Origin of the sequence: Sulfurimonas sp., from assembly GCF_034005705.1 — a bacterium.
Classification (GTDB): Bacteria; Campylobacterota; Campylobacteria; order Campylobacterales; family Sulfurimonadaceae; genus Sulfurimonas.
Genome location: NZ_JAVEUF010000003.1, coordinates 56,515 through 103,228 on the forward strand (window position 1 = coordinate 56,515; position 46,714 = coordinate 103,228).

Sequence of the window (46,714 nt, forward strand, 5' to 3'; positions counted from 1 at the left end):
AGAGGGAAGCTTCCGTGTTGACGTAAACGTCTCCATCCGCCCTAAAGGCGATGAGAAGCTCTACACACGCGTGGAGATAAAGAACATCAACAGTTTTAAGTTTATTCAAAAAGCGATCGAGGTAGAAGTTCAACGTCAAAGTGAAGCTTGGGAAGACGGTGTTTATGATGATGAGATAGTCCAGGAGACAAGGCTTTTTGATCAGGTAAAGCTGGAGACTCGTTCAATGCGCGGTAAAGAGGAGGCGGCAGATTACCGCTACTTCCCTGAACCCGATCTGCTAAAAGCAGTAGTGAGTGATGAGATGATGGAGGAGTTTAGCAAGATCCCTGAGCTTCCTGACGAGAAGATGGAGCGTTTTGTAAAAGATTACGGCATGAGCGAGTATAACGCCATGGTTGTTACATCTTCGCTGGAGATGGCGCACTTCTTTGAGAGAATGATGGAAGAGGGCATAAGCGCTAAAAATGCTCTCACGTGGCTTACAGTCGAGCTTCAGGGCAGATTCAAAGGGGAGGTCAATATCTCAAACTCTCCTATTGATGCCAAAAAACTTGGATTTTTGGTAAAAAGAATAGAGGACGGTACGATAAGCGGAAAAGCTGCAAAAGAGGTGTTAGACTATCTTTTAGAAAAAGGCGGAGAAGTGGATGACGCCATTGATACGCTTGGACTCAAACAGGTAAGCGATACGGGTGCGATAGAAGCTATCTGTGATGCGATCATAAATGCGAATCAAGACAAAGTAGCAGAGTACAAAAGCGGAAAAGATAAGCTTTTTGGCTTCTTCGTAGGGCAGGTAATGAAAGAGTCCAAAGGGAGCGCGAACCCTGCAACCGTCAACGAGATACTAAAAGCAAAGTTGGGATAGCATTTTGTTAAAGCGTTTGATAGTAGACAGCGCCTACGCGATTAACACATCAAAACGTTACGCTAAGATAAAGCATTTTTTTTACAATTTTTTAGAAAACGACGCCAACAAATACAAAAAGATATTTGACCTCTTTATGATAGCGCTTATCTTCTCAAGCGTTGCCATACTCATAAGAGAGGTAAAGTCTCATGTAGACGACTCTCTTCTTTTTTTCAACAACTACGTCATCTCGATCATCTTTCTTATAGAGTATCTGCTTAGGTTTTGGGTTACAAGCAGTGTAAGCGAGATAATCATCAAACACAGCGAATATGACGTGATGTTGGAAAGAGAATTTAGTCTTTTAAAAGCTTTTAGAGAGATAATCGCTACAAAGATGCAGTATGTTTTTTCTATTAAGGCAATTATAGATCTCTTTGCAATACTTCCGTTCTTCCATGAGTTAAGACTCCTAAGGCTTTTTGTGCTCTTAAGGGTATTTAAACTCTTTAGATACGCAAATAGCATCCAGACGTTCGGCTCGGTCATTGCAACAAAGAAGTTTGAGTTTTTAACGCTCTTTATCTTTGCCTCTATTGTCATCTTTGTCTCATCCGTTCTTATATACGTCATGGAGGCGAACAATCCGGCTTCGCCTGTAAACACTCTTTTTGAGGCGATATACTGGGCGGTTGTGACGATCTCAACGGTCGGCTATGGAGACATTACCCCTGTTACAGAAGAGGGCAGGATCGTGGCTATGTTTGTTATCGTAGCCGGAATTGCGGTCTTTTCTTTTACAACATCTTTGATAGTGACCGCATTTACGGAGAAGCTTGATGAGATAAAAGACAACAAGCTTATAGACGACATAGCGAAGATGAAAAGGTTTTACCTGATATGCGGTTATGAGCCGATATCAAAAGAGATTGCAAAAAAATTATCTCACAACAGCGATATTATCGTTTTGGAGGAGAATGAAAAAAAAGCCAAACAGGCAAAAAGAGATGGCTTTTTTACTCTTAATTATGACCCTGGAAGTATAGAGAGTTACAGAAAACTTCGCATAAATATACAAGATCAGGTAAAGGCGATACTCTGTCTTGGGCACAGTGATGTTGAGAATGTCTACACTGCTTTGACCGTGCGCTCTTTTAACAAAGATGTTTACATACTCTCTATCTTAAAAAACAAGATGAATAAGAACAAGCTGATGTTTGCGGGTGTTAATGAGGTCTTTTACGAAAAAGAGCTTGTAGGGATGATAGCAAAGGGCTTTGCAGGACAAAAGATCGCATTTGAAGCAATTCACGCTCTTCGTTCAAGCTATAACGGTGTAGATATGCAAGAGATAGTTGTAAATGAGAGAATAGCGCTTAACTACAAAACCATAGGCGAGCTTCAAAGCAAAAAGTTCAGGATACTTCTTTTGGGTCTTTACAAAAGCGCTTCAAAAGAGTTCTTGTTCAACCCAAAGGATGAGACAGTCGTTGATGTTGGAGACTATCTGCTGCTAATAGGAAACGTGCAGTTTATAAAAGAGTTTAACAGCTTTTTATACAAAAAGGATGGCAGATGAGAAAGAGCACCGCACTGCTTTTTGGGTATAACGACTATACGCTTGAGATCGTAAAGAACATCTCTTTGCACTACGAAAATATAAAGATATTCAGACTGGATGAGAGCAGTGATAAAAACATACAAAACAGCAAGTATGAAATATCAAGATTTGATCTAAGCGATGACTGGGATGAGCTAAAGGTCAGTGTTAATATAGACGAGTGTACAGCTTTTTGTCTCCTTGAGGATACGGCAGAGAATATATTTTTGACTATCTCGCTTAGAGAGGCTTTTGAAAATCTGACCATAGTAGCACTTGCGGAGGATAAAGAGAGTGCGGACAAACTCTCTCTTACCGGGGCTTCAAGGGTTATACCGACTATCCAGACAACGGCAAATATGATAGTAGAGATGCTTGAAAAGCCTATAATTACGCAAGTGCTCCACAATATTTTGTATGAAAAGAGCGACTTGAAGATAGCTCAGATAAGGGTGGATAATGTCCAAAAATTTGAAGGTGTCTACCCATACGACATAGATTGGGGATCACAGTACAATGTATTTGTCCTATCGGTTCTAAGAGAAGATATGGAGACCGAATTTATATACTCTGCTAAGGCAAGGCATCATCAAATAAAAGAGGGTGATGTTTTTGTGGTTGTCGGATATGAGAGCGATTTGGGAGAATTTGAGAGAATTATGGGGAGCAGATATGACTAAAGTAGGAGTTATAGGAGCGGGAAAATGGGGAAGCGCTTTGGCTTTTGCGTTGAGCGAGAAGTGTGAAGTCTATATAACCTCAAGAACCCCGCGCGATATGAAAAATTTTGTCTCTTTGGATGAGATATTGAAGCTTGAGTACATAGTTATTGCAATTCCTGCACAACAGGTCTCATCGTGGCTGAGAGATAACTTCAAATACAACAACCAAAAGATATTGGTAGCGGCAAAAGGCATAGAAGCGAGTACGGGAAGATTTTTAAACGAGATATACGAAGAGTATGTTCCAGAGGACAATATCGCTTTTCTATCTGGTCCATCATTTGCAACAGAGGTTATGAAATCGCTCCCTACCGCACTTGTCGTAAACTCTAAAAATGAGGAGCTTAGCAAACAATTTGCCTCGTTCTTTCCTTCATTTATAAAAACATACACTTCCACTGATGTTGCGGGTGCCGAGGTTGCGGGTGCATACAAGAACGTAATAGCAATTGCTGCGGGAATATGCGAAGGCCTTCATCTTGGCAAAAATGCTGCCGCTTCGCTAATATCTAGAGGTCTTGTGGAGATGCAGAGATTTGGCAAAGAGTACGGAGCAAAAGAGGAGAGCTTTGTAGGTCTTAGCGGTGCAGGGGATCTTTTTTTAACAGCGTCTTCGACTATGAGCAGAAACTTTCGTGTTGGACTAGGGATCGCAGAGGGCAAATCCAAAGAGCAGATAGTAGAGGAGCTCGGAGAGGTCGCCGAGGGTATTGGAACTACATATGCGCTGTATAAGATAGCCAAAGAGAAAGATCTCTATCTTCCCATAGCAAGAGAGGTCTACAATATGCTAGAGGGCTTAGACCCGCATGTCAGTCTGAGTAATTTCCTTGCAAACTAGAAGTGCAACAAAAAAAATAGCGCTAGCTATTGTCATCGGTTTATCTTTTTTTGCGCTCTCGCTGAGTGTTTTTAATGCTACTCAGGCTTCGCTTCTGGGACTTATCGCTCTTATGGTCACTCTTTGGACAAACGAGGGTCTGCCTCTTGGAGTCGTCTCTCTTTTGCCTATCGTGCTCTTTCCCTCTTTTTCGATTCTCTCAACAAGCAATACGACGGTGAACTATGCAAACCCTATCATATTTCTCTTTTTTGGCGGTTTTTTGCTCGCAATTGCCGTTGAGAAAACAGAGCTTCACAGGTGGGTGACCGAGAAGATGTTCGCTATCTTTCCATCGACTCCAAAAGGGATAATATTTTCGCTAACCATAACATCAGGATTGCTTAGCTCGCTTCTCTCAAATACCACGACAACGCTTCTTCTGATCTCAATAGCTCTTTTTATAACACAAGATATAAGGCTCAAGATGAGGTTCGCGCTTGCCATTGCTTACGGTGCTAGCGTTGGAGGGATTCTAACACCCATAGGAACGCCTCCAAACCTTATTTTGCTTGGCTTTATGCAAAAGAGCGGCATGGAGGCCATCTCATTTTTACAGTGGATGGTTATGGTGGCTCCGCTTGTTTTTATGATGTTTTTTGTGGTCGCATCTCTGCTTAGCATTGGAGTAAAGGATATAGATATATCAATAAAGAACGAAAACAAAGCACTAAATACCGAGCAGAAAAAAGTTCTTTGGCTAATTGGGGGAGTTATTCTGCTTCTTTTGCTAAATGCTCCGCTTAAACCTTACTGGAGCGGTCTGGGGCTCAATGAAAACATTATACTTCTTAGTGCTGGGCTTATGCTCTTTGCTCCTCCTTTTGGCACTCTTGATTGGATGGAGGATAAAGCAAAAATACCTTTTAGGATCATGTTTTTGTTTGGTGCAGGTTTTTCGATTGCAGCCGCATTTAGCGCTACCGGTCTTGCCGATGAGGTTGCCTCTTACCTAATCGCAATAACACAGCTGCATCCTGTTTTAATCATCTTAAGTGTGGCGATGCTTATAACATTTACGACGGAGATAACATCAAACACGGCGTTAATATCGGTTATGCTTCCGGTTATATATGCCGTCTCACAGCAGAGCGGAATTGATGCAGTTTTGTTTATGATGGTAGCAACGGTGTGTGCGAGCTACGCCTTTATGCTGCCGATCGCCACTCCTCCAAATGCGGTAGCCATGAGCAGCGGAGCCGTAAGTGTAAAGGATATGGCAAGATACGGTGTGGTCTTTAACTTTATAGGGATATTTTTGATAGCAATGATCGCGGAGTTTTTCTGGAAGGGATTTCTTTAAGAGCCTCTGTTCTTGTACATCGTGTAAAAATCTTTTAAAATAAGCCCCGCCGTGAAAAACCACAAAATATTTAAGATGTAGTTGCTATCAAGCCCGTTATTGTAAAGATATGGGAATAAGAGAAAGTAGGGCCACTTAAAGAAGTAGAAAAACAGTATTGCCGATCCGTAGAGCTCTCTTAAAATTCTTTTCATAAGGCTATTTTACCCTTTTTACTGATGTTATACAACAAAACGAACACGTCCGTTTTATTGGCAGGGACAGATGTCCCTACAACCCCCTAAAGCTACGAAAAACAAAGTTTTTCGAGAATTATAAAGTTGTTTACGCACTTTTTTGTTAGAATTCCACAAAAAAAGCAGGGGTTTTGTATGATAGTTCATATAGTTATGTTCAAATTTCGCAATGAGAGTAAAGAATCAAATATCAAAGAGGTAGTTAAGCGACTTAACGCGTTAGTTGAGCTTATCTCTGAGTTGAAGTCTATGGAGGTCGGTGTCAATTTTACAGACTCCGAGCGGGCGTTTGATCTCTCTTTGTACTCTACGTTTGATACAAAAGAGGATCTGGCTTCTTACGCGATCCATCCTGAGCATCTGAAAGTGGTGGAGCTTATAAAGTCGGTTACTCTGGAGTCAAAAGTCGTTGACTACGAAATCTAGGCAGAAGATATTTTGCCCATCTTCATAACTGTAGCTTAGAGAAAAGTTATGCTTGTCGCTGATTTTCTTTACAATACTGAGCCCGAGCCCGAAACCGTCTCTTTGGGAGAGCTCCTGCGTAAAGGGTTTTAGGTAGTAATCCAGCTCTTTTGAGAGCTTTTTACCTCTGTTTATGACATATATTTTCTGCTTTGAAGCCTTCAGGGTCACAGGAGGCTCGGTAGCGTATTTGAGCGCATTGTCGATAAGATTTTTAAGAGCAACGGATAGATAGTGCAGGTCGCCCTCTATTTTAAAATCATCCTCTACTATAAGAGCGATGCTTGATTCATCTTCTATGTAGAGCTTGCTAAGAGATTCGGTTATAAGCGTCTCTGCGCTAAAAGCAGAGATGTTTAGCTTTGTGGAGTTTAGCTTCTCCAGCTCTATGAGCTCATTTGTCAGTATCTCCAGATCCGAAAATATTTTCTGCAGCAGCTCTTTTTGAGAAATATCTTCAATCTGAAGTGTTGCAAACTTTCCTTTTGCTATCGGTGTTCTAAGCTCATGCCCTATATCTCTTAGCAGCTCCTCTCTGGTCTTTATAAGCTCCTCTATCGAAGCAGCCATAGTATTAAAGGCACGTGAGAGTGTCCCTATCTCATCATTTGAGGTTACCTCTATTCTGCTCTGCATATTTCCGTTAGAGAAATTTTGGATCTCTTTTGTTATCTTTTTAAGAGGCGAGAGCAGTTTTAGCAGATATAAAAATATAAGAAAAAGGACAAAAACATCCAAAAATATGAGAATATTTAGCTTTAGTTTGTCGTTAATATTCTCCTCGTCGGGGGTTTTTAGTGTGTAGGTCTCATCAAGAAAGTTTATCTCAATGACAAACTCATCTTCAAACGACGCCTTTTGTATGGATATAAAACCGAAAGTGTGCTTTTCATAGTAGAGAACATCTAGCTCTTTTTTATCCAGAGCATCAACTCTTTTTAGAGAGTATTTTGAGATTATCTCATCTACTTTGTCTCTGTTGTCTATGTTTTGAAATATCTCGTTTGAGATCTTTAGGTACTTCTCTTTTATAAGGTCATCGACTCTTTTTGAGTTAATGCTGTCGATCCAAAATCCAATAATATTCATAAGAACAAAGCTTATTAAAAAGAGTATGGATATTTTTTTGATAATGGACATATCTAGCCTACGAACTTATAGCCGATGCCCCAGATGGACTTGATGTATTTGGGTTCTTTTGGGTCGTCGCCTATCTTGTTTCTGATGTTTGAGATGTGTGTGTCAATGGTTCTGTTCTTTGTGTTCTCATCAAGAGATGTGGCATTTAGTATCTGTTCTCTTGAGGAGATCTTGTTTCTGTTCTCTACGAGGAACATAAAGATCTCAAACTCTATTTTTGTAAGATCTATCGAGTAATCGCCCAGCCAAACTTCTCTGTTTGCTTTGTCTATCGTAAACTCTCCGAGAGTAGTTTTGCCGCTTAGGGATTTTTTTAAAATATGTTCTATTCTCAGGACGAGTTCGCGCGGCTCGTAAGGTTTTGCAAGATAGTCGTCAGCTCCCAAGTCAAAACCGTGTATCTTATTGCCTATATCTCCTCTTGCCGAAGAGATGATGACGGGAATATCCGAGATGCCTTTTATTCTCTTTAAAACATCAAAGCCGTCAATATCGGGAAGCATCAGATCCAAAATAACGATTGAGTAGGAGTTGTTCTTCTCAAGCTCCTCCAGCGCATCTTTTGGATGCGAAAAAGCGGAGCATGTAAAGTCATACTCCTTTAGGTAGTCTGTTATAAAGCCCTGCATCTGCAGGTCGTCTTCAATAAGCAAAACTTTCCTACTCAACTTGCCACTCCCGCAGATAGTATGAAAACCGCTCTCTTTGAGAAGGCGACAAAACAGAGTGTATCTCATCCAATGTCTTTGTTTCCAATTTTATCGCATCTTCATATATCTCTTTTGATATCTGCTCGTAGCGCTCTTTGTCGAACTCATCTTCTCTTAGCAGCTCTTGAAGTCTCATTTGAAGTTTTTCTCTTTTTTTGTAAAATTTTTCATAATCTTTTCTATACTCTATAACTATCTCTTTTATCTCTTTGTGCTGATGTCTGCTTAGGTTTAAATAGTCTAGATTTTTATATATATGACCTTTTTTGTGTTCATGTTCATAATCATCATCTGCAATAAGGGAAAAAGAGAGAAGCAGACTACATATAAGCGTTAATATTTTTAATATTCTCATCTTCGATCAATCCTTTTTCAATATCGCTGTGACAAGCTTTGCAGTTTGCTCTGCTCTTTACGTTCTCATGGGCAAAAACTTTTTTTGGTATCTCTGCGTGTCTTGCTTTCCAAAAATCTGTCTGGGTTATTGCTATTATATCTTTATTTTTTAGCGAATTCAAAATCTTCACACTAACCTCTTGAGTCGAGTTTTCCGCGCTGTTTTTCACTAAAAAGTCTAAAATATTTCTATTGTCAGCTTCATCAATAGAGGCATCGTCTCCAAAATGGTTTTGCAGGTCAGCCATTAAAATTCTCCACGATTTTTCACCAAGAGTATGCGGCGGGTAGAGAGTGTGACATGATGCACACTCATCAACGAAAAGCTCGTTTTGCGCTCTGTAGTCCAGCGGAACATACTTTGAAGCGATCAGAGGATTGCTGGAAGTCGTCATGCTAAAGAACAAAAACAAAACAAACAGGGCCAAAAAGAGTGCCGAAAGCAGTTTTTGAAAAATATTCAGTTTTATGCCTTCTTGCTCTTTTGTCACTTTGTAACCGTTAAAAATTGACTCAAGCGTCTTATGTTTTGAGTGAAGAAGCCTATCGCTTAAAACACCCAAAAGATGCATGACTATAAGAGCTATAAGCAGACCTGAGAGAAACTCGTGTATCTCCTCAAAAAGCTCCATCTCTTTAAAAAAAGTGCTGTTCAAAGAGGAGAGTACTCCCTTTCCCTCCTGAATCCCGAGAGTCAAAACTCCTGTGATAATAGTAAGAAAAACAACAACCAGTATGCCGATCATCACATAAGAAGCCAAAGGGTTGTGTCCTACGTATCTCTGTTCACGCTCAAAAATATTTGCAATAAACTCTTTGACCTCTCCCATGCTCATGGGAAAGTCTTTGAACTTTGAGTATTTCGGACCCAGATAGCCCCAGAAAAATCTAAAGGCCAAAAGGATCAAAAGAGCGTAACCTATGACGGCATGATAGTTAAGCAGGTCATCATCTTCACTTAAAAAAGCAAGCAGTATCAGCAGCGCGAAGAGCCAGTGAAAAACCCTCGTCGGAAGCGACCAGATATAGGATTTCATCATATCACCTCTCTAGTCTTCCCATCTTCCGTAATTTGGGATCAAGATATCTCTTTCACTGTATATCCCTTTCTGGGCAGTAGTGTGGCATGCCGTACAGTTAAAGAGCCCTTTTACTTCATCCTGTGTTATAAGGTCCTCTCTTATCTCTCTATGCTTTTTTATCATATACGGGGTTTTGGATATCGACTCCGGAATATCCCCGCGCTTTATGCTTTTTACGATCTTGTTGCTTCTTTTATACTCCATAGCTTTTTCGGCACTGTTTTTGCGCAGATACTCCAAGATACTTTCATGATCCTCTTCTGCCAAAGTCGCATCGGTATCAAAGTGATCTTGCAGATTTGACATCATCTTCTCCCATGCGTTTGAGGGTAAAAGACCCGGCTGATATGCAAAGTGGCATGAACCGCACTCTTTTTTGTATAACTCGTCCGTAACCACAGCAACACCTTTTTTCTCGTAAGAACCTGCTAGCAGAATGGTGCTTAGTGCTGCAAATAAAATTAATGATCTCATCTTCTTCTCCTTATCTGTTGATGATGTATGTCACTACATCGCCTTTTTCTTCAATTGTTCCTTCACGGTTATATACGTCTATGAAGTTCCTCTTCAACCATTTCTCTATCGTCTTTATCTCGCTGAATCTCTGCGGATTTGCTTTTGGAGAGAGCGGCTCAATCTCTTTTGCGGTAAAAAAGTTTTTACCGGCTTTGCTTAAGTCATCTCCGTGACAAGATACGCATGATATCTCTTTGCCTTTTTTGCCTATATGTTTTGAGGTAAAGATATCTTCGCCTCTTTTTACACTGAAACCTTTAAAGGCAGGATCTTGGACTTTTGCCTCTTTCGCAAGAGTCTCTAGATACTCATCTACGACAGCCGCAGAAGAGATGCCAAAAAGTGCGATGAGTGTAAGTATGATCTTCATTTTTTCTCCTTTTAATTTGTTTATGATGAAAGTATAAAAGGATAGTGTCAAATATTTATGTGCGGTTTCTTGACATTTTCTTAACAGTATATGACGGAGATGTTGTTGATTGTATTTTATAGCAGAGGAGTGTCGGCGTGTTAAAGATATAACACGCCGAGTCTATCTATCTTCTTCTTCTGGTTTGATGATCTTCAAACTCTTTTTTGTTTACCAGACCATCTTCATCTGAATCCATTCTCGAGAATTCATAGTGGTTTTTTGCATTACGCGTCATTCTGCCGTCATCTCTTCTCTCCTGGACTCTTTTCTCTCTGGCCTCATCTAGCTCACTCTCGGTAAGAGTTCCGTCACCATTTAAATCAAAACTCTCAAAAGTAGGCATATTGCGCCCACCGTTTTGTGCCAAAGCCCCAACTGGTGCCACCAACAACAGACTCAATGCAACAAGAGACAATCTAATATGCTTAGAAAACATTTTCATAGCGTACTCCTTAAATTTGGTATTGTAAATATTGTAGCACATTAATAGTTAAGTGTAAATCTCAGCCAGATAAAATCCTCTGCTTGCTTTTTTCCAAACTCACTTAGACTCCCTCCGCTGTTGATATTGTAGGATATATCTATTTCGGTGTTGTTTTTAAAAGCATAAAGAGCACCGACTCTGTTCTGTTGTGAGTAGTCTTGAAGGTTTGTCATATTTTTATAGTAAATCGAGAAGTAGAGCAGATCAAATGGCTCTTTTTGTGTAAAAGAGGTGATGGCGTAATCTTTTGCTATAAATGGAGCTATATTGTTTGAAGTCTCTATCTCGGCTTTTGTCAATCCCTCTGATTGGTAGAGGTATTCACTGATGATGGTGAGTTCAAAATCAGTCAGGTATCTAACTCCCAAGAGATAGGAGTAACCGTTGTTTAATACCTTTGCATACTCGCCGTGAACCTCGAAATTGATATCTATATTTTTGGAAAAATCTACTCCGATCTTCTCATTGGTTTTATCAGAGTAGCTGTAGATGAGGTCAATATCGGTGTCATACCAAAGCAGATACAACTTTGCTGCAAAGTTGTCCGATGCTTTTTTATCTGTGTTTAGAAGGTAGTAATCTCTGTTGATATTTTCATCGGCTCTTAAGTAGACAAGATCAAGTGTAAGGTTCTTTAAAGAGCCGCTAAAGCTTTTGTTATAGCCATATTTTGTAACGATAAATCCCTCTCTCGCAACCGTCGGGTCTGTCGGGTCTTTTTTTCTATCAAAAAAAGCTACCGGATTAAAAAAGTACCCTTTACCCCACATCAGAGATTTTTTGCCAACTAAAAAAGAGTGATTGACATTTAGTTTTGAATCGATATAGAGCTCGTTAAAGTGAGACTCTGTTTGGGCAATCTTGTTGTGAATATATTCGTAAGTAGCGACTCCGCTTGCTTTAAAGGTAAAGATGTCGTAGAAGTAGCTAAAGTCAAGTAATCCCTCTACTCGGAGCTGGTTTTGGTAGCTGTCTTCTTGGTCTCTTAATCTTTGTGTTTTGTTATCCGCTCTTAAATAACCGCCATACTCATACGACTTTGGTTCAATGTTCTCCATCTCAAAACTGTACTCATCCGCCATTGCCATTGTCGCGGAAAGAGAGATGAGTAGAAGCGTTTTAAACATACTGCTTTATCGTCTAAGGTCTGATGCTTTTGAGAGATTATCAAGCGTGAATGCTTCATCTGCAAACTCTTTTGGCGAGATCTTTCCATAGATCATAATCGATTTGTAACCTTTATACATCGGCGATTCTGTCTCTACAACGGCAGGGCGGACAATGTTGTCTCCAAAATCTTTTGGCTCTTTATAATAGAGTGTTTTGATAAGCATACCCGTTGAGGTGTAACACTCGATCTGGATAGGTGTCAGGTGTTTTTTATCTACTTGCATAATGAGCTTGTCGTAAGAGACAGTATCGTTTTTTGCTTTTAGCTCAAGTTCGAGATACTCTTTCATATCTTTTGAAGAAGCAACGTCATACTCCGTGCTAAAATCCAGCCTCATAATGTCGGCATTGTTAAATACTCCGCCCACAACTGATTGCATAGATGTTATGCGAAGAGGCTTGCCGACATTTGGGATGTAGAGCCACATATTATCTCCCAGACGAAGCGTGGCGCGTCCTTTGTCGCTCTCGGGTTCCAAAAAGAGCGAGATCATCTTGTCCTTGTCCTTTTTTGCCTGAAAGAGCAAGAACTCCTTTTTTGAACCGTCAGGCTCTATATTTATAAGCTTTTTGTACATCTGCGCCGAAACTGGGGTTAGTTTTCTGTCAATTTCTTCAAGGATATTCTCTGCACTTAACATGAGAGAGAGTGTGAGTAAAATAGCGGTTATTTTCATTTTATCTTCCTAGTTTTGTCTTAGAGCATCTACCGGGTTTAGCTTTGCAGCTTTTCTTGCGGGTGAGATGGATGCAATAAGCGAAATTATAATCACTATTAAAACAACAAATACAACTTCGCTGCCGTTTAAAACAGGAGAAAGGATAAGTCCCTCCTCCCTTCCGAACGAGAAGGTTATGCCGATTCTGTTTATAATAAAGACAATTATATATGAGAACAGGGTCCCGACAGCCGTTCCAAAGACCCCAAGCATCAACCCCTCGGTTAAGAAAAGTTTGATAATAGTTGAAGGAGTCGTTCCCATCGCCGCGATGGTGCCTATCTCTTTTATGCGTTCGTAAACACTCATAACCATTACGTTTAAAATGGAGATAAGAACGATTGAGATAAGAATGATCTTGATGGATATATCCATAATATCAAGCATCTTTACTATGTTATAAAATGGGCTTAGCTTCTCCCAGCTGTGAACTTCAAAAACTGGTTTATCCTGCTTGTTCTTTATCAGTTTTAGCGGCTCTAGAAACTTAAGCGCCTTTTGCAGCTCATCTACATCCTTTAGGCGGATAACAATCTCGCTTATCTGCATCTCTGAGAGTCTGAGCAGCTTTTTTGCGTCATTTATATGAATGTAGCCGTCACGCCCGCCTGGACCGCTGATAGACTCAAGTGTCGCTGAGACTTTAAAGTTAAGCCCGTTGACCGAACCTTTCTCATTGGTCGCTACCAAGACAACCGTGTCACCGACTTTGACATCCATCCCTTTTGCCAAGATATCAGGAACGATAAGCGAGCCCTCCTTTAGAAGTGTGGGATCTTCTCCATTGATGCGCGAAGCAAAAAGAGGAAGCGTGCTTGTCTCTCTTTTTGGCTCGATTGCATTGAGGCGAATGCTTGTAGATGAGATGTAGTTGGAGAACATGGCACCTAGTTTTAAACGAAACGTATAGTTTTGGACATATGGGTTTTCATCTAAGAGTTTTGTTATCTCTTCCAACTGCTTTTGGTTTAGGTTTTTGTCAAGCGGGAGATTGTCTATGGACTCGACATACCCTTTTTTATGTATCTGGATATGCCCCATCATAGAGTCTGTTATCTGGGCGACCATGTAAGATTTGAAACTGCCTGAGAGTGCGGCATAGACCAAAACGAAGATAACGCCGATCGTGATGAGACTTGCCGTTAGAACTGTTCTTCTGCCGCTTCTTGTAAGATTTCTAAATGATATTTTTATGATATTTTTCATAATGCAACCTTTTTGTCGCCTACGATCTCGCCATCTACAATAGTTATGATCCTGTCTACTTCGTTGACGATCTTCTCATCGTGGGTTGCAAAGATAAAAGTGGTGTTAAATTCGCGCTGAATATTTCTCATAAGCGTGATTATCTGGTTTGATGTTTTGGTGTCAAGGTTTGCCGTAGGCTCGTCTGCAAAGACAATTTTAGGGTTTGTTACAAGCGCTCTTGCAATGGCGACGCGCTGGCGCTGTCCGCCTGAGAGCTGGTCTGGAAACTTCTCCTTTTGGTCAAGCATATCCACATCTTCAAGAAGCTTCATGATTCTTTTATGCCGCTCATCTTTTGGCAAATTTTGAATCATGATAAGGGGATACTCGATATTCTCATATACTGAAAGCACCGGGATAAGGTTGAAGCTCTGAAATATAAAACCTATGTTTTCGCCTCTAAAGTTTGCCAGAGCCGTAGTATCAAGCTTGGTTATGTCAGTCTCGTCTATAAAAATTTTCCCCTCTGTTGGCTTATCCAAACATCCGATAAGATTTAAGACCGTACTTTTACCGCTCCCGCTTGGTCCTACGATGGCTACAAACTCACCATACCCTATGGTAAGATTTAAGTTTTTTATGACCCTTAGATCGATCTCTCCCATTTTGTAAACTTTGCTTACGTTTTGATTTATTATCATGAAAAAAAATCCTCTTTTAAAGCTCTTTTATTATCTTCTTTGTCTCTTCATACCCCAGATCGATAAGTTCCTTTATCTGAGACATATCTACGGCATTATACTCCGTAAGGTCTGGTTTTATGGTAAGGTCTGCATCTTTTGTCTGCGCTTTTTTGTTGATCCTGACTAAAAAGTTAAAACTGTTGTAGAGAACTTCGATGACGTTTTCGGGCTTTTTGTAGGAGCGCTCAGGAACAAGGTCTACACCGATGAGATAGTCAATGTCTTTGTTTTTTAGGCAGCTAATGGGAACGTTCTCAACGATACCTCCGTCAACCAGAAATCTGCCTCCTATCTCAACGGGTATAAAGATGCCGGGGATGCAGGTGCTTGCAACAACGGCGTCCGCAACGCTTCCTTTGTCCAACACAACCTTCTCTCCTGTTGTAATGTCCGTAGCTATCATTCCAAGCGGGATGTTTGCATCTTTAAATTTTTTGTCACCTATGTTTAGTTTGATTATCTCGCCTATTTTTTCGTTTGATAGTATTCCATATTTTGAGAGGGTAAGTGAGGATAGCTTTTTCCACTCAAACTCAACGACTATCTTCTCTATCTGAGCAGGAGTTTTTCCAAAAGCATAGAGTGCCGCGACGATAGCACCAGCACTCGTTCCGCAGATGGCGTTTATCTTGACGTTTTTCTCTTCGAGCGCTTTTAATACACCCACATGAACGGCGCCTAAAACTGCTCCGCCGCCCAGAGCGATACCTATCTTTTTATCTTTGAGGCTGCTCATTTGCTCTCACCTTTTTTACTGCTTGAGATTCCTGCCGTCATGATGAATCCAAGAGCCTCTTCTGTTTTCATATTTATCGGAGTTATATTTTTTTTAGGGATAAAAAGGGAGTAGCCGCCTATTTGATAGCTGAGTTGAAAATAGACGACTACAGGCTCTTCCATATCTAAGAAGTCAAATCTTTTTAGATCTTCAGATGTTATAAACCCCATTATTTTAGAATCCATCCAGTGGGTATCAACAAGAACGACAATGTTGTTCTCTTTGTTCTTGAGGTTTGAGAAGAAGTTGAAAAAGTCTTTTACGGCACCGTAGAGAGTATTTATAAGAGGCGTTTTGTCTATAAGAGCTTCAAAAAAGTCTCTTATTTTTTGAACGATCCAGAGTTTTAGAAGCAGTCCCACAAAAAACACTATGGCAATGCCCGCCACAAACCCCAAACCGGTGATGTAGTACTCTTTTGGCAGTACCAAGAGTATCATATCGCCAAAGAAGTGCTCCGTCATCTTTAAGATCCAAATAAGCAGATATAGAACCAGAGCAGTAGGGAGAATAAGGCTAAGACCGTTTATAAAAGTTTTCATAGATGTTCCTTGTAGTGTTTCACTTTAAAAGATTGTATCGAAAATAATGTTAGAATTTCGAAAAATTTAAGGCAGACAAATGTTAATGACAATAGTAGGAATCTATACTCTTTTTGTACTCATCTCTTTATATACAAGCGTTATGCAGATAGGTTATGTAAATAGCGCAAAAAAGGGCAAAGCGGTTCTTCTTAGCGAAAATGATTTTATAAAAGCTGCAAACTACAGCATCGCAAAAGAGAGAATGAATATAGCGAGCACTTTTGTGGACTATATAGTGTTTATATTTTGGATAGGAGCGGGGATAAAGTTTTTAGAGCAGAATGTATCTTATGAAAACGAAGCACTCTTAAATATCGCCGTTGTTATGAGCTTTGTTGTCATAAACTCTCTTATCTCCCTGCCGTTTTCATACTACGAAAAATTTGTCCTTGACGAGAAGTTCGGGTTTAACAAATCAACACTTGCACAGTGGATAAAAGATACTCTTATCTCCTTTGTTATGACCATTCTTTTTGGCGCTTTGGTTGTCTGGGGAATCTATATGATAATCTCAAGTTTCGCACTTTGGTGGCTTTGGAGCTTTCTCTTTATCTTTGCGGTCGTAGTTCTTATAAATATGCTCTATCCGACCTTTAGAGCGCTCTTCTTTGACAAACTTACTCCGCTGCAAAACGAGGAGCTTGACGCTAAGATAAAAGAGTTGATGGATAAAACCGGCTTTGTAAGTTCGGGTGTTTTTGTGAGCGATGCCAGCAAGAGGGATGCAAGACTCAATGCATACTTCGGAGGGCTTGGAAAATCAAAAAGGGTAGTTCTTTTTGACACGCTTATAGAGAAGCTGACAACCAGAGAGCTTCTGGCGGTTTTAGGTCACGAGCTTGGACACTTCGCTCACGGAGACATATATAAAAATATCGCCCTTGTAGGCGTAATGCTGCTTGGAATGTTTGCAATATTCGGTAATCTGCCGCTCTCTCTTTACACAGAGCTTAACATATCGCAAGAACCTTATGCGGTTATGATCCTCTTAATGCTTTTTATGCCCGTTTTAGGATTTTTAATGATGCCGATAATGGGGGTTGTAAGCAGACACAACGAGTATGAGGCGGATAAAACCGGAAGCGAGCTTGGCGGTGCGGGCGGAGAGATAGAGCTTGCAAATGCTCTTACAAAACTTGTAAACGAGAACAAGAGCTTTCCTCTCTCTCATCCTATATACATCTTTTTTCACTATACGCACCCGCCTGTCTTGGAGAGGCTAAAAGCGCTAGGCGTAGATATAGAGGAGATCGATAAGAGAGCTTTGGGAGAAGCATGTCAAGCCGATATCTAGTCAAAGACCTCTTAAAGCACATTACCTCTCTTTTAAATCCGCATATCCCAAGAGCTTCAAGGGAGGCGCAGCTTCTTTTAATGTACCACCTGGGCGTTGACGAGCTTTGGCTTTTGACAAATCAGGAAATAGAGGTTAAAGATGCGCATAGACTCTTGGAGCTCTCAAACAGAAGAGCCAAAAACGAGCCGCTTGAGTATATTACCAATAGGGTTAGTTTTTACAGCGAAGAGTTTTTTATAGCAGAGGGTGCGCTTATCCCGCGTCCCGAGACGGAGCTTCTTATAGATGAGATGCTTAAAAACATAGAGGATAAAAATGCTCCTCTTACCGTTGCAGAGGTAGGTGTGGGAAGCGGGATCATTTCGATCATGCTGGCAAAATTTCTTCCCAATGCAAGAATCATAGCGGTGGACATCTCAGAAGCCGCACTTGGAATTGCCAAGAGAAATATAGAGCTTTTTGGCGTCAAAGATAGAGTTGAACTCAGGCTCGGTTCACTGCTAGAGCCTGTAGATGAAGACATTGATTATCTGGTCTCAAATCCTCCATATATAGCCCAAGATGTCCAGCTTGAATCAAACCTCTCTTATGAGCCTCAAAACGCTCTTTTTGGCGGAGAGATAGGCGATGAGATAATCAAAGAACTTCTTGATGAAGTCTTAAGCAGAAACATTAACTTTTTTACATGTGAGATGGGTTATGACCAAAAAGATAAAATATCAGCATATTTAAAAGATAAGAACTTTGCAAAATTGGACTTCTACAGAGATTACAGCGGTTTTGACAGAGGTTTTACACTAAGGTTAGACTAATTGAAAAGAAATATTTTTATAGATTTTACATACTTCACGCTCTTGGCAGCTACATTTGGAGCTGTTTTAGTCTTAGGCACCATCGTCGCCCCGATAGTCTTTCATACAGACAAAATCTTATATTCAGTTTTACTTGATAACTATAATGCGGGAATTATTATGGGTGAAATTTTTCGCCGCTTTAGCTACTGGGTCTATTTTTTAGCCTTTTTTGTCTCTGCATATGAGATTGTAATGTATAAAAGAGGGCAAAGAGATGCAATAATCTTCGGAAGTGCGGTTACGGTTATCTTCTCCTCTCTTATGTTCAGTGCAGTATACTCTCCAAAGATACTGGCTATGCAGCTATTAGGCGAAGAAGCTACAAGAAGTGACACTTTTAGAAACATCCATTTGGCAAGTGAGTTGGATTTTAAAATCTTGGCCGTGGCTCTTTTGATACTTTTTATAAGAAGATTAATGCTTCTAAGAGTGCAATAGAGGCACTTTTAAAAAACTTACACTCTCTTTTTACCCTCCTGCTTAATATAACTTTTTCTTTTAATGCTTGATTTCAATCAAGATGATTGAGCGACAAATTTAATATCATTTTGGCTAATACTACTTTTAGGGGAGGCTAGTGTGAAAGGTATATTAAGGAAATTTATAGTTGGCGGGTTGACATTATTGGCAGTTTCTCAGACTGCTTCTGCAAGCTCTTCAGGGGAAGGCAGCGGATTTTATATCGTTCCAAAAGCTGTGGTCGTGTTGGGGGATACGATTACACATCATGGACATGAACTTAACGGAGATGCCGGAGTGGGCGCAGGTATAGATCTGGGCTACTCTTTTACACCAAACTATGCGTTGGAGCTCTCTGCTACACATGCGGAAGCAGATGTAGTAGAAGATGATCACGTAAAAGATACTGCAGAGTATACGACATACGGTTTTAATGCAGTATATACAAGAATTCTTTTCGGTCATTTTGCTATTTTGGCAAAACTGGGTTATGCATGGGAGTATGAAAAGATGGACAAACTTCATATAAAAGAGACTCTTGACGGCGTTACTTACGCACTGGGGTTTGAGTATGGAGTGGCTGACAATATGGAACTTGTGTTCGAGGCAGAGGGTGCAAATGTCACGAGTTCTAGAGGCGAGAGTCTTCTTTTCGGATTAAAATACAAATTTTAAATATGATTGCCTGAGTTTTTTACTTAGGCGGTCTCTTCATCATAAAATTCATCTAAACAATCTTTTTATCACTTTAGGATAGAATAATAAAAATTATTCAAGGAAATCCAAATGTTTATAAAAGTAGTTCTCTTTTTAAGTTTAATCTTCTCTGTGACAGCTTTAAATGCCGTCGGCTTTACAAAATCTGCAACAACAAAACCGGTGTTAGTCCAAGAGGGTCCTCAAAAAGAGTGGTGTCCCGTATGCGGCATGAGCATAGAGGACTACTACAAAACTTCACACACTGCGAAAATTCATGATAATAAAAACAGACAGTACTGCTCTATAAGATGCCTTGCGGTGGATATGCAGGAGTATGAGATAGATACTGCAGATGTAAAAGTTGTAGATGCTTCAAATGAAAAACTAATAGATGCTTCAAGCGCTTACTACGTCGTCGGCTCAGACGTCAGAGGGACAATGGCGAAAGTTAGCAAACTTGCCTTTGCGGATAAAGAGACAGCAGAAGAGTTCAGCATTGAGAACGGCGGAGAGGTAGTAGATTTTAAATCAGCGCTCAAGATGGCTCAAGACTCACTGCAATCAGATGTAGCGATGGTTCAAAATAAAAAAGAGAAGCAGGTCTACTCAATGGGCAAAAAGATTTTTGAGAAAAGATGCAAAAAAGAGATAGATATCAATGCATATTTAGAGATAAACGAGCTAAAGGCTGCACTTAAGGAGAATAGTTTTTGTTCTGATCTAAAAAAGAGCGAATTGCAGCCTTTGTCGCTTTATCTTTGGGAAGTAAAGAGATTCGGCGATAAAAAAGGAGTCGATGTTATAGAGGTAGATAAAGATGAGAAGTGCCCGATCTGCGGTATGTTCGTCTATAAATACCCAAAATGGGCTGCTCAGATATTTTACGGAGATAAGCACTTCTCTTTTGACGGCGTAAAAGATATGATGAAGTACTACTTTTTGCACAAAGATGGCATCTCCAAGATGCTTGTAAGCGACTACTACTCCCAAAAAGCTATAAGTGCCAAAGAGGCTTACTATGTGGTTGGCAGTGATGTTTACGGTCCGATGGGAGATGAGCTTATACCTTTTGCAAAAGAGAGCGAGGCAAAAACTTTTTATATGGATCACAAAGGCTCTAAAATACTAAGATTTGACGAGATAACAGAGGCTGTTATAAAGAAGCTAGATGAATAGAAAAAGTAGGCTCTTTATCTACGCTTTTTTTGCGCTAAGTGCTGTTTTGTCCGTTGAGATCGGTTATCTTTTCTGGGCAAAAAGCATGGATGAAGAGGCGCTTGAAAGCAAAAGAGAGTTCGTAAAAACCGTGCAGCTTCCCGATCTTAGCATCTCAACGGAGGCTTCATACATTAGACACAGAAGCCTGAGCGATTTTTTCTCGGCTTATAGAGATGACGGGACTTTAAGAGAGTATTTTGTATCGACATATACCTACACAAGTGCTTCTCATCTGGGAGATAAGTAGTGGGAAGCAGATTCAACCTCTATATAACCGAGTATGCCATCAACTCTCTGCTTCGCCAAAGATATAAGACACTTTTTATCTACATTGTCTTAAGTGCTCTTATCTTTTTGCTAAGTTCGCTCTTTTTTATAACAAACTCTATTAAACATGAGCTCTATTCAACGGTTGATTCTCTTCCTGAGATAACTATCCAGAAGATAAAAGCGGGACGTCAAGATGAGATAGGAGTTGAGGCAGTAGATGAGATATTGCAGATAAGCGGTGTGCAAAGCGCGGTTGCAAGGGTATGGGGATATTACTACTTTGAAAATGCGGGTGTGAACTTTACACTTGTGGGAATTGATGAGTATGAAGAGCAGTACAAAGAGTCGCTAAAGAGCGTTGCCGGGCAGCTTGATTTTGAGAGCTCTTCCATGATTATAGGAGAGGGTGTCAAGAGAGTTATGGATAGGAGTTATTACAAAGAGTACTTCAACTTCATAAAGCCTGATGGAAAAATGAAGAGAGTCTACATAGGCTCTACATTTGAGGGCGAAACCGAGCTTGAGTCAAACGACGTCATAGTAATGAGCAAAAAAAATATCAGAGAGATTTTCGGTATTGATGAGACAAAAGCAACCGATATAATAGTAAAGGTTGCAAATCCAAATGAGATAGCAACGATAGCTTCAAAGATAAAACTTCTATACCCTGATGCAAGGGTTGTCACAAAAGATGATTTAAAGATCAGTTATCAAAATATCTTTGACTATAAGAGCGGGGTCTTTTTAGCCCTCTTTATCGTTTCGCTATTTACCTTTTTTATGATCGTCTACGACAAAGCAAGCGGGCTCAGCAGTGAGGAAAAAAGAGAGATAGGGATACTCAAGGCTCTCGGATGGAGGATCGACGATGTTTTAAAAGAGAAGTTTTACGAGGGTTTCATCGTCTCCTTTTTCTCCTATATGACGGGCATAATTTTGGCTCTTTTCTTTGTTTATGTTCTAAATGCTCCTATTATGCAAAATATCTTTATAGGCTACTCGCAGTTAAAGACATCTTTTAATCTCCCGTTTGTTCTTGATCTACAGAGTATGGCGCTTATATTTTTTCTAAGTGTGCCTGTCTATATTGCGGCTACGATCGTTCCGGCATACAGAAGCGCTACACTCGAAGCAGATGAGGTTATAAGATAGTGATAAAGCTAAAAGATGTGATAAAAGAGTACAAGGTAAATAACGCAGAGACTATAACTGCTTTAAAAGATATCAACCTGGATATAAAAGAGGGTGAGCTCGTAGTCCTTAGAGGTGCAAGCGGAAGCGGAAAGAGCACTGTTCTCTCGCTTATCGCCGCACTTAGCAAGCCTACAAGCGGAGAGGTAGAAGTAGACGGAGACAAGATATCTAAGCTTGCCGATAATTTTGCCTCCGAGTATAGACGCCACAACATAGGGTTTGTTTTTCAAAAGTACAATCTTATTCCAAACCTTAGCGTAAAAGAGAATATTGTTTTGCCGCTTGTTCCTATGAACCTTGCTCAAAAAGAGATAGACGAGAAGCTGGGAAGAGTTTTAAAGATGTTTCATATTGAGCATAAAGCTGAGCAGCTCGTTAAAAATCTCTCGGGCGGAGAGCAACAGAGGGTGGCGATCGCCAGAGCAAACATAAACAACCCAAAGATCATTTTGGCAGATGAGCCAACGGCAAATCTGGATGAGAAGCTCTCGCTTCATTTTATAGAGATGCTCCAAGAGCTTAAAGCCGAGGGGAAGACCATCATAGTAGCAACTCATGACCCGCTCTTTTTCGGGCTAAGTTTTGCAGACAGAGAGATAGAGCTGCATCACGGAAGCATAGTTTAGATGTTTTTAACCCCCGAAGTTATAGCCATACTTGTTTTAAACGCTATTTTTGCACTCTTTGCATTTGTAGCATTTTTTATCAGTGTAAAAATATACCTAAATTGGAATATGAACTCCTCTTCGGCTTCTCAGTATGAGCTTGAGAAGCAGAGCTTTTTAGGCGCTGTGATCATAAAGTATATCCTGATAACCAAGAGTGCGCTTTTTTTGTTTTTTATATTTACGCTCGATAAGATATCAAATGTCATAACCGGAGCTATGTGTGCGGCAGGTGTTGTTGACGCAACACAGACTGGAGCCTCTTTGATCGTCTTGAAGATATTAAATATCTACCTTTTTGCTCTGTGGCTAAAACTTCACTCACAAGATATGAGCGATAAGCTGCAGCCATATACAAAGTTGAAGTTCTCTCTTTTTATACCTCTATTCTTTCTTCTTACAGCAGAGATCATCTTAGAGACTGTTATGTTTGGCTCCATAGAGATAGATAAGATGGTAAGCTGCTGCGGAACTATCTACTCAAGCAGTTCCACATCTGCGATATCTTCTCTTTTTCTACTGGACACTTCTCTCTTGATCACTCTGTTTTACGGCACTTATCTCTTGATGGTTCTTTTCTATTTTATAAAGAACAGATATTTTTTCTCTGTAGTGAATTTTCTTTTTATACCTATCTCTCTTATAACGCTGATACTTTTTTTCGGTACTTATATCTATGAGCTTCCCTCACATCACTGCCCGTTCTGCTTTTTGCAGGGTGAGTACTACTATGTAGGATATCTGATATATACTCTTCTTTTTTTGGGGACATTTTACGGCATATCTGTTAGTTTTGCAAAAGAGAGAGAGGGGAGTTATGAAAAATCACTTCTATTTAACTCTCTTTATGTTATATTATTGTCGATGTATGTGGTCGTTTATTACATTAAGAACGGCGTTTTTTTATAAATCATAGAGGTAAAATAGTATCATGAGAGTACACTTAGAGAATATAGTCCTTTTTCAAAACGTTGATGAAGAGACAATCAGTAAGATAGAGAGTTTTACGACCGAGCACAAAGTATCCAAAGACAACATTGTCTTTTATGAGGGTGACGAGCCTAAATATCTATATCTTTTGGTCAAGGGCGTTATAAAGCTCTATAAGACTTCATCCAACCATAAAGAGGTGGTACTTAAATACTTTCACGACAATGAGCTCATAGGCGAGGTTGCAAACTTTGAGGGGATGCCTTATCCTGCGACCGCAAAAGCCTACAGTGACGTGGAGTTTTTGAAGATAGATTTTGAGAAACTAAAAGAGGTCATTTTTGCAAATCCGAATTTGGCATTTAACATTCAGACTTCATTGATAAGAAAGATCAAAAATCTTGAGAACATCATCTCTACAAACTTGGTTTTAGACTCAAAAGAGAGAGTCGCAAAGTATATCTACAACCACTCTGAAGACTTCTTTGAGACCAAAAATATAGAGATTGCCGAGATATTAGGCGTATCTCCGGAGACACTATCTAGAATCCTAAAGTTTTTTAAAGACAGAGAGATAATCAATATCAAGACCAAATTCGTAGACAAAGAGGCTCTAAGAGAGTTTTTTTAGAAATATAGGCATAACTGACCTATATCAACAACAAGATCTCTTCGCTTAGTTAAAATACCCACATTTTAACTACGGAGAGAAGTATGCGTTATCTTTTTTTATTGCTAGGTGCATTTTTATTTACGGCTCAATTAGAGGCGAACGAGAGTAAAGTGTGTCAGGCATGCCACCCTATAATCTATGAAGAGTATTACGAATCTTCTCACCGCAACGCATCTATATATAACAACCCTATACACAACGCTATGTGGGAAAAACACCCAAAAGATGAGAAAGGCTACACTTGTGCAAAGTGCCACTCTCCAAGTGACCTAAAGGCTCTAGAAGAGGGAGTAGTTACAAGAAATGAGACACAGACAGAGGAGCCGATCTCATGTATGTACTGTCACAGCATAAAAGATGTCCAAGAAGGTGATAGCTCAAACAGCAATATTTTAGTCGATAAAAAACGTGAATATTACACTGCTCAAGATGGCAAAAAAGGTAAAGTAGAGTATGAGATGAAGTCATCATGGTTTGGACTGAAAAAGGAGCCAAAAAGCTCCCCTTTCCATAAAATAGACTACGACAATGAAAACTACTATAACGGAAACGTCTGTATGGGATGCCACTCTCACACGAACAACGACCACGGCTTTGATATAACTATGCTTGATGCTCTTATAAGCGAGGATGACAAAAACAGCTGTGTTACCTGCCATATGCCGCAAGTTCCTGGCTCAAAAGTTACGTTAAAAGAGACAAAGACCCACGCATACCATGGTATAGCAGGAATTTACCATAAAACTTCCAATATGGGGGAGTATATTGACTTTAAGCTCTCAAAAAAGAGTGATGGCTTTAGTGTTAATGTCATAAACAAGTCAAATCATGCTCTTTTCGGGCAGGCATTTAGACAGGGAATCTTGAAAGCCGAGATAAAAAGGGGCAACAAGACAATAGCACTTGAGCCATTCGTATTTGAGAGAGTATTGGCTCGCAACGGCGTTGAGGTTATGCCGTGGGAAGCGAACGAAGCTATAAAAGATACACTTATCTATGCAAAAAGAGAGGTTTCATTCAGTGAGACTCTTCGTAGCGGCGATAAGCTTACCTTGACTCTTGGAGTTCAAAGAATTTCCAAAGAGGGTGCAAAAAAGCTTGGGCTCGAACTTGACAAAGAGTTCACGAAATTTAGAATTTTAAAAAGTGAGACTTTTAGTTTTTAGAGCTGCTCTTAAGTAAGAATTTCTTATATTTGTGTAAAATACGCCCTAAATAAATATGTATTACGGGTAGTATAGATGGCACAGGAAGATATTCGCGTATTAATGGTAGAAGATGATGAGATACTAGCAGAGCTTATATCTGATTATCTTCAAAATTGCGGGATTACGGTCGAGGTAAAGTCTGATCCCACAACCGTTATGGAGCATCTTAATAAAACAGTCTTTGACCTTATCATACTTGATCTCACACTTCCAAAGATGGACGGTCTGTTTCTTTGTGAAAAGATCTCCGCCGCTTTTGACGTGCCTATCATCATCTCATCTGCAAGAGATGAGGTTAGCGACAAAGTATTGGGGCTTGAAAAGGGTGCTGATGATTATCTTCCCAAACCTTACGACCCAAGAGAGCTTGTCGCCAGAATTAACGCAATGTTAAGACGTAAAAAAAGTTCCTCCTCCGCTTCGTCATCTATTAAAGAGGAGATATTCGGGGACTTTAAGATCGACAAGTCAAAGATGGTCATATATCACAAGGAGAGCGTGCTTGATCTGACAGTAGCAGAGTATGGAGTTTTGTCCTTTTTCATAAACCAAAGAGGTATAGTGCTTAGCAGGGGAACCATTTTAGATGCGGTTGAGGGTCTAAGCTGGGAGAGCGATGAGAGAAGCATAGATGTCATCATCAGCCGCCTTCGCTCAAAATTATTTGATAATCCGAGGTCTCCTACATACATAGAGTCAATCCGCGGTGTCGGTTACAGGATGAAGAGTTGAACAGGCACTCTATATTATTTAAGATAGGTGTCTTTTTCTCTATAGCATTTGTCATAATCACAATTCTTTTTAAATTTATGTATGACTATGAGTTCTTGTCGGTCAAAGAGAAGCTAAAGGGTCACTATCACAAAGTAGCAAGATACGTTATGCAGCATCACATTGGTATAGACTCCGACGAGGAGTTCTTGAAAAACCTGGAAAAAAAGCATATAAAAATAGTAGGAGACGACAAAAAAAAGTTGAGTGAGATGCCAAAGAGCGACTCAATATCGTGCGGAATGCTCTACTTTGATCTTTACGAAAAGGATGGGTACAGGTATCTTGTAACGCCGGATGTAACTGGAGGACTTATTTTAAAAGATATGAATACCAAGCCGATAAACGTCTACTACATGTGGTGGCTTTACGGCGCTTTTGTGTTCGTGTTTTTTGCTCTCTTCCTCTCCATTGCTATTAGCATGTACCCTCTAAAGCACCTTCAGATGCAGATAAGACGTTTTGGAGAGGGAGATATGGAGATCGACCTTGCATCCAAGGGTAAAGATGAGATCGCAGAGGTCTCAAACGAGTTTGACAAAGCGGTTAAAAAGATAAAAGCTATGATAAACTCAAGAGTTATATTTATACGAAATATAACGCATGAACTAAAAACGCCAATAACAAAAGGGAGGATCTCTTTGGAGTTCTTGGAGGAGTCTCGTACAAAAGACATTCTGACAAACGTTTTTTTGCGTCTAAATCTGCTTACAAGAGAGATCGTTCAGATCGAGAATATAACCGCGTGTGACTGCAATATAGACAAAAAGAGCTACCATCTGACTGACATTTTGGACAATGCTGCCGATCTTCTTTTCTTGGAACCTGATAGTATAAAAAACAATCTGGATAACAGGGTTGTAGAGGTTGATTTCGATCTGATGAGCATAGTCTTTAAAAATCTGATCGACAACGGCATAAAGTACTCTACGGACTCGGAGGTATACCTGGAGTTAAATGGCAATGAACTCTCTTTTTGCAGCAGAGGCGAAAAGCTGCAGTACCCTCTTGAGTACTACACCCAGCCATTTACAAAGTGCGATGCAAACGTAAGTGAGAGTTTCGGGCTAGGTCTTTATATAGTAAACTACATACTTGACAAACATGAGTATATCCTTTCATACAGCTACAAAGACGGTATCAACTATTTTACAGTAACTCTCTGATACCGCTATTATTTAAAATTCTTATCTTTGTTAACAATTCGTTAACAAAAAGTTAACATCCGATTTATATAGCTTTCTTATACTACAATTATGCAGTTTGAACGCAAAAACAGCTACTGTTTGCGTTGTTTAAGCTACAGATTAAATTCTAAAAAAGGGTTATGGATGAAAAAAGCTATAAAATTGTCGTTAGCGGCAGCTTTGGCAGGCGGAGCAATGCTTCAGGCAGCAAGCGTTGATATAAACGGTTACAGAGGCGGTACTCTAGATGTTATGTTTAAGGGTATGACTGTTATAGACGACATTAAGAACGGATATGCTCCAAGCAACGGTAGCGGTTATCTTGTAAAGTTAAAATATGAGTCTCCGGATACTCTGCTTGATGGTCTAAAGTACGGTGTCGGTGTATATGTAAATGGTGACGCTGGCTTGACGAACTGGGATATAAAGACAGCACCGGAATGGGATAAAGGTGCATATGGTATGGTAGTTGACAAAGATGGTGACTCAAAAGGTCTGCTTGGTGAACTTTATCTCTCATACAAACATGAGTATTTCGATGCAAAATTCGGTCGTCAAACACTTGACACTCCACTTACAAAGATAAGCACATCTCTTATGCCAAACTTCTATGAGGCATATATGCTAGGCACAAACGCAATTGACGGTCTTCGTATAACAGCAGGTCATATTACAAAGATGTCTCTTGGTTCTCGTGCGGCAGCTGATGCTGGTATTATCGGTGAAGGAACTGGAACAGCTGGTGTTGGATTTAGCAATACTTTGCTTGAGCAATTTAATGGTCCTATACAACAGGCAAAGTTCTACAATATTGGAACAATTGCAAACGTAGATAGCACTGCAGGCCGTACTGTGCTTGGAGCAACATATACTGGTGTAAAAGATCTTAAAGCTGATCTTTGGGTCTATCACTCTGATGATATAGCAAATGACATATATGCAGAGGTAGGTTACAAGATCCCTGTTTCTGAAGGTATGGCAGTAAACTTAAACGCTCAGTACCTTATGCAAAAAGATACAGGCGATAGTTTGGCTGGCGAGAGAGACTTCAATATGATGGGTGCGAAAGTTGAATTAGGAACAAAGAAGTGGGGAGTGTTTGCGGCATTTAACTCATCTGGAAGTAAAGATAACGGTACAGAGGGGCAATATTTCAATGCTTGGGGAGCAGACCCTGCATATACAAGCTCTATATTCTCTCGTAACGCATACCGTGAAGATGTAGACGCATATAAAGTAGGTGCTCATTATGTAATAATGAAAGGACTTAAACTAATGGTTAATTATGCTAACTATGGCAAGTCAACTACTAAAGTAGGTGGTAATTCAGCTATAGATGATGCATACGAAGTTGATACTATTTTAGTGTATAAACCAAGTAATGAGTGGATGTTCAGAGTATTTAACGCAAGACGTGTAAGTGAGTTTAACGGTATTGGTGCATTTGCAGACAATGAAAGACGTCAGAATCACTACCGTGCAATCGCGTCATACTCGTTTTAACTCTTAATTTCTCCTACAAAATTGTCGGGCTAGCCCGGCAATAAACTCTCCTGTTTTAATTTTTTATAGGCTCTCTTCTCAAGAGCCTATATTTTCAGTATCGTTTCTTTATTTATAGTTCAATCTTCTCTCTTACAGCTATCTGATATATAAAAATAGTGCAATATACTTAGCTCTAGCAATTTATGCATACTTGTGTACGCTTTGAGCTGTTCTTTGATGTGCAGGTGGTATTAAGATGTATGGTTTGTTTTTTAATTGCTTATGATTGAGAGGATATTTTAGAGGTTATAATAGTTTGTAGGAGATATCAAGCTCTCGCACTTGCGAGAGCTTGGAAAGAGATTTGGATTATTCCATCTCCATTGATTCTTCAATAGCTTTTGTCACTTTTTTCTCTAGTTTTACAAGAGATTGGTACGCTTTAGAGTCTCTAGGAGCAGATGATGGACGAACATATAGAACAGTTGTTACACCGTCTTTTTCAGTTAATGTTATACGAATAGGGCAGTAAGCCATCATATCTGAATCTTGATTGATGATATCGTTACCGAACTTACCGTTACATGCAACAAGTGTTTTAACCGCAGTAAGTCCTGCTTTGTTGAAGTTCTCACCAAACTTTTTGTCTAAACCTTTATGTTTAAACTCCTCTAGAATATCCAGCTGCCATACAACTACAAGCATCTCTTGCTTGAACTTTGCAAGCATATTGTCTAGAACTTTGTCAACCGGAGCATTGTAGCTCACTTTATATACATTGCTCTCTGCAGCCCATACCGACAAAGTCAATAAACACGCCAATAGAATCTTTCTCATTTTACACATCCTTTGAATTTAACCCTACAATGGGCCTTGATACTAAATCTCTTTTTTAAAGAAATTTATTGTTATAAGTATATGTGCTTAGTATGAATTAGATGTTAATTTTTTGTTAATGCAGTGTTAACAAATACTCCCCTGCTCGGCGGCAAAGAGAGTATTTGGCAGAGAGAGGTTTTTTAGTCTTGCTGTTGTCTCATATATGATGGAATGTCTAAGTGGCTTCCATCCAGATCACCGCCTACTACGAGTCTTGGGCGTATTTTTGTAACAGGAGAAGGAGTCTCGTTTACAAAGTTCTCATTGTTTGAACCGGAGTTTAGGTCTTTCTCAAAACCTGTTGCGATAATGGTTATCTTTACATAGTTCTCAGGAAGAGTCTCGTCCGTAGATGTACCGAAAATAACGTCTGCATCTTCATGCGCGCTCTCTTGAACTACGATCATAGCCTCTGATGTCTCTATCATAGGGAAGTTCGGGTGCATATGGAAGTGAACCAGGACACCCATTGCTCCGTTTATAGAGACATTGTCAAGAAGAGGAGACTCGATGGCCGCTTTGATAGCCTCGTAAGCAGCATTTTCGCCTTCATGCTCACCGACACCCATAAGCGCCATACCCTTGTGGCTCATAACGGTTTTTAAGTCGGCAAAGTCAAGGTTGATATCGTTTTCACCCGTAGAGAGAATTACGCCTGCCGTTCCGCTTACCGCTTGTGCTAAAACGCTGTCAACTATCTTGAAGCTATCTTTTATGCCAAGTTTTCTATCAATGATAGAGAGTAGCTTGTCGTTTGGAATAACTACTATAGAGTCACTCTCTTTTTTAAGCTCTTCAAGACCTGCTTTTGCAAGTTTTAGTCTTTTCGGTGCTTCGAACATAAAAGGTTTTGTGACTATCGAGACTGTCAGAGCATCGACCTCTTTGGCGATCTTTGCGATTACTGGCGCCGCTCCGGTTCCTGTTCCGCCGCCTAGACCTGCAGAGATAAACACAATGTCTGCTCCCTCAAGCGCCTTTTTTATCTCATCGTAGTTCTCTAGTGCGGACTCTTTGCCGATCTCGGGCTTCATTCCTGCACCAAGACCTTTTGTGAGCTTTACGCCGATCTGGATCGTAGATGCACCGACAGTCTCTTTAAGTGCTTGAGCATCGGTGTTTATCATGATCATCTCGATACCCGTAACACCCTCTTTGATCATATGACCGATCATATTTCCGCCGCCGCCGCCGACGCCGACAGCTACAATTCTTGCACCGTTTAGATTACTTGCTTCTTCAACTAAAAATGGTTCCATACTCTCTCTCCTTAAAATAACTGTGTTGCCCAGTTCCAAAATTTATTGAAGGCTCCGGCCTCATCCTCTTTTTTGCTCTTCTTCATGGATATAGAGACCATCCCCTCTTTTTTCTCACTCCCTTGCTCTTGCAGGTGCGGCGTCGAGACATCAGGCTCTTGTGTCAGGTTTATACTTACATGACCCGTATGAACCTCATTTGAGTGTCTAACTCTTTTATTTACATCTATCTCATACTGAGTGTATGCGGATGCCGCGTACATAACAAGACCTACGGCGCTTGAGTATTCAGGTGAGCGAAGGTTGTCAAAAAGACCGTCCATCTCTTTTGGTTTTGCAAGGCGTACAGGTACAGAACCAAACGTTGCAACTGCAAGTTCTCTCATCCCCTCCATCTGTGAAAATCCGCCTGTGAGAACTATTCCCGCACCTATTTTATCTTTTAATCCGCTGTTTTCTATAAACTGAGCCAGTATCATCAAAGTCTCTTCAACTCTTGCATAGATAACGTTGTGTACGACTTCCAAAGAGACCTCGTGCGTCGTGTTCTCATCACCGATAATAGGTAGCTCTATAAGGTCGCTGCTAGGGTTTAGAAGTGAACCGTAGTTCAGTTTTACGCTCTCTGCAATATTAAGAGGAGTGTGAAGTGCCATCGAGAGATCGCTTGTCACGTGGTTTGAACCTACGCCCAAAAAGTCGTTGTATCTTATGGAGTTGCCTGAGTGGATGGTTATATTACTGGTATTTCCGCCCATGTCAATAACTGCAACACCAAGCTCTTTTTCATCGTCATTGAGTGTCGCTATTGAGGATGCATAACCGGTTAATACAATATTCTCTACCTCTACGCCTGCACCGCGGACGGCTTTTCTCAGGTTGTTAAGGTTTGATTTTTGAGTTGTGATGATGTGTGTCTCGACCTCAAGCCTTGAAGCATTCATCCCAAGCGGGTCCTCTATGTAGTCCTGGTCATCTGCTTTGAAGTTATATGGAAGCGCATGAAGTACTTCATACTCGTTTGGAATATTGGCATTGTAAAGAGATGTCTGCATTACACGCTCTATCTCTTTAAAACTGACCTCTTTGTTTTGAATATTTACGATACCGCTGGAGTTTAGGCTCTTTGTGTAAGCGCCTGAAATAGAGACTATTGCAGTGTTTACTTCGCTGCCTGAGACTCTTTTTGCGTCATTTAGCGCTGTTTTTATAGATCTTGAAGCAAGCTCTATATTTGTTATACTTCCCTTTTTGAGGCCTTGCGCCTTGCAAGTTCCCGCTCCTGTTATAGCTATGGAGTTATCGTCAGCTATCTCTGCGATAATTGCACATATCTTTGTCGAACCAATATCTATGGCTAAAACAGTTCTGCTCAACTTAGAGTCCTTCGATAAAAATCTCGGTTTTGTACTTGTTTTGCAGGTTTTTGATCAACCCTTCGTTAAACATAGCACTTTTCAATCTAGCGATAACATCACCTTGACTGCTGTTATCGTTCTTAAGCAGTTTTTGTTCCAAGATGTTATACATAACGATGTTTCCGCTATCCAAAGTAATATAGCCTCTCTTCGTGTTTTTAGTAATAAGAGTATTTAAGAACTCGTTAGCGTCACTCTCGCTTAGATCTGTTAGCTTGTTATAATCATTAACCGTTATAAAATCGGTCGTTTTGCCTTTAAATGTAGCAAATGAGTTTTTCGCAAGTTCTGAAACTCTTCTTTTTCTCTCTTGCTCAACATACATAGCTATCGCTTCGCTCTTAGCATCTTCATAGCTTTTTGGCTGTGAGGGGTTGACTTTTACAAGCTCGAACGTAAAGTAGTCCTCTCCTACCATTACCGGCTTAGAGAAAGGAGATAGCGGAGTTAGACCCGACACTACATCAATAGCATCTTTGCTAAAAGGGTTGTTTGAGATCGAGATAGTTGCATCTTTTATCTCTGCAGCGTCAATCTCTCCCTTTTTATATGCAATATATCCTCTTAGAGCCTCTTTTTTGGTCTCTTTTGCATTTAGCTCGCTGACAACCATGCTTTTTGCATCTTCGAGTGAGACTATTTTGCCTTCGCTGTCTTTAAAGTTCAGCTTGTTCTCATCGTAGTGCTGAGCGATCGTTGCATCGTCAAATTCAAGTGAGAGCTTTGGCTGTTTGATGAATTTTACGTCATAGCTTACTTCGCTCATAAAACTGCTCTTCATATTCTCCCAAAAAGGCTTTATTACCGCATCTGAAGTGTCTATATTTATCTGGTTAGCATCTAGAAGTTTATACTCTATTTTATCTGCTATATTCATAGCCGTGTTTAAGATCTCATGCTCGCTCTCCTGTGCTACGGCAGGTAGAAGGCTAAGTGTTTTTTTGATTAGAAGCTCTTTTCTCACGTCAGCTTCATACTCTTTGATGCTTAGGTTGTTTCTTGATAGAACCTGCTTGTATATCTCTTTGTCAAAAACACCCTCTTTTTGGAAAAAATCCTGCTTTTTGATCTCATCTAGCAGCTCTGCGTCGCTTATCTGCAGATCATAAGATTTAGCCAGATTGAGCACGAGTGCCTGCTGTGTTAAAAACTGAAGAGCTTGTGATTTTAGACCGAAACTTTTTGCTTTCTCCTCATCAAACTCTCCTTGAAACATCTGTGAGTATTGATTGTAAAGATTTGAGTAGCTTTTTTGAAGTTCGCCCATTGTTATCTCGACACTGCCAACTTTGGCAACTGCTCCGGCTTTATCTCCGTAGCTGTATTGACCCCATCCGACGAAGCCGGCGCCGACAAAAGCGATCGTGGAAATCCAAATAGTTATTATGAGATATTTTTTATGTCTCTGCATCCATGTGATCATCGATTTCAAGCCTTATTTATGATATTTTCGTAATTTTATGTAAATTCGTATTAAACCTTGATAAAGAGAGCTTGGGATAATAATTACTAATAAGAATATTAATGAAAAGGTGGTAACATTTACCTACAAAGAGTTTAGAAAGGATTTTATATGAGCAATATAGATAAGTATTCAAACATTAAAGAAGAGTTGCCAAAATTGCCAGAAGTATTGCTAAATACGATTCAATCAGACGTATTAGAGATAAAGAGTATAGATAAAGAGTGTGAGAAGTATATTAAAACCTGTTCAAAAATACCGGAATTTAAAAATGCTTTCTACGTTGTATACTCAAAATACGTTGACAGAGACAACCACAAATACGAAAAGTTTATTTTTCTAGGAAAAGAGGGCGAAGAGCTCTTTGACGTAAGCGGAGCGGAGATGGAGCTTCACGGACTCTTGGCATGTACAAACCTTGAGTTTACTCCTGAGTATGAAGCCGTGGAGTTGAAAAAATAGTATATGAACAATTTAGAGTTAAAAAATAGAGATTTGGAGGTTTTGTGGCATCCATGTACGCAGATGAAAGACCATGAAACGCTCCCTCTGATCCCCATAAAAAAGGCGCATGGAATCTATCTGGAAGATTTTGATGGCAACTCTTATATGGATGCCGTAAGCAGCTGGTGGGTAAATCTTTTCGGGCACACTAACAGTTATATAAATGAAAAAATAAAAGAGCAGTTAGATACGTTAGAGCATGTTATTTTGGCAGGATTTACCCATGAACAGGTGGTTAGACTCTCTGAGAGGTTAGTAAAACTAACGCCAAGAGGACTTAGTAAATGTTTCTATGCCGACAACGGCTCAAGTGCCGTTGAAGTCGCCCTGAAGATGAGCTTTCATGCACACAAGAACAGCGGGGCGGACAAAAAGGTCTTTGTCTCACTTACAAACTCTTATCACGGCGAGACAATAGGCGCGCTTAGTGTAGGCGATGTAAAACTTTACAAAGATACTTACGAGCCGCTTCTGGTGCGAAGCATCCAGACGCCCGTTCCAAAAGATATGAGCATAGAATCGGCAAGAGAAGCGGCTCTGCTTTTTGGAGAGTTGTGCGAAGAGAGAGCGGATGAGATAAGCGCTATTATACTTGAGCCGCTTGTTCAGGGTGCGGGATATATGCATATGTATCATAAGGAGTTCCTGGTCTTGGTGCGTGAGATTTGCAACAGCTACAATATCCATATGATAGCAGACGAGGTCATGGTAGGCTTTGGAAGAACCGGTGAGATGTTCGCATGCCAAAGCGCTAACATAACGCCTGATTTCATAGTGCTCTCAAAAGGGCTTACAGGCGGCTACCTGCCGCTCTCTGTGGTGCTAACGACAGATGAGATATATGCAAAGTTCTATTGCGACTATAATGAGCACAAAGCGTTTCTGCACTCACACAGTTATACAGGAAATGCTCTTGCCTGTGCTGCCGCAAATGCAACTCTTGATATATTTGAAAGAGATGATGTTATAGAAAAGAACAGAGAGACAGCCGAGTATATGTCCCAAAAGCTCTCAAAGTTTAAAGAGCTTGAAAATGTCGCTTCTATAAGGCAGACGGGCATGATCTGTGCGGTAGAGCTAAAAGGGTACAAGCCCGAAGAGAGAGTAGGGCTTAGAGTCTATCAATATGGGCTTGACAACGGCGTTTTACTGCGTCCGCTCGGTCATATAGTCTACTTTATGCCGCCATATATCATCACAAAAGAGGAGTGCGACAAGATGATGGATACAGCTTATGAGGCTATAAAGAGTCTTATTTAGTCAAACGCGGTATCGTTTTTTGTGTTATCCAACAGAAGGAGTCTGCAGCTCTTCTCTAAGATGGCGATCTTCTTTGCCATCTCATGAATATCTCTATTAAAAGTATATACCCCATAGCCTCTTATGACCATGATATCCGTTTTTTTACTCTGAAAATAGTAGGCGATCTCGCTGCTTGCTCTTTCGTACCAATCATCAAAACTTCTCGGGTCTACAATATCAATGGAACCTAGCTCTTTATATCCGAAATAATCTTTTGGGGTGATAATATTGTGGTCCAGCGAATATGCCGTAGTAAAAGGGGGCATACTGAAACAGATGAACTTTGCATCCGATATTTGAGAGTATATGCTGTGATGGATGTTTGAGTCTATGCTCGCCTGGTTCCATCTGTAATCTTTTTTATAATAAAGCTCTATTAGAGAGCTGTTGTCTAGCGCGTCGAATATAGCCTCTTTTGTATTTATAAGAAAACGGTTTGATTCGGTTTTTGCTGAGATGGAACCGTGATAGATGCCGAAAAAATCTTTTCTAAACATTGAGAGGGCGAGTGCCGAGAGTTTCTTTTTTAGATGTTCTTTGTTCATTTAAAACTGCTCTTTTATTAGATATAGAAGTTTATCACAAACCCTATTTTAAAACAACACAATAAGAACCTTTAAACTCAATTCAAGCATCTAAAAAGGAAATATATAGTATAAAACCGCTTTTAAAACATCTATATTAATTCTAAAGTAAAATTATGAAAAACAGAACCGCAAAACTCTCTCTATTGTTGCTGATAGCTTCGTCGCTATATGCAGAGTTTGATTATTATGGGCAGGTAAGGCTGCGCTTTGAGAGCTTTGATAATATGAACGAGAAGTATTACGGAACAAACCCAAAAGTCGGAGAGGCTCATGACAGCTACCTTATGACAAGAGTTCGACTTGGGATCGGATATAAGTTTAACGACAACTGGAGTGCGAAACTCTCTATGCAGGACTCAAGGGTGATAGATTGGGGCTTTAAGAGCGATGATTGGTACAATAGAGAGTTTGGACAGGTTAACAGCTCACAGACGGACAGTTTTGAACTCGCTAAAACATATCTTGAGTATAAAAACAAGAAGATGACCGTTACTGCAGGAAGACAGAGCATCTCGTACGGTGATTCAAGAGTTTTTGGCCCAGGGGAGTGGAAGAACTCAGGAAAATGGATATGGGATGCAGTGAAAGTTTCGCTAAAAGAGGGGGATAATTTTTTAGACTTTTTCTACGGCGCGACCATGCTTCACGATCCTGACGACTTTAGTCTAAACCATCGTCACGGATATTACGGCGGCGGAGTGTACGGACATTATGCTTACAAGAACAGTGCTGCGATCGAGCCGATCTTTGCATATAAAACAAACGAGAGGAAAAATGAGCTCTACAACTCATTAGAGAATTTTTATGCAGGAGCAAGAGTTTACGACAGGGATATAAATAGATTTTTTTATGATATGACCTATATAAAATCTTTCGGCGACTATACAAAAGTGACAGATGAGACGGTCTCGATCGATGCTGTTGGCTATCATCTAGACGGAGGTTACAATTTTAAATCTTTAAATACTAAAGTCGGTCTGGGTTACTCATACGCAAGCGGCGATGATCCAGATACGAAAGAGAGGGAGACCTTTGATGCCGTATTTGGAGCAAGCGACAAGTACTACGGAAGACTTAATCTTGTGCAATGGAACAATCTCAAAGATTATGAACTCTTTGCCATCTTGACGCCAAATACACAAACAAGTATTAAGCTTGAGTATCATAAATTTTATGCCCATCAGCAGAGTAACAAGTGGATGAGTTATACGATAGCATCTATGCAAAATGACCACTACGGGGATGAGATCGATATTTTTGCAACATATAACTACTCAAAAGATATCAAGCTTCTTCTCGGTGTAGGTTATTTTATGAGTGGGAGCTACATAGAAGAGGCAGCAACCAAGAACAGCTATATTACGGATGATAACGCTTTGGGTTTTGTCGCTCAGGTAGCTTATAATTTTTAATCTTTAAAAACGAACCATACTTTGATGAGAAAATCTCCTCAACAATGCAGGTTCTATCAGATTTGGTCGTAGGCAGTAAACAGGTGCTTACGTTCTAAACACCTCTAGTTTTGCATGCAGCTCATCGGTCATAGAGTTTAGATGCTCAGCCGCAGCTGCTATCTCCTCTACGTTTCTTGCGTTTTTGGAAGATATCTCGTTTATCTCTGAAACTTGAGAAACAATGAACTCAACATCTCTTCCTGCTTTTTCAAAATCGCTTACTGTTTTATCGCTCGCACTTACCGCATCTTGAACGATGGATACGCTATCATTTATCTTAGCTTCGACATCGGTCGCATTCTCCGAGAGCTTTTGAATATCTTCAGAGTTAGCATTCATCTGCGTACTTACGTCCATGATCGATTGAACGATAACATTAATGGTCGCATTTATCTCTGTAAGACTTCTTTGAGTACGTTCTGCAAGTTTTCTCACTTCGTCTGCAACAACTGCAAATCCGCGTCCATGCTCTCCCGCACGGGCAGCTTCTATGGCAGCGTTAAGTGCTAGAAGATTCGTCTGTTCTGCGATATCGGAGATGATCTCTAATATGTTCTTAACCTCATTTGCTTCACTTGAGAGCGTCTGCATCCTTTGTGAGAGCTCCACTTCAAGCTCTGCCGAACTTTGAACTTTGTTTGTAAGAGCAACTATCTCACCGCGTGCTAAGTTAAGATTCTCATTTGCTTTAATGATCTCTTTTTTACTCTCCTGAGCATCAATGATCGCCTGAGCTATCTCTTCTTTGATGCTGTTTGCTTTTTGCGTTGCTTCATCTATGACGACAACACTCTTCTCAACGTTCTCCCCGACACCCATTGCAGTGGTCGAGAGTTCATGAGAGATGGAAGCATTTTCGCTTGAACTTACTTTTGAGGTATCTATGAGGTCTTTTAGCTCCCTCATCAAATCGTTAAAACTTCTTGCCATCTGTGAGAGTTCAAGAGGGGCGTTTTCGTTCACGCTCAGAGTCAGGTTTTTGTTGTTTGCAATACTTAAAAGCGTCTCTTTGAACTTCTCCATCGGTGTTACCAAACTTCTGTTTATTAAAAATATCGCAAGGGCGATAATAACACTCAGAAGAACAAGCGCATCTATGACTAAAGTGTTTCTAATCTCATTGACGGACTCTAAAACTTCATCTTCTGATATTCTTGATATGATCGCCCATTTAAAATCTTCGCCAACACTTATATAGGAGTATGCAAATATAACACTCTCTCCTGTAAAACCTTTGGTCGTTATATTTCCGCTTTGAGAGTTAAGTCCGCCTCTTGAAGCTTCATGATCGACTTTACCAACAGAGGGGTTCGCAAAAGATGCTCTAAGAGAGTGAGTCTCTTTTCTTAAAAAACTGTCGCTTCTCATTAGGTTGTCTTGTCCGACAAGATAATCTTCCTGTGTTTTGCCGTACCCTTCGCGGTAGTTCATGATCTTTGATATAGAAGCGTCCGATATCTGAAAAGCGATCACGGCTTCTACTTTACCGTCTATCTCAACGGGAGCTGCCAAGAACATTGCAGGTTCTCCCTTACTTGGAGCGTATGGAGCCATGTCTACATATAGAGGACGGTTTTTTTCAAGAGCCTGTTTAAATGCCTGACCTAAGCCGCTCTCTTTTAGAGAACCTGTTTTGAGGTTCGCGCCATAGTCGCTCTCTTTTGCAGCCGAGTAGATAACACGCCCATATTTTGCAGAGATAACAAAAATATCATAGTAGCCGTAATCTTTTACATAACCCTGAAAAAAACTCTCATGCGGTTGTGTCTTTTCTTTGACAAGCGGATTTGCAACCGGGTAGTTGTCGGTCGGTCTAACTCCGAGTTGATCACCCAAGAGAGCCAAGTCTTTTATGATATCTTCTATATTCTCAGAGCGTGCAAGAACATTTATGTCTCCAATTCTCTCTTGAAAAAAGCTCTCTATCTGGTTCTTTTTTATATCTCTTGTAAGAGTTAATTTAGAATCATTTGCTTCTAAGAGTGCCTCTTTGCTTTTTGAGCTTGATATATAGGTAGATATCAGGCTCAAAAAGAGTAAAGATACTACAACAAGCAGTATTACCTGTATTTTAATAGACATTTTTTTCACTGTCTCTCCTTGTGATTGTGCTTACGCTCTGGCGTTTGTGTTTTTTTGAATGATTTTACAGTTGTTAATCTTAAATTTAGACGTGCCATTTAGATTTATGGCTGATCTTTAAAAAATAAAGAGGGATGTAGATGCTTTGGGGATGGACGGGGCTTGTATAAAAAAATATCGTAATAATAAAATGAAACGTTTTGTAGTGTCAAAAGCTCTGGTTTTCCCGCAATTATTGCGGGAGTGTTACAGGATAATTACTTAAACCAGTTCTTCATCTTCTCTATGGCTGAGTCCAAAACGCTCTCATGCGGTTTTGACTCTATGCCGAAAGACTCTTGAAGTTTGCTAAGAAGCTCACGCTGCTCATCTGTGAGTTTTTTAGGGTAGGTGATATTGACCTGCGCAATGAGATCACCTTTGCCGTGACCGTGAACATCCTCTATCCCTTCGCCTCTAAAGAGGAACTGCTGCTTGTCTTTTGTGCCGACATCAAGTTTAAGTTCCAGCTCTCCCGTAAGTGAAGGGATAGTGAGGCTCTCTCCAGAGACTGCCTGAGTGAAAAATACCGGAATTATGATGTAGACGTCGTTTCCGTCTCTTTGAAAGTGCTTATCGGGTCTTACGTTAAAAGTGACGTATAGATCGCCTCTGTCTCCGCGTTTGCCTATATTTCCTTTACCTGAGACTCTAAGGCGGTTACCGCTGTCGATCCCTTTTGGAACCTTGATAGTTACGTTGCCCCTCTCTTCATGGTATCCTCTGCCGTCACAGCTGCCGCAAGGCGCTGAAGGTGCAGAACCGCTTCCGTGACAAACGGGACAGGTTTGAGAGAATGTCATAAAGCCCTGTTTCATAAAGACCTGACCCTGCCCTCTACATTGGTGGCAGGTTGAGAGCTTGCCGTCTTTAGCACCGGTGCCCTTACAGCTGTTACAAGAGTTCTTATACTTGAACTCCACATCTTTTTCGCAGCCAAAGACGGCTTCGTTGAAACTGATCGTCATATCGACGTTCATATCAAGCGGGTACTTCTCCATGTCCGCAGGGTTTTGGCGACGGCGTGAAGAGCCTCCAAAACCGCTGAACATCTCTTCAAATATGGAGCCCAGATCATCAAAACCTGCTGATGAGCGGCCTCTGCCGCCGCCCATGCCTTGAAGTCCCTCTTTACCGTATCTGTCGTAAATGCTTCTCTGCTTTTCATCGCTTAGACATTGATAAGCTTCGTTGCACAATTTAAATTTGTGTTCGGCCTCGCTGTCACCCGGATTTTTGTCGGGATGATAAATTTTTGCCATTTTTCTGTAAGCTTTTTTGATCGTAGTTTGGTCCGCATCTCTGGAGACCTCTAATATTTCGTAATAGCTTAAATCTTGCATATTATTTTAATATCCTAACATCTAAAAATTTTCGCAATTATATCGTTTTAAATTTAATCTATGTATAATCCATTTATGAAACATTTTATACTCTATTTAAGCGCATTATTACTCTTTAGCGGCTGTTCCAAAGAGCCAAAAATAAGCTTCTCTCATATGCCCGATACCGATCTTTACAAGAGCGATTTTAGTAAGCTTCCCAACTGGCACGGGGAGGATTATAAAAACGCTCTGGAGTCATTTGTGCAAAGTTGTAAAACGGCTAAAACAAGAGAGATCTACGCTGATCTGTGTATCAGAGCAGCAGAAGCCTCAGATGCAAAAGAGTTTTTAACTGCATATTTCACTCCTTATGAGATCGCTTTGCCACAGAGTTCTCATGACGGGCTTTTAACGGGCTACTATGAACCTGAAATAAGAGGTTCACTGACTAAAAAAGAGCCCTATATCTACCCTCTGTACAAAACTCCAAAAGATCTGGTAATCGTAGATCTGGGCGAGCAGTATCCGGAGCTTAAAAGTTATAGATTAAGAGGCAAGCTCGTCGGAAACAGGCTTGTTCCTTATCACGATAGGGAAGATGCCACCGAAAATGAACTGGATGCGGAGATAATCTGCTACACGGACTCAAAGATCGATCTATTCTTTTTGGAAGTTCAAGGATCGGGAAGGGTGACTCTTGATGACGGAAGTACCATCTTTGTGGGCTACGATAACCAAAACGGGCACAAGTACGCTTCGATAGGAAAATATCTTGTAGACAATGGCGAGATACCGATGGAGGATATTTCGCTTCAAAGCATTAAAGCGTGGCTGGAGCAGAACCCATCAAGGATAGATGAAGTGCTTAACTATAACAAGTCTATGGTCTTTTTTAGGCAAAAAGAGCATGCGGCAAGCGGTTCGCTCGGAGTCGTGCTTACGCCTAAGCGTTCAATTGCAGTGGACAGAAAGTATATTCCGCTTGGAAGTATGCTCTATTTAAGTGCAGAGGACGAAAATATAGAGTTTAACCGCGTAGTTATGGCGCAAGATACGGGCGGAGCAATAAAAGGAAGCGTGCGGGCAGATATGTTTATGGGTTACGGAGAGGAAGCTAAAGAGGTTGCAGGCAGGCTAAAAGCGCCTCTTAAGCTCTGGATACTTCTGCCAAAAGGGAACTCTTGATGAGAGGTTCACTAGAAAAGTTCAACAAGCTTGTAGATGCGCTGCAGGAACTCCCTACCATCGGGAAGAAATCGGCAACAAGGCTTGCTTACCATATGGTGATGAAAGATAGCTTTGCGGGTATGAAGATATCCCATGCGATTGAAGATGCTCTTGGAACCCTTAAGCAGTGCTCTTCATGTGGCGGGATGAGCGAAGATGAGCTCTGTTTCATCTGCTGTGACGACAGCAGGGACGAGACGCTTTTGTGTATAGTCGAGAACGCAAAGGATATTTTGCTTCTGGAGGAGAACGCACTTTTTGGCGGAAGATACTTCGTCTTGGAGTCTTTGGCGGAGTTTGATTTCTCAAAGCTCGAGCGATTGGTCTCAAGCGGAGTCAAAGAGATAGTCTTTGCGTTAACGCCATCTATTGCAAATGATGCGGTTATGTTATATATTGAAGATAAATTAAGTAATTTTAATATAAACTACTCAAAAATTGCTCAGGGCGTTCCGACCGGAGTAAGTTTGGAAAATATTGATATTTTGTCTCTGACGAGGGCTTTGACGGATAGAGTAAAGGTATGATTTGAGATCTGTTTATTTTGCATTTGTTATTACTTTAGTACTGACATTGACGGGGTGTAGCTCAAAGTCGGTGGAAAAGCCGAACGAGGTTGCTATTGAGCAAGAGAGAGATGACATTAACGGCGAACTTGAAGGTTTTGCAGATGAGTTTGAGGTAGAAGAGGTCTACGACCCTTTTAGCGGCTACAATAGAGCCATGACAACTTTTAATGACAAGGCTTATGAGTTTGCTATTAAACCAGTTGCCAAAGGCTACAAGTGGTTTTTGCACGAAGATATCAGGGAGAGCGTGGATAATTTTTTCAAAAACATCTACTTCCCGATGCGTTTTGTAAACAATGTGCTTCAGGGAAAGATGCGCAATGCTGCCGAAGAGAGCGTTAGATTTGTAGTGAACTCAACGGCAGGAGTGCTTGGACTTTTCGATCCTGCAAAAAAATACTGTGAGCTTGAACCTCATGACGAGGATTTTGGACAGACATTGGGATTTTACGGAGTGGGCAGCGGTCCTCATATAGTTCTGCCTCTTTTAGGACCATCAAACGTAAGAGACCTTATTGGAATGTATCCTGATTCCTACCTAAGCCCTCTTGATTATACCCAGAGAAGCTACGATACTTTGACAGATACGCCTGCAGAGTATATTGGTGCAAAAACGCTTGAAAAAGTGAACTATGTATCATTGAACATAGATTGGTATGACGACATCAAAAGAGATGCGGTAGACCTCTATCCATATTTGAGAGATATGTATGAGCAGTATAGAGACAAACAGATCAAGGAGTAGTAGTGAAGAGTATCTTTAAAAAAATTTTGGCGGTCTTTGCACCGTTCATTTTATCTTATAACCTTCAAGCAGATGAGCAGTCTGAGCTAAAGAGCCGCTTTTTAAACAAGATAGATGAGATAATAGTCATAGTAGAGAACAAGAGTATTACTAAAGAGCAGAGAAACGCGGATATAGTCAAATCTATATCGCCAATGTTCGATTTTGAGCTAATGGCTAAACTAAGCCTTGGCAACAGTTGGAAGGAGCTCTCTGCAAGTGATGCAAAAAGGTTCGTAGATCTTTATGTGGAGCGCATGAAGCAGTCATACTCCGCGAAGATAGACGCTTATGAGGGCGAGAAGGTAGAGATAAAGAAGATAGAGCAGCCAAAATCCAACAGAATGGCATTCTTTACAGACCTTGTAGGAAAAGAGGAGAAGCTTGAGATAGTCTACAAGTTCCACAAGCCAAATCAAAGCATGGAAGGTAAAGAGGATTGGCTCGTTTACGATGTGGAGATACTAGGGGTAAGCATTTTAAAGACTGACAGGGCACAGTTCAAAGAGTTTTTACAAACCAAAAGCATAGGCGAGCTGATGGACGCTTTGGCAAAGCAGTCATAACTATATGTTAAACACCCTATACCAAAACTACATTTTAAAATACCCAAAAATAGTTTTAGCTTTTATGAGCGCTTTTATACTCATAATGGCTCTTTTTGCCTTCAAACTTGAGATCGATGCGAGTGCAGAGACGCTTTTGCTTGAGGATGACAAAGATCTTGAGTACACAAGGGATGTACTCAAACGCTTTGAAGCACCCAACTTTCTGGTGGTCACATATACTACACAAGAGGATCTGCTTAGCGATGAGAATATTGCAAATATTAAGAAGCTGAGCTCTCAGATAGAGACATTGGAGATAGTAGAGAGCATCAACTCCATAGTAAATGTTCCCCTTTTGCAGTCTCCGCCCATTCCGCTCAAAGAGCTATTAAAAGATATACCCACACTGGAGTCTACAAATATTGACAAAAAGCTTGTAAGACAGGAGTTCTTGACAAGTGCGGTATATAAGGAGAACCTTGTAAGCGATGACTTTACTACCACCGCTTTGATGGTAAACCTTAAAAGAGACGAGAAGTACTTTTCCCTTATAGACAACAGAGACAAATTTGTAAAGCTAAAAAAGCAGAGGGAACTTAGCAAAGAGGAGAGATCAAACTACAAAAAAGCAGAGAGTGAGTTTAAAGAGTATAGAGATATCTTAAGAGAAGAGACCCACCAGATAATAGTAAAACTAAGAGATATCCTTAAAAATTTTGAGCAGGAACACAGCAAAGTCAAGCTCCATTTAGGCGGAGTAGAGATGATCGCCGATGATATGGTGGAGTTTGTAAAGTATGACCTCAAAACCTTCGGATTTTTGATAGTCGGACTTCTTATCGCCGTCTTATATGTTCTTCTTAAAAAAGTGCAGTGGGTTATCATAGCGCTTTTCATCTGTACGACCTCGCTTATTGTAACAAGCGGTCTTTTGGGGCTTTTTGGATGGGAGATAACCGTTGTCTCTTCAAACTTTATCTCGCTGCAGCTTATTATGAACATGTCTCTGGTCGTGCATCTCATTGTGAGATACAAAGAGCTTTATGCCGAAAATCCGCACGATACACAAATGGGCCTTACACTAAACAGCGTGCTCTCTATGGCAAAGCCATCTTTCTTCGTAGTAATCACTACTATTGCAGGATTTAGCTCTCTGGTTTTCAGCTCCATATTGCCTGTTATAAACTTCGGCTGGATGATGAGCGTGGGAATAGTCGTATCGCTTCTTTTGACATATATTCTCTTTCCGATAATTTTGCTTCTCTTTGAGAAAAAAGAGTCTCTCGAGTTTGGTAAAGGCGGCGCACCATTTACCGCCAAAGTTGCGCATGTTGCATACCATTACAGAAAGACCATACTTGTATCAGCCCTCTTGGCTGTTATTTTTTCCATTTCAGGCGCTACAAAGCTCAGAGTTGAAAATAGCTTCATAGACTACTTTAAACAAGATACCGAGATATACAAAGGGATGGCTCTCATCGACCAAAAGCTCGGCGGGACTACGCCTCTTGATGTAATCCTGACATTCAAAGAGAGCAGTGACGAGGTGGCTTCCGTTGAGGTGGCCGGAGCAGATGAGGAGCTTGACTCGTTCGCAGATGAGTTCGAGGAGAGCGTGGAGGACAGAGAGAAGTACTGGTTTACGCAAACCAAGATGAACAGGATAAAAGAGGTTCATGAGTACCTTGATTCTCTTGAGGCCGTAGGAAAAGTGCTCTCGCTTGCAACAACGGGAGAGATACTGAAGGTCTTAAACGACGGCAAAGAGGCGGACGGTCTCATGCTTGCTCTTATGTACAAAGAGCTGCCGGATGAGTATAGAAAGATCATACTGACACCTTACGTTGATATACAAAACAATCAGGTAAGAATAAGCACGAGAATTATCGACTCTATGCCGAATCTTCAAAGAGATATGCTGATAAAAAAGATAAACAGTGATCTAAAAGAGATGCTTAATCCCGAGTATGAAGAGCACAAAATGGCAAATCTTTTGATCATGTACAACAATATGCTCCAATCACTCTTCGATTCGCAGATAAAGACCATCGGAGTGGTTGTCCTCATACTCTTTTTAATGTTTCTGGCACTCTTTAGAAGCCTCAAAATTGCTATCATAGCGATCATCGCAAACGTTATTCCGGTCGGGACTATTTTTGGGTTTATGGGGTGGATGGATATACCGCTTGATATGATGACCATAACTATCGCAGCCATCAGTATAGGCATAGCGGTTGATGACACCATCCACTACATCTATAGGTACTCTCTGCTTTACAACCGCTCAAATGACGCAAAAGGCTCTATGTTCAGGGCGCATAAAAGTATCGGAACGGCGATGTTCTACACCTCGACCATCATCATGATAGGGTTTTGTATTCTGG

General features: G+C 40.5%; 49 protein-coding genes (1 of these 49 cut by a window edge). 28 read left to right on the plus strand and 21 right to left on the minus strand.

Features of this window, described 5'->3' with window-relative positions:
• The 5 genes in view from gatB to RBR61_RS02990 are tightly spaced (at most 4 nt apart) and all read left to right on the plus strand, a layout consistent with a single transcriptional unit that may run on beyond the window.
• Nucleotides 1-871, plus strand: partial view of an Asp-tRNA(Asn)/Glu-tRNA(Gln) amidotransferase subunit GatB gene (gene gatB / locus RBR61_RS02970; protein ID WP_320342021.1) — the 3' portion only. The gene continues 554 nt to the left of window position 1, outside the view; the window shows 871 of its 1,425 coding nt (coding positions 555-1,425); its start codon lies beyond the left edge, outside the window; it ends in the stop codon at nt 869-871.
• Nucleotides 872-875: 4 nt separating this feature from the next.
• Nucleotides 876-2,432 carry an ion transporter gene (locus RBR61_RS02975; protein ID WP_320342022.1) on the plus strand — a complete coding sequence of 519 codons (1,557 nt, stop codon included), beginning with the start codon at nt 876-878 and terminating at the stop codon, nt 2,430-2,432.
• Nucleotides 2,429-3,133, plus strand: a complete 705-nt coding sequence (locus RBR61_RS02980; protein WP_320342023.1) for an NAD-binding protein — start codon at nt 2,429-2,431, stop codon at nt 3,131-3,133. The genes RBR61_RS02975 and RBR61_RS02980 overlap by 4 nt, the downstream gene beginning before the upstream one ends.
• Nucleotides 3,126-4,016, plus strand: a complete 891-nt coding sequence (locus RBR61_RS02985) for an NAD(P)H-dependent glycerol-3-phosphate dehydrogenase (RefSeq protein ID WP_320342024.1) — start codon at nt 3,126-3,128, stop codon at nt 4,014-4,016. The genes RBR61_RS02980 and RBR61_RS02985 overlap by 8 nt, the downstream gene beginning before the upstream one ends.
• Nucleotides 4,006-5,358 carry an SLC13 family permease gene (locus RBR61_RS02990; protein WP_320342025.1) on the plus strand — a complete coding sequence of 451 codons (1,353 nt, stop codon included), beginning with the start codon at nt 4,006-4,008 and terminating at the stop codon, nt 5,356-5,358. Before RBR61_RS02985 ends, RBR61_RS02990 begins: the two co-directional genes overlap by 11 nt.
• Here the strand turns inward: RBR61_RS02990 and RBR61_RS02995 are convergent.
• Nucleotides 5,355-5,552, minus strand: a complete 198-nt coding sequence (locus tag RBR61_RS02995) for a hypothetical protein (protein ID WP_320342026.1) — start codon at nt 5,550-5,552, stop codon at nt 5,355-5,357. The two genes, RBR61_RS02990 and RBR61_RS02995, sit on opposite strands and share 4 nt — an antisense overlap.
• Nucleotides 5,553-5,729: 177 nt before the next feature.
• On the opposite strand from RBR61_RS02995, the gene RBR61_RS03000 reads away from it, so the two are divergent.
• Entirely contained in the window at nt 5,730-6,020 is a 291-nt protein-coding gene (locus RBR61_RS03000) for a Dabb family protein (protein ID WP_320342027.1), read from the plus strand.
• Here the strand turns inward: RBR61_RS03000 and RBR61_RS03005 are convergent.
• The 13 genes from RBR61_RS03005 to RBR61_RS03065 form a co-directional block, all read right to left on the minus strand.
• Nucleotides 5,994-7,199, minus strand: coding sequence for an ArsS family sensor histidine kinase (locus RBR61_RS03005; RefSeq protein ID WP_320342028.1), 1,206 nt, complete (start codon nt 7,197-7,199; stop codon nt 5,994-5,996). The two genes, RBR61_RS03000 and RBR61_RS03005, sit on opposite strands and share 27 nt — an antisense overlap.
• A 2-nt stretch (nt 7,200-7,201) precedes the next feature.
• Complete coding sequence (locus RBR61_RS03010) at nt 7,202-7,867, minus strand: response regulator transcription factor (RefSeq protein WP_320342029.1); 666 nt, start codon at nt 7,865-7,867, stop codon at nt 7,202-7,204.
• Entirely contained in the window at nt 7,860-8,264 is a 405-nt protein-coding gene (locus RBR61_RS03015; RefSeq protein ID WP_320342030.1) for a hypothetical protein, read from the minus strand. Before RBR61_RS03015 ends, RBR61_RS03010 begins: the two co-directional genes overlap by 8 nt.
• Nucleotides 8,230-9,345: a cytochrome b/b6 domain-containing protein gene (locus tag RBR61_RS03020; RefSeq protein WP_320342031.1), complete on the minus strand. Its 1,116-nt coding sequence runs from the start codon at nt 9,343-9,345 to the stop codon at nt 8,230-8,232. The genes RBR61_RS03015 and RBR61_RS03020 overlap by 35 nt, the downstream gene beginning before the upstream one ends.
• A 9-nt stretch (nt 9,346-9,354) precedes the next feature.
• A complete protein-coding gene (locus RBR61_RS03025; RefSeq protein ID WP_320342032.1) occupies nt 9,355-9,861 on the minus strand; it encodes a diheme cytochrome c in 507 nt (168 codons plus the stop codon).
• A gap of 10 nt (nt 9,862-9,871) precedes the next feature.
• A complete protein-coding gene (locus tag RBR61_RS03030; protein ID WP_320342033.1) occupies nt 9,872-10,273 on the minus strand; it encodes a DUF1924 domain-containing protein in 402 nt (133 codons plus the stop codon).
• 166 nt (nt 10,274-10,439) lie between these two features.
• The gene (locus RBR61_RS03035; RefSeq protein WP_320342034.1) at nt 10,440-10,757 is read right to left on the minus strand and encodes an EF-hand domain-containing protein; all 318 of its coding nucleotides are present in this window, start codon (nt 10,755-10,757) and stop codon (nt 10,440-10,442) included.
• A 41-nt stretch (nt 10,758-10,798) separates the two neighbouring features.
• A complete protein-coding gene (locus RBR61_RS03040; protein ID WP_320342035.1) occupies nt 10,799-11,926 on the minus strand; it encodes a hypothetical protein in 1,128 nt (375 codons plus the stop codon).
• A gap of 6 nt (nt 11,927-11,932) precedes the next feature.
• On the minus strand, nt 11,933-12,646 hold the full coding sequence (locus RBR61_RS03045) for an outer membrane lipoprotein-sorting protein (protein WP_320342036.1): 714 nt from the start codon (nt 12,644-12,646) through the stop codon (nt 11,933-11,935).
• A 9-nt stretch (nt 12,647-12,655) separates the two neighbouring features.
• Nucleotides 12,656-13,894 carry an FtsX-like permease family protein gene (locus tag RBR61_RS03050; protein ID WP_320342037.1) on the minus strand — a complete coding sequence of 413 codons (1,239 nt, stop codon included), beginning with the start codon at nt 13,892-13,894 and terminating at the stop codon, nt 12,656-12,658.
• The gene (locus RBR61_RS03055; protein WP_320342038.1) at nt 13,891-14,577 is read right to left on the minus strand and encodes an ABC transporter ATP-binding protein; all 687 of its coding nucleotides are present in this window, start codon (nt 14,575-14,577) and stop codon (nt 13,891-13,893) included. The genes RBR61_RS03050 and RBR61_RS03055 overlap by 4 nt, the downstream gene beginning before the upstream one ends.
• Nucleotides 14,578-14,593: 16 nt before the next feature.
• Entirely contained in the window at nt 14,594-15,355 is a 762-nt protein-coding gene (locus RBR61_RS03060) for a patatin-like phospholipase family protein (RefSeq protein ID WP_320342039.1), read from the minus strand.
• Nucleotides 15,352-15,939: a DUF502 domain-containing protein gene (locus RBR61_RS03065; protein WP_320342040.1), complete on the minus strand. Its 588-nt coding sequence runs from the start codon at nt 15,937-15,939 to the stop codon at nt 15,352-15,354. The genes RBR61_RS03060 and RBR61_RS03065 overlap by 4 nt, the downstream gene beginning before the upstream one ends.
• A gap of 79 nt (nt 15,940-16,018) precedes the next feature.
• Between RBR61_RS03065 and RBR61_RS03070 the strand changes: the two genes are divergently transcribed.
• The 14 genes from RBR61_RS03070 to RBR61_RS03135 all read left to right on the plus strand — a co-directional run bounded on the left by RBR61_RS03070 (nt 16,019) and on the right by RBR61_RS03135 (nt 28,909).
• Nucleotides 16,019-17,275: a M48 family metallopeptidase gene (locus RBR61_RS03070; protein WP_320342041.1), complete on the plus strand. Its 1,257-nt coding sequence runs from the start codon at nt 16,019-16,021 to the stop codon at nt 17,273-17,275.
• Complete coding sequence (gene prmC / locus RBR61_RS03075) at nt 17,257-18,090, plus strand: peptide chain release factor N(5)-glutamine methyltransferase (RefSeq protein ID WP_320342042.1); 834 nt, start codon at nt 17,257-17,259, stop codon at nt 18,088-18,090. The genes RBR61_RS03070 and prmC overlap by 19 nt, the downstream gene beginning before the upstream one ends.
• Nucleotides 18,091-18,570 (plus strand): DUF4149 domain-containing protein, encoded by a 480-nt coding sequence (locus RBR61_RS03080; protein ID WP_320342043.1) that lies wholly within the window; start codon nt 18,091-18,093, stop codon nt 18,568-18,570.
• Between the two features lie 141 nt (nt 18,571-18,711).
• On the plus strand, nt 18,712-19,266 hold the full coding sequence (locus RBR61_RS03085; protein ID WP_320342044.1) for a porin family protein: 555 nt from the start codon (nt 18,712-18,714) through the stop codon (nt 19,264-19,266).
• A gap of 111 nt (nt 19,267-19,377) precedes the next feature.
• The gene (locus RBR61_RS03090; RefSeq protein WP_320342045.1) at nt 19,378-20,466 is read left to right on the plus strand and encodes a nitrous oxide reductase accessory protein NosL; all 1,089 of its coding nucleotides are present in this window, start codon (nt 19,378-19,380) and stop codon (nt 20,464-20,466) included.
• Entirely contained in the window at nt 20,459-20,755 is a 297-nt protein-coding gene (locus RBR61_RS03095; RefSeq protein WP_320342046.1) for a hypothetical protein, read from the plus strand. Before RBR61_RS03090 ends, RBR61_RS03095 begins: the two co-directional genes overlap by 8 nt.
• Entirely contained in the window at nt 20,755-21,930 is a 1,176-nt protein-coding gene (locus RBR61_RS03100; RefSeq protein ID WP_320342047.1) for an FtsX-like permease family protein, read from the plus strand. Before RBR61_RS03095 ends, RBR61_RS03100 begins: the two co-directional genes overlap by 1 nt.
• Nucleotides 21,930-22,598, plus strand: coding sequence for an ABC transporter ATP-binding protein (locus RBR61_RS03105; protein WP_320342048.1), 669 nt, complete (start codon nt 21,930-21,932; stop codon nt 22,596-22,598). The genes RBR61_RS03100 and RBR61_RS03105 overlap by 1 nt, the downstream gene beginning before the upstream one ends.
• The gene (locus RBR61_RS03110) at nt 22,599-23,546 is read left to right on the plus strand and encodes a hypothetical protein (protein WP_320342049.1); all 948 of its coding nucleotides are present in this window, start codon (nt 22,599-22,601) and stop codon (nt 23,544-23,546) included.
• Nucleotides 23,547-23,568: 22 nt separating this feature from the next.
• Nucleotides 23,569-24,198: a Crp/Fnr family transcriptional regulator gene (locus RBR61_RS03115; RefSeq protein WP_320342050.1), complete on the plus strand. Its 630-nt coding sequence runs from the start codon at nt 23,569-23,571 to the stop codon at nt 24,196-24,198.
• A gap of 83 nt (nt 24,199-24,281) precedes the next feature.
• On the plus strand, nt 24,282-25,406 hold the full coding sequence (locus RBR61_RS03120) for a multiheme c-type cytochrome (protein WP_320342051.1): 1,125 nt from the start codon (nt 24,282-24,284) through the stop codon (nt 25,404-25,406).
• A 75-nt stretch (nt 25,407-25,481) separates the two neighbouring features.
• The gene (locus RBR61_RS03125; protein WP_320342052.1) at nt 25,482-26,180 is read left to right on the plus strand and encodes a response regulator transcription factor; all 699 of its coding nucleotides are present in this window, start codon (nt 25,482-25,484) and stop codon (nt 26,178-26,180) included.
• Complete coding sequence (locus RBR61_RS03130) at nt 26,177-27,385, plus strand: ArsS family sensor histidine kinase (protein WP_320342053.1); 1,209 nt, start codon at nt 26,177-26,179, stop codon at nt 27,383-27,385. The genes RBR61_RS03125 and RBR61_RS03130 overlap by 4 nt, the downstream gene beginning before the upstream one ends.
• 165 nt (nt 27,386-27,550) lie before the next feature.
• Nucleotides 27,551-28,909, plus strand: a complete 1,359-nt coding sequence (locus RBR61_RS03135) for an OprD family outer membrane porin (RefSeq protein WP_320342054.1) — start codon at nt 27,551-27,553, stop codon at nt 28,907-28,909.
• Between the two features lie 351 nt (nt 28,910-29,260).
• Here RBR61_RS03135 and RBR61_RS03140 read toward each other — a convergent pair whose 3' ends face one another.
• The 4 genes from RBR61_RS03140 to RBR61_RS03155 form a co-directional block, all read right to left on the minus strand.
• The gene (locus tag RBR61_RS03140; protein ID WP_320342055.1) at nt 29,261-29,728 is read right to left on the minus strand and encodes a DUF302 domain-containing protein; all 468 of its coding nucleotides are present in this window, start codon (nt 29,726-29,728) and stop codon (nt 29,261-29,263) included.
• A gap of 182 nt (nt 29,729-29,910) precedes the next feature.
• Nucleotides 29,911-31,029 (minus strand): cell division protein FtsZ, encoded by a 1,119-nt coding sequence (gene ftsZ, locus RBR61_RS03145; protein ID WP_320342056.1) that lies wholly within the window; start codon nt 31,027-31,029, stop codon nt 29,911-29,913.
• Nucleotides 31,030-31,040: 11 nt separating this feature from the next.
• Complete coding sequence (gene ftsA, locus RBR61_RS03150) at nt 31,041-32,405, minus strand: cell division protein FtsA (protein WP_320342057.1); 1,365 nt, start codon at nt 32,403-32,405, stop codon at nt 31,041-31,043.
• Nucleotide 32,406: 1 nt separating this feature from the next.
• Entirely contained in the window at nt 32,407-33,870 is a 1,464-nt protein-coding gene (locus RBR61_RS03155; protein ID WP_320342058.1) for a SurA N-terminal domain-containing protein, read from the minus strand.
• A 150-nt stretch (nt 33,871-34,020) separates the two neighbouring features.
• Between RBR61_RS03155 and RBR61_RS03160 the strand changes: the two genes are divergently transcribed.
• A complete protein-coding gene (locus RBR61_RS03160; RefSeq protein ID WP_320342059.1) occupies nt 34,021-34,371 on the plus strand; it encodes a hypothetical protein in 351 nt (116 codons plus the stop codon).
• Between the two features lie 3 nt (nt 34,372-34,374).
• Nucleotides 34,375-35,673 (plus strand): adenosylmethionine--8-amino-7-oxononanoate transaminase, encoded by a 1,299-nt coding sequence (locus RBR61_RS03165; RefSeq protein WP_320342060.1) that lies wholly within the window; start codon nt 34,375-34,377, stop codon nt 35,671-35,673.
• On the opposite strand, the gene RBR61_RS03170 is transcribed toward RBR61_RS03165, so the two are convergent.
• A complete protein-coding gene (locus RBR61_RS03170; protein WP_320342061.1) occupies nt 35,670-36,260 on the minus strand; it encodes a class II aldolase and adducin N-terminal domain-containing protein in 591 nt (196 codons plus the stop codon). The genes RBR61_RS03165 and RBR61_RS03170 overlap by 4 nt on opposite strands.
• A gap of 155 nt (nt 36,261-36,415) precedes the next feature.
• Between RBR61_RS03170 and RBR61_RS03175 the strand changes: the two genes are divergently transcribed.
• Complete coding sequence (locus tag RBR61_RS03175; RefSeq protein ID WP_320342062.1) at nt 36,416-37,714, plus strand: alginate export family protein; 1,299 nt, start codon at nt 36,416-36,418, stop codon at nt 37,712-37,714.
• Between the two features lie 87 nt (nt 37,715-37,801).
• On the opposite strand, the gene RBR61_RS03180 is transcribed toward RBR61_RS03175, so the two are convergent.
• Both RBR61_RS03180 and dnaJ read right to left on the minus strand, forming a co-directional pair.
• Nucleotides 37,802-39,838: a methyl-accepting chemotaxis protein gene (locus tag RBR61_RS03180; protein WP_320342157.1), complete on the minus strand. Its 2,037-nt coding sequence runs from the start codon at nt 39,836-39,838 to the stop codon at nt 37,802-37,804.
• Between the two features lie 257 nt (nt 39,839-40,095).
• A complete protein-coding gene (gene dnaJ, locus RBR61_RS03185) occupies nt 40,096-41,220 on the minus strand; it encodes a molecular chaperone DnaJ (protein WP_320342063.1) in 1,125 nt (374 codons plus the stop codon).
• A 75-nt stretch (nt 41,221-41,295) separates the two neighbouring features.
• On the opposite strand from dnaJ, the gene RBR61_RS03190 reads away from it, so the two are divergent.
• The 5 genes from RBR61_RS03190 to RBR61_RS03210 all read left to right on the plus strand — a co-directional run.
• Nucleotides 41,296-42,387, plus strand: a complete 1,092-nt coding sequence (locus tag RBR61_RS03190) for a murein transglycosylase A (protein ID WP_320342064.1) — start codon at nt 41,296-41,298, stop codon at nt 42,385-42,387.
• Nucleotides 42,387-42,956 carry a recombination mediator RecR gene (gene recR, locus RBR61_RS03195; protein ID WP_320342065.1) on the plus strand — a complete coding sequence of 190 codons (570 nt, stop codon included), beginning with the start codon at nt 42,387-42,389 and terminating at the stop codon, nt 42,954-42,956. Before RBR61_RS03190 ends, recR begins: the two co-directional genes overlap by 1 nt.
• A gap of 1 nt (nt 42,957) precedes the next feature.
• A complete protein-coding gene (locus RBR61_RS03200; RefSeq protein WP_320342066.1) occupies nt 42,958-43,743 on the plus strand; it encodes a VacJ family lipoprotein in 786 nt (261 codons plus the stop codon).
• A 2-nt stretch (nt 43,744-43,745) separates the two neighbouring features.
• Nucleotides 43,746-44,348: an ABC transporter substrate-binding protein gene (locus tag RBR61_RS03205; RefSeq protein ID WP_320342067.1), complete on the plus strand. Its 603-nt coding sequence runs from the start codon at nt 43,746-43,748 to the stop codon at nt 44,346-44,348.
• A gap of 64 nt (nt 44,349-44,412) precedes the next feature.
• Nucleotides 44,413-46,714, plus strand: a 2,302-nt coding sequence (locus RBR61_RS03210; RefSeq protein WP_320342068.1) for an MMPL family transporter, incomplete at its 3' end; no start/stop codon positions are given.

Excerpts from the sequence above, each read along its gene's own strand:
- RBR61_RS02995 (WP_320342026.1), bottom strand. The coding sequence starts at position 5,552 with ATGAAAAGAATTTTAAGAGAGCTCTACGGATCGGCAATACTGTTTTTC.
- RBR61_RS03175 (WP_320342062.1), top strand. The coding sequence starts at position 36,416 with ATGAAAAACAGAACCGCAAAACTCTCTCTATTGTTGCTGATAGCTTCG.
- ftsZ (WP_320342056.1), bottom strand. The coding sequence starts at position 31,029 with ATGGAACCATTTTTAGTTGAAGAAGCAAGTAATCTAAACGGTGCAAGA.
- RBR61_RS03045 (WP_320342036.1), bottom strand. The coding sequence starts at position 12,646 with ATGAAAATAACCGCTATTTTACTCACACTCTCTCTCATGTTAAGTGCA.
- RBR61_RS03165 (WP_320342060.1), top strand. The coding sequence starts at position 34,375 with ATGAACAATTTAGAGTTAAAAAATAGAGATTTGGAGGTTTTGTGGCAT.
- RBR61_RS02985 (WP_320342024.1), top strand. The coding sequence starts at position 3,126 with ATGACTAAAGTAGGAGTTATAGGAGCGGGAAAATGGGGAAGCGCTTTG.
- RBR61_RS03060 (WP_320342039.1), bottom strand. The coding sequence starts at position 15,355 with ATGAGCAGCCTCAAAGATAAAAAGATAGGTATCGCTCTGGGCGGCGGA.
- RBR61_RS03015 (WP_320342030.1), bottom strand. The coding sequence starts at position 8,264 with ATGAGAATATTAAAAATATTAACGCTTATATGTAGTCTGCTTCTCTCT.
- RBR61_RS03115 (WP_320342050.1), top strand. The coding sequence starts at position 23,569 with ATGAGAGTACACTTAGAGAATATAGTCCTTTTTCAAAACGTTGATGAA.
- RBR61_RS03095 (WP_320342046.1), top strand. The coding sequence starts at position 20,459 with ATGAATAGAAAAAGTAGGCTCTTTATCTACGCTTTTTTTGCGCTAAGT.
- RBR61_RS03000 (WP_320342027.1), top strand. The coding sequence starts at position 5,730 with ATGATAGTTCATATAGTTATGTTCAAATTTCGCAATGAGAGTAAAGAA.
- RBR61_RS03190 (WP_320342064.1), top strand. The coding sequence starts at position 41,296 with ATGAAACATTTTATACTCTATTTAAGCGCATTATTACTCTTTAGCGGC.
- RBR61_RS03055 (WP_320342038.1), bottom strand. The coding sequence starts at position 14,577 with ATGATAATAAATCAAAACGTAAGCAAAGTTTACAAAATGGGAGAGATC.
- RBR61_RS03030 (WP_320342033.1), bottom strand. The coding sequence starts at position 10,273 with ATGAAGATCATACTTACACTCATCGCACTTTTTGGCATCTCTTCTGCG.
- RBR61_RS03050 (WP_320342037.1), bottom strand. The coding sequence starts at position 13,894 with ATGAAAAATATCATAAAAATATCATTTAGAAATCTTACAAGAAGCGGC.
- RBR61_RS03065 (WP_320342040.1), bottom strand. The coding sequence starts at position 15,939 with ATGAAAACTTTTATAAACGGTCTTAGCCTTATTCTCCCTACTGCTCTG.
- dnaJ (WP_320342063.1), bottom strand. The coding sequence starts at position 41,220 with ATGCAAGATTTAAGCTATTACGAAATATTAGAGGTCTCCAGAGATGCG.
- RBR61_RS03020 (WP_320342031.1), bottom strand. The coding sequence starts at position 9,345 with ATGATGAAATCCTATATCTGGTCGCTTCCGACGAGGGTTTTTCACTGG.
- RBR61_RS03090 (WP_320342045.1), top strand. The coding sequence starts at position 19,378 with ATGTTTATAAAAGTAGTTCTCTTTTTAAGTTTAATCTTCTCTGTGACA.
- RBR61_RS03135 (WP_320342054.1), top strand. The coding sequence starts at position 27,551 with ATGAAAAAAGCTATAAAATTGTCGTTAGCGGCAGCTTTGGCAGGCGGA.
- RBR61_RS03155 (WP_320342058.1), bottom strand. The coding sequence starts at position 33,870 with ATGATCACATGGATGCAGAGACATAAAAAATATCTCATAATAACTATT.
- RBR61_RS03160 (WP_320342059.1), top strand. The coding sequence starts at position 34,021 with ATGAGCAATATAGATAAGTATTCAAACATTAAAGAAGAGTTGCCAAAA.
- RBR61_RS03120 (WP_320342051.1), top strand. The coding sequence starts at position 24,282 with ATGCGTTATCTTTTTTTATTGCTAGGTGCATTTTTATTTACGGCTCAA.
- RBR61_RS02980 (WP_320342023.1), top strand. The coding sequence starts at position 2,429 with ATGAGAAAGAGCACCGCACTGCTTTTTGGGTATAACGACTATACGCTT.
- RBR61_RS03110 (WP_320342049.1), top strand. The coding sequence starts at position 22,599 with ATGTTTTTAACCCCCGAAGTTATAGCCATACTTGTTTTAAACGCTATT.
- RBR61_RS03180 (WP_320342157.1), bottom strand. The coding sequence starts at position 39,838 with ATGTCTATTAAAATACAGGTAATACTGCTTGTTGTAGTATCTTTACTC.
- RBR61_RS03070 (WP_320342041.1), top strand. The coding sequence starts at position 16,019 with ATGTTAATGACAATAGTAGGAATCTATACTCTTTTTGTACTCATCTCT.
- RBR61_RS03140 (WP_320342055.1), bottom strand. The coding sequence starts at position 29,728 with ATGAGAAAGATTCTATTGGCGTGTTTATTGACTTTGTCGGTATGGGCT.
- RBR61_RS03005 (WP_320342028.1), bottom strand. The coding sequence starts at position 7,199 with ATGTCCATTATCAAAAAAATATCCATACTCTTTTTAATAAGCTTTGTT.
- RBR61_RS03170 (WP_320342061.1), bottom strand. The coding sequence starts at position 36,260 with ATGAACAAAGAACATCTAAAAAAGAAACTCTCGGCACTCGCCCTCTCA.
- RBR61_RS03125 (WP_320342052.1), top strand. The coding sequence starts at position 25,482 with ATGGCACAGGAAGATATTCGCGTATTAATGGTAGAAGATGATGAGATA.
- RBR61_RS03025 (WP_320342032.1), bottom strand. The coding sequence starts at position 9,861 with ATGAGATCATTAATTTTATTTGCAGCACTAAGCACCATTCTGCTAGCA.
- recR (WP_320342065.1), top strand. The coding sequence starts at position 42,387 with ATGAGAGGTTCACTAGAAAAGTTCAACAAGCTTGTAGATGCGCTGCAG.
- prmC (WP_320342042.1), top strand. The coding sequence starts at position 17,257 with ATGTCAAGCCGATATCTAGTCAAAGACCTCTTAAAGCACATTACCTCT.
- RBR61_RS03040 (WP_320342035.1), bottom strand. The coding sequence starts at position 11,926 with ATGTTTAAAACGCTTCTACTCATCTCTCTTTCCGCGACAATGGCAATG.
- RBR61_RS03035 (WP_320342034.1), bottom strand. The coding sequence starts at position 10,757 with ATGAAAATGTTTTCTAAGCATATTAGATTGTCTCTTGTTGCATTGAGT.